The organism is Nocardia huaxiensis (genome assembly GCF_013744875.1).
Taxonomy (GTDB): Bacteria; Actinomycetota; Actinomycetes; order Mycobacteriales; family Mycobacteriaceae; genus Nocardia; species Nocardia huaxiensis.
Window position 1 is genome coordinate 3,216,974 of the sequence record NZ_CP059399.1, and the last position, 57,671, is coordinate 3,274,644.

Genomic DNA, 57,671 nt, shown 5'->3' on the forward strand with positions numbered 1-57,671 from the left:
CCGCACGTGAGTCAGCCTTTCCCGTTGGAGCAGGAGCGGCAGGAGCCGAAGATCTCCATGGTGTGGCTGATATCGGTGAAACCGTGTTCGGCCGCAATGGAATCCGCCCAGGCTTCGACCGTGGGCCCCTCGACCTCGACGGTGCGCCCGCAGTGGCGGCACACCAGGTGATGGTGGTGCCCGGTGGAGCACTGCCGGTACACGGACTCGCCCGTGTCGGTGCGCAGCATGTCCACCATGCCGGCGTCGGCCAGCGACTGGAGGGTCCGGTACACCGTCGTCAGCCCGATTCCTTCGCCGCGCTTACGGAGTTCATCGTGAAGCTCCTGGGCGGACCGGAATTCATCGATATCCGCCAGCAGGGCCGAGATGGCGCTGCGCTGGCGGGTACTGCGGACGCCGACCGTCTTGTCGCTGGCGGGCGGGGTAGTAGAGGACACTGATCACCCTTCCTCGGCGTGCGCGACCGCGTCGATGACGATGTGCGCGAGATGCTCGTCCACGAGCTCGTAGATGACTTCGCGGCCGGTGCGTTCGCCGCGGACGACGCCGGCCGATTTCAGGATTCGGAGATGCTGACTGATCAGGGGCTGCGTCACACCGAGGGTGTCGACGAGCTCGTGCACACAGCGCGGCGACTCGCGTAGCTGGAGCACGATCGCGATGCGGACCGGCGCGGCCAGCGCGCGTAGCAGTTCACCGGCCGAGTCGAGGATTCCGCGCGGCGGAACCGCTGGTGGCATGGGCGACCGGTACGGGTACGGGTCGTGCGGAATCGCGGTCGGAGCCTCGGTCGCGACGGAGCGTCGCAGCGGTGCACCGCTATCGGTGGTCATCAGTACCAACTCCTTATTGGAAACCAATGCCATCTTTCCTATGCACGTGTGCGCATGTCAAACGGACGCGCCCTAACTCTCAGGGAGGCTCTCAGGGGCTTCGCCCCCGAACCCCCGAAACGCGGTCCCGAACCCCGGAAAATCCGCTGGCCGCCTACCGATAGGCTGGAGTGAATCCTTTGCAATCTTCCGGACCGGATGGAGATATCTTCAGTGGCACCCAAGTCGAAGGTGGACACCGTCGCCAACCTTGCCAAGCGTCGGGGTCTCGTTTACCCGAGCGGCGAGATCTACGGCGGCACACGGTCGGCGTGGGATTACGGCCCGCTGGGAGTCGAGCTCAAGGAGAACATCAAGCGGCAGTGGTGGCGGTCCATGGTGACCAGCCGTGACGATGTGGTCGGCCTCGACTCGTCGATCATCCTGCCGCGTCAGGTGTGGGTGGCCTCCGGTCACGTCGCCGTGTTCAACGATCCGCTGGTCGAATGCCTCAACTGCCACAAGCGGCACCGGCAGGACCACCTGCAGGAGGCGTACGCGGAGAAGCACAAGATCGCGGACCCGGATTCGGTGTCCATGGAGGTCATCGGCTGCCCCGACTGCGGCACGGTCGGCAAGTGGACCGAGCCCAAGGACTTCAACATGATGCTGAAGACCTACCTGGGCCCGGTCGAGTCCGAAGAGGGCATGCACTACCTGCGCCCGGAGACCGCGCAGGGCATCTTCGTGAACTACGACAATGTCGCCACCACCGCGCGCAAGAAGCCGCCGTTCGGCATCGCGCAGATCGGCAAGTCGTTCCGCAACGAGATCACGCCGGGCAACTTCATCTTCCGTACTCGTGAGTTCGAGCAGATGGAGATGGAGTTCTTCGTCAAGCCGGGCGAGGACGAGCAGTGGCACCAGTACTGGATCGACACGCGTATGGCCTGGTACACGGATCTGGGCATCGACCCGGAGAACCTGCGGCTCTACGAGCACCCGAAGGAGAAGCTCTCGCACTACTCCACCCGCACGGTGGATATCGAGTACCGCTTCCAGTTCGCGGGCAGCGAGTGGGGCGAGCTCGAGGGCGTCGCCAACCGCACCGACTTCGACCTGAAGACCCATTCCGAGCATTCGGGCAAGGATCTGGTCTACATCGATCAGCAGTCGGGCGAGCGGTACACCCCGTACGTGATCGAGCCGGCGGCCGGTCTGACCCGTTCGCTCATGGCCTTCCTGGTCGACGCCTACACCGAGGACGAGGCTCCGAATGCCAAGGGCGAGTTGGAGAAGCGCACGGTGCTGCGCCTGGATCGGCGCCTCGCGCCGGTGAAGGCCGCGGTGCTGCCGCTGTCGCGCAATGCCGACCTGTCGCCGAAGGCGCGCGACCTGGCCGCGCAGTTGCGCAAGAACTGGAATGTCGACTTCGACGACGCCGGCGCCATCGGCCGCCGCTACCGCCGTCAGGACGAGATCGGCACCCCGTTCTGCATCACCGTCGACTTCGACACCCTCGAGGACCAGGCCGTGACCGTGCGCGAGCGCGATTCCATGGCGCAGGAGCGCATCGCTCTTGATCAAGTAGAGGGCTACCTGGCCGCACGGCTGATCGGCGCTTGATCGACTGCGCAATCCGAGTATCCAGAAAAGACCGGTCAATGCCTGACCGGTCTTTTCTTTATTTGTGTGCCCCCGAAATTTGGGGCGCAGTACGCGAATTCAGGTATCCCGGTACTCGTGTTAACAGCCCATGACCGGCGGATGATTTAAAGAGTATGGGCAACGGCGCCTACCGCTGTGCTCGATCTGCCGAGGTGAAGTCATGAGCGAGCGTGTTATCGGGCCCCGCTCGGGGCTGCAATGGGTCTCATTGGGGGACACCGGATCATCGTGCCCCGCCGCGCGTTCCACGGTGGCGGCTTTTCGATCTTGGGCAGAATCTTTTCTGACCCAGCCCAGTGACGAACTGGGACGCGACGGGCCGGTCTGCCCGTATGTACGACCTTCCATGCGCAGGGATCTGCTCTGGCTGGCGCGGGTTCCGGCGGTGGACCCGCGGCCCGAATGGGTGCGCGCGATCATCGAGGACGCACTCCAGGTGTATCCCGAACTACCCACGGGGAACGGTAGTTCCACTTCGGTGCTGCGCGCGCTGATCACCGTGTTTCCGAATTTGCAGGATTATTCGCTGATCGACGAGATCCATGCGGAATTCAAGACCAAATTCGTGGAACAGGGCAACATGCTGGGACAGTTCTATCCGGGTTGCGATCAACCGGGGTTGTGGAACAAGGATTTTCGGCCATTGGACGCGCCCATGCCCATGCTCGTGGTGCGTACAATGATGACGACCGATTTCCCGTTCCTGCTCGGTAAGCCGGAATGGATGAACTCCTACGTGCGCAAGTTCGCACCGATGCTGCCCGCGCACGTACGCCAGGTCATGGTGGGGCGCTTGACCTCTCGCCCCGACACCTTCGTGCCCGCGTACCAAGAACAAGACGAATCCTGTTCCACCAGCACCAGGTAGGGCGCCATGACGCGCGAACTCGCGGCGGAGCAGACCGCCACCGTCTTCCCGCTCTCCCCGGCTCAGCTGGGGATGTGGCTTGCGCAGCAACTGGATCCGAGCGTGCCGCTGTCGGAGGCCCAGTACATCGAGATGCGCGGGCCGCTGGATATCGACACGCTGCGCCGGGTGGGGGCCGTCGCGGCGCGCGAATTCGGTTCCGGCGTCCTGCGTTTGGCGGAGATCGAGGGCCGGCCGTATCAGGTGGTCGATCCGAATCTGCAACCGGTCGTGGACACTCTGGACTTCAGCGACCGGCCGGACCCGGTGGCGGCGGCCCTGGAATGGATGCGCGCCGAGGTGGCGACGCCCATCGACCTGCTCGGCGGGCGGACTACCGTCTCGGCCGTGATCCGGGTGGGGGAGCAGCATCACCTCTGCTACTCGCGGGTTCACCACGTCGTGCTCGACGGGTTCGGCTCGGCGACGATGATCTATCGCATCGCGGAGCTCTACAACGCCGCCGTCCGCGGAGAACCCGCACCGCCCGCCACCGCAGCTGCCCTACTGGAGGTGCACGAGGCCGAACTGGCCTACCGGGAGTCGAGTCGTTATGTCAGCGACCAGCGGTACTGGCGGGAGATCACCGACGGCATGCCGCAGCGGTGCAGCCTGGTCTCGGCCACCGCGCCCGCATGCGCCCTGGCCCGGGAGGCGCGCGCACAGCTGGACGATTCGACTGCGGCGCTGCTGGATGATTCCGCGCGCCGCTTCGGCACCAGTCCCGCCACCCTGGTGATGGCGGCCCTGGCGCTCTATTACGCCCGTCTCACCGCCACCGACGACGTGGTGTTGAGTCTGGCCGTCTCCGGACGCACCACGGCCGTGCTGCGGCGCTCGGGCGGCAATATCGCCAATGTGGTGCCGCTGCGCCTGCGGGTGACGCGGGACGGGCGCGTCGGGGATGTGGTGGACGCCGTGCGGGTGGCGGCCTCGGGAGCCCTGCGGCATCAGCGGTTCCGGTACGAGGACATGGGCGGCGCGGGCTCGGACACGGTGGAACACCAGCCGGAATTCGGCCGGGGCATTGTCGGGCCGGTCGTGAATATCATGCTGTTCCCCACCGGACTCGACTTCGCCGGTGTGGAATCCAGCCTGCACGTGGTCACCTCGGGACCGATCGACGATCTGTTCGTGAACTTCTACCAGCACGGGTCGGATGCGCCGATTCATGTCGACTTCGCCGCGAATCCCCGGCTGTACGACGAGGATTCGCTGTCCCGGCATCATCGGCGTTTCCTCGCGGTGCTGGAATCCCTGCTGGCGGCGGACGCGGCGACGCCGGTGAGCGCGCTGGAATACTGCACGCCCGAAGAGAAACCGCTGCTCGCCGGGTCGCATGGGCCCAGCGCCCCGCCGCCGCGACTGCTGCCGGAGATCTTCGCCGCGGGTATCCGGCGTGCCGGGCGGGACGCGGTGGCGGTGGTCGCGGGCACACGCGAAGTGACCTACGGACAACTGGACGCGTTGTCGAATCGTTTGGCGCGAGCTCTGCTTCACGGCGTGCCGGGCGGGGCTACGGAGCAGGGCCGGTGGGGTGGAGACCCGGCGGCGGCGCGGCGCGGTGCGCACACTGAAGCAGCGGCAGCCGTCGGACCGGAATCCGCAGTGCTGCTGGCCCTTCCGCGCTCGCTGGAGGGTGTGGTCGCATTGTGGGCGGTGGCCAAGACCGGGGCCGCCTTCGTGCCGGTGGGGACCGGTATGCCCGCCGAACGGGTTGCGCGAATCGCGGAGGAGTGCGGCGCGGGTGTCGGGTTCGCATTCGCGGAAGACATTGCGAGCCTGCCGGATTCGGTGCGGTGGATCGCGGTGGATGATGCGGTGCCGGGTGCGGCGGGGCTCGAGCTGTCCGGCCCGGTCGGGCCGGCTTTCGCGCCACTGGATTCCAGCGAGTTGTACGGGAAGGCGCGGCCCGCGAATCCGGCGTACATGGTCTTCACCTCCGGATCCACCGGGGTGCCCAAAGGTGTGGTGGTGAGCCACACCGGGTTGTCAGGGTTGGCCGCCGCGATCGTGCGGGCGTACCGGACCGAGCCGGGCAGCCGGGTGCTGCAATGCCTGAACCCGAGTTTCGATGCGGCCGTGCTGGAGTGGCTGCAAGCCTTCGCGGCGGGCGCGACACTGGTCGTGGCCGAGTCGGATCCGGTGGTGGGTGCGGAACTGGCCGGGCTGGTGCGGGAATACGGGATCACCCAGGTGTGCTCGACGCCGGCCGTGCTCGCCACCTTGGAGCCGGATGCGCTCGACGGGGTGCGGGTGGTGTCCACGGGCGGCGAGCCCTGCCCGCCGGATACGGTGGCGCGCTTCGGAATCGGGCGGGATCTGGTGAACTCGTACGGTCCCAGCGAGACCACGGTCGCGGTCACCTATACGAAGGGCCTGGTACCGGGGGAGAACGCGGGTATCGGCGATCCGGTGCCCGGCGCGGGAATGCTGGTGCTGGACAGGTGGTTACGGCCGGTCCCGATCGGCGTCTCCGGCGAACTGTATGTGACGGGCCCCGGGGTGGCGCGGGGTTACGTCGGCAGACCCGGCCTTTCCGCGGAGCGCTTCGTCCCCGCCCCCTGGGGTGAGCCCGGCAGCCGCATGTACCGCACCGGCGATCTGGTGCGCTGGACCGGCGACGGCGTCCTGGAGTACGTGGGCCGCGGCGACTTCCAGGTGAAACTGCGCGGCATGCGCATCGAACTCGGCGAGATCGACGCGGTCTTGAATGCCCATGCCGCCGTGGAGATCGCGGTCACGGTGGCCCGGCCGGCGCCCAGCGGCGGCACCGTCCTGGCCGCCTACGTGGTGCCGCACGCGGGTGCGTCCGTGAGCGAAGCCGAACTCCTCGACCACGCCACCCACCGCCTGCCGCCGTACATGGTGCCCGCCACGGTCACCGTCCTGGGCGCGCTCCCGCTCACCGCCAACGGCAAGGTGGACCGCCGTGCCCTGCCGGAACCCGCACTCGCCCAGCCGGTTCCGCATCGCGAAGCAACCACGGAGACGGAGCGCTACCTCTGCGCCCTCTTCGCCGACATCCTCGGCGTCCCCGAAATCTTCCCCGACACATCGTTCTTCGCCCTGGGCGGCGACTCGATCATGGCCATCACCCTGGTCTCCCGAGCCCGAGCCGACGGCGTGATCTTCTCCGCCCGCGAAGTTTTCGAACACCGCACCCCGGCAGCCCTCGCCGCTGTCGTAACTCGTTGCGAGGATCGTCCGGAACGACTCCCGGAACTTCCCGGCGGCGGCATCGGCCGCGTGCCCCTCACTCCCGTAGCCGCGTGGCTGCTCGCCCGTCCCGGCTGGGCGCATTTCGCTCAATCCATGGTGGTCAGCCTCCCCGCCGGCATCGAACACGACGCCCTGCAACGCGCTGTCCAAGCACTCCTGGATCGCCACGACATGCTTCGCGCTCGCGTCGTGCGCACGGACACCGGCCTCGAACTGGAGGTATCGCCCCCGCACAGCGTGGACGCCGCCGCCCTGCTCACCCGAATCGATTGCGCGCCTGGCCGATTGGGCGATGGTGCCGCTCCCGGCGTGGACGACCGGAACCTGGACGGGGAGCTCGCCGCGGCGGTCGGGCGGCTCGACCCGCACGCCGGGCGGATGGCCGCTATGACCTGGCTGGACTTCGGGTCGGCGCGGCCGGGACGGCTCCTCATCGCCGTACACCATCTCGCCTGCGACGCCGTCTCGTGGCGCATCCTGCTTCCCGACCTCATGACGGCCTGGACGCAGATCTCCACCGGAGCGACACCCGCCCTGCCGGAAACCGGTACCTCTGTTCGCACCTGGGCACACGCGCTCGACGCGCTGGCCAATCCCCCGGAGTCGGCGAGTGCGAACGCCACGAAGGACGACGGTGCGAGGCGCGCCGCGCAGAGCTGGCCGCTGAGCGAGATGCCGTACTGGCGTGAGACTTTGCTGCCGGATGCCCTGCTGGGGCGGAGGCGGTTGGACACTGCGGTGGATACGCACCGGACAGCGGGCCGGGTCACGGTGGAGGTGCCCGCCGACGTGTCGGCCACCCTGACCGGGCGGATTGCGGCCGCTTATCGGTGCGGGGTCGAGGACGCACTGCTCGCCGCGCTCACGCTGGCACTGGCCCGTCGGCGCGTGGCACAGGGGCACAACGGGAGCGCCGCCGATGCGGCCGGTGTGCCCGACCGTCGTACGACGGTGCTGCCCGAGCCTCGGATGGGCGCGGGCATCGGAGAAACGCTGGTCACGATAGAACGGCACGGCCGGGAGGAAGCGGTCGTGGCCGGGGCGGACCTGTCGCGGACGGTCGGCTGGTTCACGGCGCCGGTTCCGGTGCGGCTGGGACCTGTTGCGGACGAGGCTGTCTCGGGTTCATGGCTGGGCGACGAGCCGGCGGACTCCCCGGTGCGGTCACCGCGAAACAACGCGGTGGCCAGAGCCTTGAAGATCGTGAAGGAGCAGCTGCGAGCGGTGCCGCACGGCGGGATCGGCTTCGGATTGCTGCGATACTCGAATGCGGCGACGGCGGCCGAGCTGGCGGAATTGCCTGAGCCGCAGCTGGGATTCAACTATCTGGGGGCGGTGCCGGAGGTCGCGGCCGAGGCCGAGTGGATGCCGGTGTCGATGGCGGACCGGCTCGGGGGGCATGCGGATCCGGATATGCCACTGGCCGCGGTGGTTTCGGTGGACGCGGTGGCTCTGGAGTCCGAGCAGGGCGTGCGGATTCGGGCCGTCTGGCAGTTCGCTTCGGGGGCGATCGACGCGGCGCAGGTGGAAGAGCTTGCCGGGGAATGGGTTTCGGCTGTCAGCGAGATCGCCGCGCATCTCGGCACGGTCGAGGCGGGTGGCTTCACCCCCGGGGATCTACCGCTGTTGCGGACTACGCAGCAGGAAATCGACTCGTGGGAGCGGGATTACGGGCGGCTGGACGATGTGCTCCCATTGACGCCCTTGCAACGGGGGCTGTTGTTCCAGGCGCAGCTGGCCGAGGGCGGGCCGGACGGGTATTCGGTGCAGGCGGTCATCGAGGTGGAGGGTGAGCTCGAGTTCGGGCGGTTGCGGAGCGCTGCGGCGGCGCTGGTGCGGCGGCATGAGGTGCTCCGGACCGGATTCGTGCAGTCGGGAGATCGCGCGGTGCAGGTGATCTCGGCTCAGGTGGAGGTGCCCTGTGCTTATCGGGAGGTCCGCGGTATCTCGGCGGTCGAGCTCGACGAGATCGCGGCGGCGGAGTTGCGGACTCCGTTCGCGATCGAGCGGCCTCCGCTGCTGCGTATTCTCTGTCTCGCGCTGGGAGAGAGCCGATTCCGGATCGTCATCACCAACCATCATCTGATCCTGGATGGATGGTCGATGCCGCTGCTGTTCGCGGAGCTCATCGGGCTGTACGAAACGGATGGGGATTCCGGTGGTTTCGCGCCGCCGGTGCCGTTCCGGCGGTATCTGGAGTGGCTGGCCGAGCAGGACGGTGATCGGGCGCGCGCCGCGTGGGCTCGGGCGCTGGCCGGGCTGGCCGGACCGACGCTCGTCGCGCCGGTGGCTCCGCGTGCCGAAGCGGCGACTACTCCTGTGGCCCACGCTGTTCCGCTGGCGGACGGGATGGTCGAGCGGCTGCGGGCGACGGCGGCCGAATGCCAGGTGACGCTGAATACGATCATGCAGGTCGCGTGGGCGCTGACGCTGGGGGAGCGGACCGGACTGGCCGATATCGTGTTCGGTGCGACGGTTTCCGGGCGGCCACCGGAGCTGGCAGGGGCCGAGCGCATGGTGGGAATGCTGGTGAACACCGTGCCGGTGCGGATCGCCCTCGATCCCCGGGAATCGGTGGGGGAGTTGCTGACTCGGGTACAGCGCGAGCAAGCGGAGCTGGCCGAGCATCAGTTCCTCGGGCTGGACGAGATTCATGCGCGCACCGGGCTGGGGCCGCTGTTCGACACGGCGACCGTCTTCGAGTCGTATCCGGTCGACGCCGGCTCGCTCAGAGAGGCGACCCGGCAGGCGCGCCTGACCGTCACCGGCATCGAGGGCCACGACGGCACCCACTACCCGCTGTCACTGGCGGCCTACGCCACCGGCGGACTGCGGCTCGAGCTCACTCGATCGCCACGCTATTTCGATGCGGCACAAGCGGATACGATCGCGGCATCCCTGGCGAGCCTGCTGACGGCGCTCACCGAGGATCCACAGCGCCGGGTCAGCCGCCTGCTGAGCGCGGACCCGGGCGTTTCACCCGCGATCCGCCATGGTGACCGGGGACATCCCGCTCGCCTTCTCCCGGAGCTCCTGACAGTCATCGGCCCCGGCGAGCACACCGCCATCGCGGGTGCGACGTGGGTTGCCGGTCTTCCCGGCAGGTGCGCACTGGAGGACGAGTACCCGTCCACCCCGGATGCTGCGGCGGACGTGCCGTACGCCGAACTCGATCGCCTGTCGAATCGGCTGGCCCGCCTGTTGATTCGTGCCGGTGCAGGCCCCGAGCGGGCCGTGCTCGTGGCCTTGCCGCGCTGTGGCGAATCCATGGTGGCGATGTGGGCGGTGGCGAAGACGGGTGCCGCCTTCGTGCCCGTGGATATTGCGCAACCGGCCGCGCGTACCGCCGTCATGGCGGCGGAATGCGGTGCCACGCTCGGCATCACCGTCTCCACGCTGTCGGCCGATCTACCCGAGGAGGTGTCGTGGCTGTCGCTGGACGATCCGGAAACCGTTGCCCAGGTTCGTGAGTCGGCGGCGGCAGCCATCACCGATGCGGAGCGGACGGCGCCGCTGCGGTCCGAGCACGCGGCGTATGTGGTGTTCACCTCGGGGTCGACCGGCACACCGAAGGGCGTCACCGTCACCCATGCCGGATTGGCGAATATGGCGCTGGCCACCGCGGATCGATGCCGGATCGACAGCGGGTCGCGGGTGCTGCACTGCCTCAATCCGGCTTTCGACGCGGCGATCCTGGTGTGGCTGTCCACATTCACGGCGGGCGGGACGCTGGTGCTCGCCGCACCGGACGCCAATGCCGGGGCGGAACTGGCCGCTGCCATCGCGGCGGGTGCTGCGACACATCTGGTGTGCACGCCGACAGTGCTCGCCACCCTGGACACGGATGATCTGGCTGGGGTCGGGACGATCGTCACCGGTGGCGAGTCCTGCCCGCCCGCGCTCATCACGCGGATGGCCTCGGGCCGGATGCTGCTCAACTCCTACGGGCCCGCGGAGACCACCATCGCGGTCAGCTACAGCGATCCCATGACACCGGATACCGTGGCCGCCATCGGTTCTCCGATTCCCGGGGCCACCCTGCTGGTGCTGGACGATTGGCTGCGTCCGGTTCCGGTGGGAGCCATCGGTGAGCTGTATGTGCGCGGTACCGGCTTGGCTCGCGGATATGCCGGTCGCCCAGCGCTTTCCGCGAGCCGGTTCGTGGCCGATCCGTATCTGCCGGGTGCCCGGATGTACCGTACCGGCGATCTCATGCGCTGCACCGCAACCGGATTCGAGTACGCCGGCCGCAGCGACTTCCAGGTGAAAGTGCGCGGAATTCGAGTCGAGCCGGGCGAAGTGGATGCGGCCCTGCTGGCGCACCCGTCGGTGGAATCCGCGGTGACGGTCGCGCACCGGACGCGTACCGGCGCAATGGCCCTGTGCTCGTATGTCACTCTCGCTGCGGAGTATTCCGGCCGTGCCGAGCAGCTGACGGCGTGGGTCACCGCCCGCCTGCCCCGGTACCTGGTGCCGTCGAGCATTCAGGTGCTGGCCGAACTGCCGCGCACCCGCACCGGCAAGATCGACCTGCGCGCCCTGCCGGAACCCGAAGTGGCGCAGGCGGAGTACCGCGCACCGGTCGGCGCGGAAATTCTGGTGGCGGCGACGTTCGCCGAGGTGCTGGGGCACGAGCGGGTCGGCGCCCGCGACGATTTCTTCGCCCTCGGCGGTGATTCGCTCATCGCCACCCGGGTGGCTGCCCGGCTGGGTGCGGCGCTGGACACGACCGTGCCGGTGCGACTGCTGTTCGAAGCGCCCACCGTGGCGGATCTCGCGGTGCGGCTCACCGAATCCGCGACGAGCACGGCGGAGCCCGCGCTGGCCCCGCAGTCGCGTCCGGACCCGGTGCCGCTGTCCCCGGCACAGCAGCGCATGTGGTTCGTCAACCGCTACGATCCCGGCTCTCCGGCCTACAACGTGCCGGTGGCACTGCGACTTTCGGGCGAGCTGGACCCCGGGGCCCTGCGCGCCGCGCTGCTGGACGTGCTCGCGCGGCACGAGACACTGCGCACCGTCTATCCGGATACGGACGGCATCGGCGGACAGCGGGTGCTCACCGCAGCCGAAGTGCCCCTGGATCTGGACCCGATCATGGTGACCGCCGATGAGGTGCCCGCGCGGGTGGCCGAGACCGTCAGCACGGGATTCGACGTGACCGCCGGAGTTCCCCTGCGGCTGCGGCTGTTCCGGCTCGCCGAGACCGAGCATGTCATCGTCCTGGTCGCCCACCACATCGCCACCGACGGCTTCTCCATGGCACCGCTGACCCGGGATGTGGCCGCGGCCTACGCCGTTCGGGCGGCGGGCCGCCTGCCGGTCTGGGATCCGCTGCCGGTGCAGTACGCCGACTACACGTTGTGGCAGCTGGCCCGGCTCGGCCAGGAGACCGACCCCGCGTCGTTGCTGTCGCGGCAGCTCGAATACTGGTCGCGCACATTGGCGGAGCTGCCCGATCATCTGGAACTCCCCACCGATCGCCCGCGCCCGGCCCGCGCCTCGCACAGTGCCGCCGAGCACGTCACCCGCTTGGACGCCGCGCTGACGGCCGCGATCGACCGCACGGCCCGAAATCACCGGGCCACCCCGTTCATGGTCGTACACGCCGCCCTGGCCGCACTATTGGCCCGTCTGACGGGCAGTGCGGACGTGGTGGTCGGCACGCCGGTGGCCGGCCGCGGGCACCGCGATCTCGACGACCTGGTCGGCATGTTCGTCAATACGCTGGTGTTGCGCACCGGCATTCGCCCGGCCGAAGCCTTCGGCGAACTCCTGGATCGGGTTCGCGATATCGACCTGGCCGCCTTCGAGCACGCCGACGTCCCCTTCGAGCGTCTGGTCGACGAACTGTCCCCGGCCCGCTCGGCGGCCAGGCACCCGCTCGTGCAGGTGATGCTGGTCTTCCAGAACCTCACCCTGCCCGAACTGCGCCTGCCCGAACTCACCGTCGCCCCACTGGATCTGCCGCAAACCAATACCCGCTTCGACCTCAGCGTGACGATCATCGCCGACGGTGACGGGCTGGAGCTGCGCTGCGCCTACGCCACCGACCTGTTCGACGCGCCGACCATCGCCGCCTTCACCGATCGGCTGACGAAGGTGTTGGCGGCGGCGACCGAAGGCTCGCAGCGGGCAAGCGCTGACCCGATCGAAAAGCCGTGTGCGGTTGGAGATATCGATCTTCTGACAGCGGCAGAGCGCAGCATGCTGCAGTGGGCGAACCCGTCCGCCGCCACGGCGCGAACCCTCGCCGACCTGATGGCCGACGCGGTGGCGGCCAACCCGGAGGGCGTGGCCGTGACGTGCGGCGACCGTCGCCTCACCTATCGAGAACTCGACGCACGGGCCGCACGGCTCGCCCGTCGGCTGTCGGCAGCCGGTGCCCGTCCGGAAACTCTGGTAGCCGTGGGCATTCCACGCTCGATCGAGTCGATACTGGCCGTCTGGGCAGTGGCGCGAACCGGTGCGGCCTTCGTCCCGGTCGACCCCGCCTATCCGCTCGACCGCATTGCCCGCATCGTCGAAGTATCCGGCGTGCGAACCGGTTTGACCGTGGCAGCGCACCGGGACCGCCTGCCCGACGATGTCGATTGGTGGTGCGTCGACGACGCTGGCGACAACCCGCCGCGCCCGGATACGGCCGAGGTCGACACCTGGATGCCGGTGGCGGCGCACCCGGAGAACCCGGCCTACGTCATATTCACCTCCGGCTCGACCGGAGCGCCGAAGGGCGTCGTGGTCACCCATGCGGGCCTTGCCAATCTGGCTGTGGCACAACGTGAACGGAATCGCCTCACGCGTGAGTCCCGGGTACTGCAGGTCGCTTCACCGAGTTTCGACGCTTCGGTGCTCGAGCTCGTGATGGCCGTCGGTGCCGCAGCCACGCTCGTGGTTGCCCCGCCGACCGTGTTCGCCGGTCCGGATCTCGGGGATCTGCTTGCCCGGGAGCGGGTCTCGCACATCGCCTTGACGCCGTCCGCGCTCGCCACCGTCGATCCGACCGGCCTGGGCGACCTGCGAATGATCATCAATGGCGGCGAGCCCTGCCCGCCGGAACTGGTCGCCGCGTGGGCCGCACCCGGTCGCCTGCACTTCAACGACTACGGGCCCACCGAGACGACCGTATGGGCCACCGGCAGTGCCGCTCTGGCGCCGGGCGACGCCATCACCATCGGCACGCCCGCGCCGGGCATGCGGGCGCTGGTGCTCGACGACCGGTTGCGGCCGGTGCCGGACGGCGTCGCCGGTGAGCTCTATCTGTCCGGAATCGCCCTGGCGCGCGGCTATTACGGCCGAACCGATCTGACTGCCGCACGATTCGTCCCCGATCTGTACGGGCAGCCGGGACAGCGCATGTATCGCACCGGTGACCTGGTGCGGCGGCGGCACGGGGATCTGGAGTATCTGGGCCGCACCGACAATCAGGTGAAGCTGCGCGGCCTGCGGATCGAACTCGGCGATATCGAAGCGGCGCTGACCGCCGAGCCCGCGGTCGCCCGCGCCGCCGCCCTCATTCACGAGGACGGCCGCGGCGGCATGCTCGTCGCGTACGTGGTCGCTGCACCCGATGCGGAGATCGGACCGGGACAGCTGAAGCGGGCGGTCGCGCGAAAGCTCCCGTCCTACATGGTGCCCTCTGCGATCATTGCTCTGGTGGATCTCCCACGCACGGCCAATGGCAAACTCGATCGCGAGGCGCTGCCCGCGCCGCAGCCGATCGAGGGGAAGCACGCGGCTCCCGACGGTCCGGTGGAGCAGGCGGTGGCGGCCGCATTCGCCGAGGTCCTCGAGATCGAGCAGGTTTGGCGCGATGACGATTTCTTTGCGCTGGGCGGCAATTCGCTGATCGCCACCCGGGTGGTGGCGCGCCTGGGCGCAGCATTGGAGACAGCCGTGCCGGTGCGGGCGCTGTTCGACGCGCCCACGGTGGCCGAGCTCGCACAGCTCATCGGCTCCGGGGAGCTGGCCGACCGGCCCCGGCCGGGTCGGCGTCCACGGCCCGAACGCATTCCGCTGTCGGCGGCCCAGCAGCGCATGTGGTTCCTGAACCGCTACGATCCCGGTTCGCCGGTCTACAACATTCCGGGTGCGTTCGAAATCGCAGGGACGCTGGACATCACGGCCCTGCGCGCGGCCATCGACGATGTGGTGGCCCGGCACGAGACGCTGCGCACGGTGTATCCGATCGGGCCGGACGGCGTGCCCTGTCAGCGCATCCTCGAGGCCCGGGACGGACTGACCCCGGTCGCCGAGATCGATTCCAACGCTGCGGAAGTCGCCACGGAGCTGACCGCGCAGCTGTCCCGGGGTTTCGACATCACCCGCGAAACCCCGCTGCGCGTCTGCATTGTGCGGGTCGGCCCGCAACGCACCATCCTCGCGATGGCGGTGCACCACATCGCCGCCGACGGCTGGTCCATGGCGCCCCTGGCCCGAGACGTCCTGTACGCCTTCGCCGCCCGCGCCGCGAACACACTGCCGGAGTGGACGCCGCTCCCGCTGCAATATGCGGACTATGCGCTCTGGCAGCGCGAATTGCTCGGAGCCGAAGACGATTCCACCGGCCTCGCCCATCGTCAGCTGGACTTCTGGCGAGCCAATCTGACGGGACTGCCGGAACTGCATGCCCTTCCGACCGACCACCCCCGCCCGGCGACCCCCACCGGCACCGGCGATCGCATCGAATTCACCATCCCCGCAACGGTTCACGACCGTCTCCAGGTCTTGGCACGCTCCCACGGCGCCAGCCCGTTCATGGTCGTCCACGCCGCTCTCGCGGTACTGCTGGCCCGCCTGTCCGGCCGCGCGGACATTGCCATCGGTTCGGTGGTCGCCGGTCGCGGCGACGGCGAATTCGACGACCTCGTCGGCATGTTCGTGAACACGGTGGTCCTGCGCACCCGCATCGACGCGCACGCGGATTTCGCCGCCACCCTCGATGCCGTGCGCCACGCGGACCTCGCCGTCTACGGCAATCTGGACCTGCCCTTCGAGCGGCTGGTCGAGGCGCTCGCACCGGTGCGCTCCACCGCGCACCATCCGCTGTTCCAGGTGCTGCTGGCCTTCCAGAACCTGCCATTGCAGCCGGTCAGCCTGCCGGACTTGGAGATTCGCCCCGTCGACGCACCCGCACCCGGATCCAAGTTCGACCTCGAATGGATGCTGGCCGAACAGTTCGGCCCCGCCGGCGAACCCGCCGGGATCACCGCCGTCCTGACCTTCGCCACCGATCTGTTCGATCGCTCCACCGCACAGGCCATGGCGGACGGGTTCGCCGCGCTGCTGGCCGTGGTCACCGAGACCCCCGATGCCGTGGTGGGCGATGTGGCCGTGCCGACCGCGACGGGGCCCGTGCCCGCACTCGCCATGAACCCTCACGACGAGTGGCCATCAGGGGTGGAGCCGCGCACCGAACCCGCCCCGCGCGTCTACCGCGCCCCGCGCACGGACACCGAACGGCTGCTCACCAAAGCCTTCGAAACCGTCCTCGAACTCCCGCGAATCGGCCTGGACGACAACTTCTTCGAACTCGGCGGCAACTCCATGGCCGCCGTCCGCCTGGTCACCCGGGTGCGCGAGGACACCGGCATCCCGCTGCAATTACAGTCGATGTTCCTCGATCCGACGCCCGCCGCCCTGGCCCGCCGGCTCACCGAGGCCGCCGCGCAACCGGATGTCGAGCCGTCCATGCGCGTCCTGCTGCCCATGCGCCCGGCGGGCTCGGGCCCGGCCCTGTTCTGCGTCCACCCGGCCATCGGATTGGCCTGGTGCTATGCGGGATTGGTGCAGTACGTCGATCGCGCGCATCCGGTGTACGGCTTGCAGTCGCCGGGCGTGGTGGACGGCGGCACCGCCGATCGCACCGTCCGCGAGCTCGCGGTCCGCTACGTCGAGGAGATTCGCCGCGTGCAACCACACGGCCCGTATCACCTGCTCGGCTACTCCGCGGGCGGACCCATCGCGCACGCCATGGCGGTGGAATTGCGCCGCCGCGGCGAACAGGTGCCGTCGCTGATCATGATGGATGCCCGCGCCGACGTCGAAATCGCCGACGACAGCGCGATTCCGCCGCTGGCGGTGCTGCTGGCCGAGTTCGGCGGCATCGATGTCCCGCCCGAGCTGGCCGAGGTCACACCGGCGCAGGCCGCGGAACTGCTGGAGGCGGCCGGCATCTCGTTCACCGTCACCGAATTGGAGCACTTCTACAGCGATCTGCGCCATCTGCTGCGGCAGATCTCCGCGCACCGGCCCGAGGTGTTCGACGGTGACCTGCTGTTCTTCACCGCCTCGGGCAATCTCGACCCGACCCCGAATCTCGCGACCTGGCGGCCCTACATTGCCGGAACCGTGCACGAGCAGGCGATTCCGTTCGGCCACAACCGGCTCATCGCCCCCGAATCCCTCGCTGTGATAGGTCCCATTGTCGACGCTTATCTGCGCCGATAGGCCAGATCCGGGCAGCTGCCGCGAATCCCGCTGAGGCACAGCTGCGCTGGGGAAGAATGGGGCGTGGAATGCGGCGTAGAGGGAAGGTTCGGCACGTGTCGGTTAATGGGAAGGGCCGGGTGCTGGGAGCAGCGGCGGTCGGGTTGGGGGCGCTGGGCGCCGGGGAATTGATCGCGGCGGCGCGGGGCGGTTCGCTGATCGACGGGGCCGGGCGGTTGCTGGCCGATACGGTGCCGGTGCCGGTGGTCGAGGCGGCCGTGGCGTCGGCGGGCGAGCATGACAAGGAGATGGCCCGGCTGGGTGTGGTGCTCGGGTCCGCGGCGGCCACGGCCGGTATCGCGGCGCTGCCGGAGCGGCTGCGGCAGCCCGCCATTGCCGCGTTCGGTGCGGGAGCCGTGGCCACCGCACTGCGCGGAACCAATCGGTCGGTGGCGAGCGCGCTGGGTGGCCTCGCCGCCGCGGGCGTACTCCGCGCCGGACTCCGCCGCACCCCGCCGGGCCTCGGCGCGAGTCTGCTCTGGGCGGCCGCAGGCACCGGACTGCTGGCCGCCGCCGAAACCCTGGTGCGCCGCGACGACCGCCTGCACCGCGAACGCTCCCGCCGCGTCGGCCCGATGGGTTCGGGCGTCCCAACCCCCGAGGACGGCTTCGGCACCGAGCCCGGCCTCGCGCCGCTCATCACCCCCGCGGGCAAATTCTATGTGGCGGACGTGAATTCGCGCCCGCCCCGCATCGACCCCGACCACTGGCGGCTGTCCATCCGCGGTCAGGTCGCGCACCCGCTGCGGCTGTCACTGCGCGATCTGGCCGAGCAGGCCGTCGAATTCGATGCCGTCATGGTGTGCGTGCACAACACCGCCGGTTCCGGACGCGCCGGCAACGCCCGCTGGTTCGGCGTCCCGCTCACCTCGCTCCTCGAACACGCCATGCCGGAGCAGGGCGCCACCCGCCTGGTGACCCGCGCCGTCGACGGCTACACCATCTCCCTGCCCCTGGAACCGCTGCGCACCGGCGAATGGCCCGGCTACCTCGTCATCGGCATGAACGGTGAACCGCTGCCGCCCGAACACGGCTTCCCGGCAAGGGTTTTCGTCCCCGGCATCTACGGCCAGTACTCCGGCGCGAAATGGCTGGCCGAGCTGGAACTCTCCGACGACTCGCACGTCGACTACTGGTGGAAGCGCGGCTGGCCCAGCGAAACCCTGTGGGTGCGACCGCAAGCGCGCATCGACGTCGCCTCGACGGGCGGCTCCGGCTCCGGCAAGTGCACCATCGCCGGAGTGGCCTGGGCCCCACCGCAGGGCGTGGCCGCAGTCGAGATCCGCATCGACGAAACCGATTGGCTTCCGGTCGAATTGGGTGCGGAACTGGCCCCGGCGGCCTGGCGGCGCTGGCGCACCGTCGTGGACCTGCCGCCGGGCGCGCACACCGTGCAGGCCCGCGTCACCGGCCGGTCGGGTGAGGTGCAGGACGGTGCGGTCCGCCCGCCGTTCCCGCAGGGCCCCGGCGGCTTCCACGCCGTCACCGTCACGGTCTGACGGTCATGCCCTGAATTCGGCCCTTCCCTGTCATTCCGGCTGAAAGCACGCTGGGATGTCCCGGCCATGACATCTGTCATGGTCGGGTCGTGACGCTCGGCCGAGGCGCGAGGGCTCGCGCGCGCCGACAGTAGAGGGATGCGGGGAACACTGGTCCGCTGCCGCTGCCCTGGAAAGCTCGGGCGCGTCGCGGGTCCGGTAGCGTCCGCAGTCGTGAACAGGAGAAAGGAAGGCGGATGAGTTCCGTCCTCGCCGCGATTCCGGACAAGGTGACTCGTGTGCTTCGCGGGGTTGCCGGTGCGGACGTGTCCCGCTCGCCGAGCCGGATACGCAGCGGCCTGTTCAGCGGACTGATGTCCGGGCTGTGGCTGGTCTTCCTGATCGGCCCGGTGCACCGGCAGTGGGTGCGCGGCGAGCAGCTGCGGGCCGGGCTCTCGGCGGTCACCGTGCTGGTATTCGGCGGTCTGATCGTGCTGGCCTTCCTCGTGTTCCGGCAGCCGAATCCGGAGGAGACGGACCGGGTCGCGCCGCCCATCGCCCGAGCCTGGCTGCTGCTGGCGGTCATGACGGCGCTGTGCCTGGTCATGGTCGCGCTGCTGGGCAATATCGCCGTCGTGACCGCCATCTATGTGGGTGTGATCGCCGTGCTCGTGCTGCCGAGCCGGGCGGGCGGTGCGGCGGTGATCCTGGTCGTGCTCGGCATGCTGGCCCTGTCGGCGACCGTGGCCTGGGACGACGGCCCGCCGTTCTACCTGGCCTTCATTCCCCTGGTGGTGTGGCTCGGCCGGGAGGTCGGCCTGCGCGGTCAGCGCCTGCGGGTGGCGGCCCAGCGGCAGCGCGCCGAAATGGACATCATCGAGGAACGCAATCGGGTGGCGCGCGACGTGCACGACATCCTCGGTCATTCGCTGACCGTCATCACCGTGAAAACCGAACTGGCGCAACGGCTCATCGACCTGGACCCGGATCGCGCCCGCACCGAGCTCGCCGATATCGAGCGCCTGGCCCGCGAGGCGCTGGCCGGAGTGCGCAGCACCGTCGGCGGCCTGCGCGAAATGTCGCTGGTGGGTGAACTGGCGAATGCGCGAACCGCCTTGCGCGCCGCGGGAATCGAGGCCGACCTGCCCGTCCCCGACGGCATCCCGCACGAGCGCGCCGTCCTGTTCGGCTGGGTGCTGCGTGAGGCCGTCACCAATATCGTGCGCCACAGCGAAGCCCGCCACTGCACGGTGCGAGTCACCCCGGTCAGCATCGAAATCACCGATGACGGAACAGGTTTGCGTGAGAGCTCCGATTCCGGCTCCGGCCTGACAGGTCTGCGCGAACGCGTCCGCTCCGCTGGCGGCGCCCTCAGCCTGGCCAACCGCCCCGAAGGCGGATTGCGCCTGCTGGCAAGCTTTCCCGAGCACACCGCACACCAGTCATGACCCGCGCCCCGACCGACCGCATCCGAACCCGTAGGGAGACATGGTGATCAAACTGCTGCTGGCCGACGACCAGGCGCTGGTCCGCGGCGCCCTGGCCGCCCTCCTCGGCCTCGAGCCCGACCTGGAGGTGGTAGCAGAGGTCGCCCGCGGCGACGAGGTCCTCCCCGCCGTCGAACGCACCACCCCCGACGTGGCCCTCCTCGACGTCGAAATGCCCGGCCTCGACGGCATCCAAGCCGCCGCCCAACTCCACGCCGCCCACCCCGAAGTCCGCATCCTCATGGTCACCACCTTCGGCCGTCCCGGCTACCTCCGCCGCGCAATAGACGCCGGCGCAAGCGGTTTCGTAGTAAAGGACACCCCCGCCCGCGAACTCGCCGACGCCGTCCGCCGAGTCCACATGGGCCTGCGCGTAGTAGACCCCGCCCTGGCCACCGAAACCCTCACCACCGGAACCTCCCCCCTCACCACCCGAGAACGCGAAGTCCTGGCCGCCGCAGCCGACGGCGCCCCCGCCGCAGCCATAGCCCAACACCTCCACCTCTCCGAAGGCACAGTCCGCAACCACCTCTCCGCCGCCATCGGCAAAACCGGCACCAAAACCCGCGCCGAAGCCGTCCGCACCGCCGAACGCCTCGGCTGGCTGTGACCGATGGCGGGTTAGAAGCGGCCGCCTCGGCTGATGCGGCGGGAGCCGTCGGAGCCGCCGAAGGAGCCGGGGCCGTAGCTGCCGCCTCCGCCGAATCCGCCGCTGCCGCCGCGGTATCCGCCGCCCATGCCGCGGAGCATGCCGTCGATGAGGATGCCGCCGAGGATGGCGCCGGTTTGGGAGTTGGAGGCGGGGGTGGATTGCATGGCCTGCCATTGCTGGACGCTGGCTTGGGCGGTGTGCAGGGCTCGGGTGCCCAGTTCGGTGGCGCGCTGGGCGCAGGTGAGGGCCTGGGCGGGGTCGGTGGTCGAGAGTTGTTGGGCCTGTTCGAGATTGCGCTGGGCTTCGGCCAGGCGGGTGCGGGGTTCGGCGTCCACGCCGCCGCGTCGGGTGCTGATGAAATCGGAGGCGGCGTTGATTTGGCTGCGGGCGGCGGTGAGGGCCTGGTCGAGGCGGCGGCGTTGTTCGTCCGCCTCGGTCTTGCGGTCGGTGGCGGCGGCGATGGCCTGGTCGAGCGCGGTGTCGGCGGCTACCGCCTGCTGGAATGTGCCCAGCGGGTTGGTGTCTCCGGTGGCGACCGCGGAGTCGAGGGCGGTGCGGGCGGCAGTGGCGGCGGTGGACAGTTCGGTGCCGCCGTGCTCGGTGAGGGTGGCGGCGGTGGCGAGGTCGCGGCGCAGCTCCTCGATCATGCCGGGCAATCCGGCGCGCGCCTGCTCGATATCGGTGGCGGCGGTGTCCACGGCGTTCAACAGTGTCCGCGCCGCGTCCACGGCCGATTCGGCGGCGCGAATGGCGGCCACGGCCGCGCCCTGCTGTCCGACGGGTTTGGCGACGGCGGTGCGGCCGCTGTCGATACTTCGCTCCGCGAAGGCGATTCGCTCCTTGGCCATGCCCACGTTGTCGCGGACGGGTGCCATGACCGAGGCGGGCTGCGCGCTCATCAGTTGTGCGAGTGTGGCTTCCGATTCGGGCACCCGGGCGGTCAGATCCACGATGTCGCGGGTCAGCGCGTCGAGCCGGTCCCCGGCGTTGATGAGCAGGTTCCGCATGGCATCGAATTCGGCCACCCGGGCGTCGAGTTCGCGATCTGCGCGGCCACAGGTGCCGATCAGCTCGACCAGCAGGGCGCGCTGCTGATCCGGCGTCTCGGGAATGTCGTCATCGAGCTGCTGGCGAATCGAAAACGCCTTGGCGAGAGCGTTTTTCGCAGCCTCCAACGCCGCGGTGAACGGTGCCGTCGCCGTCGCCCCGAATTCGTCTGTGGCCAGCCGCAATTCCTCACCGCTGGTGCGAATCGCATTGTCCGCGTCGACCAGAATCTCTTTCGACCGCGCGTCGAGGGCATGCAGCGGCAATGCTTCCAGCGCCTTGGCGTCGGTGGGATCGATCTTGCGCGCGGCGTCCACCTCGGCCCGCGCCCGCCGCCCCCTGCGCCCGCGCGACCACAGCACCACCGCCACCACCGCCAGCACCACGAGCAGAGCGATCACCAGCAGGACCAGGAAGCTCGGCCCGCTACTCCCGGACTCACTCATGGCCTCCGACAACCCGTTTGCCGTAGCCAGCCCGGCTCCCGCCCAGTTCCCGGACCGCAGCTGCGGCTCCACCTTGTCCTCGAGCAGCCGATCCAGTTCCTTGTCGGTGACTCCGTTCGGCAGATCGCCATTGAACGCGTACGCCCGATCGTCCACCGCCACCGACAGCAGCAGATCCCGATCCTTGAATCCGGACAGCTGTGCGGTCCGCTCGCCCCACGCCTGGGCATCCATCCCCGTGAAATTCCGGACATACACGACCCACAGCCGTGTCCGATCCTGCTCGTACAGCGAGTCGATCGCGCCCTGCAATTCCGCCGTCTGCCCGCCGCTGAGCACCCGCGCCTCATCGGTGACGTAGGTCGGCAGCCGCAACGGCTCCTCCGCGTTCACCGGCGCGACCGCGCCGAAGAGTGCGAGCGTCAGCAGGAAGCCGGTCACGATCAGCGAAAGCGGCTTCGACAGCGGCATCCTGGGCGGCATGCACCGAATCTATCCGCCACAGGGGGTGCGAGGGCTTTCTTCCCGCCACCCGTGTCGGCGGCCATGACTACGATCGGGGACGTGATCACGATCGATTCCCCGTACACGGGTCATGTCGCTCCCGGTTCCAACCCGCAGCAGTTGGCGGTCCCGGGCGCGCGCATCGTGAAAATGTCCGTCGGCCAAATGGACAACAACACCTACCTGGTGCAGTGCGCGAACACCGGCGCCGCGCTGCTCATCGATGCCGCCAACGAGGCCGAGCGCATCATCGGCCTGCTCGGCCAGGAGGCCCCCGGCAAGGTCGAGCTGCTGGTCACCACGCACCGGCATCCGGATCACTGGTGGGCGCTGCAGGACGTGCTGTCGGCCATCGAGATTCCCACCGCCGCGCACTCCCTCGACGCCGAGTCGCTACCCGTCCCGCCGGATCGTCTACTCGCGGACGGTGACAAGCTGCGCATCGGCGACCTCGAACTCGAGGCCATCCACCTGCGCGGCCACACCCCGGGTTCGGTCGCGCTCGCGCTGACCGACGGCGCCGGGCGCACACACCTTTTCACCGGCGACAGTCTTTTCCCGGGTGGTGTGGGCAAGACCGGTGACGCGGAGGAATTCACCACCCTGCTCGGTGATGTGGAGTCGAAACTGTTCGGCCGCTATCCGGATGACACCGTCGTCTATCCCGGCCACGGTGACGACACCACCCTCGGTGCCGAACGCCCCTCCTTGCCCGAGTGGCGGCGACGCGGTTGGTGAAACTCCGATCCCGCGCCCCGGAACCGATCTGGATGACTCCGGAGGTCGACGACGAACCCCGCGGCGGCTGCGTCGCGGGCACCCTGCGCTGGGCGCGCCGCATTCTGGCCGGCGTGCTGGTGATGAGCGCGCTGCTGGTCGGCGGCACCGCCGTGCGGGTGTGGCAGGTGGCCCGCATCGACGACTGGTCGCCGGCCGACGCCATCGTGGTGCTGGGCGCCGCGCAGTACGACGGTGTCCCGTCCTCGGTGTTCGAGGCGCGGCTGGCTCAGGGCTACAAGCTGTTCACCAATGGCGTCGCCCCGCTGATTGTGACCGTGGGCGGCAAGCAGGTGGGGGACAATTACACCGAGGCCGCCTCGGGCAAGAACTATCTGAAATCCCGTGGCGTGCCCGGTGATCGGATCCTGGCGGTGGAAACCGGTTCGGACACACTGCAGAGTGTCGAGGCCGTCTCCAAAGCGCTGCTGGCGCGCGGTAAGTCGAAGGTGGTGCTGGTGAGCGATCCGTGGCATTCCCTGCGCACCCGCACCATGGCCCGCGACGCCGGGCTCCAGGCGTGGACGGCGCCCACCCGCACCGGCCCGGCCGTCTACACGCGGGAATCGCAGGCGCACGGCATCTTCCGGGAGACCTTCGCCCTGCTCTGGTATCAGCTCACGCACTATTCGTCCGATTTCAAATACACCGCGGAACAGTGAGCCATGGACGCGCGCATCGACTACGACCGGGTCTACAACGGCCACGACCGGGAGCGGCTGGTGCCCGAAACCGATCGCACCGCCGGTCTGAGCTGGTCGCCCACGCCCGCGCGGCGCAGTGAGTACGCGCGGGACCGGGCAAGGGTGCTGCATTCCGCGGCCCTGCGCCGGCTCGCGGACAAGACGCAGGTCATGGGCCCGCGCGACGGCGACACCCCGCGCACGCGGTTGACGCATTCGCTGGAGGTCGCGCAGATCGGCCGCAGCATCGCCGACGGCCTGGGTTGCGATCCGGACCTGGTGGATCTGGCCGGGCTCGCGCACGATATCGGGCATCCGCCGTACGGCCACAATGGCGAGAAGGCCCTGGACCAATTCGCCGACGCGCACGGCGGATTCGAGGGCAATGCGCAGAACCTGCGCATCCTGACCCGCCTGGAACCCAAGGTCTTCGACGACCAGGGCCAGAGCTGCGGACTCAACCTCACCCGCGCCGCCCTCGACGCCGTCATCAAATACCCGTGGGGCCGAACGGGTTCCGGCTCCAAATTCGGCGCCTACGACGTGGACATGGACCGCCTGGCCTGGGTCCGCAAGGGCGCGCCCGAACGCCGCCAATGCCTGGAATCTCAGATCATGGACTGGGCCGACGATGTCGCCTACTCGGTGCACGATGTGGAGGACGGCGTCATCGCCGGCCGCATCGACCTGCGCGCCCTGGCCGATCCGGTGGAGCAGTCCGCGCTGGCCGAACTGGGTGCGGCCCAGAACCGTGCACTGTCCAAGGATGAGCTGTGCGCCGCCGCGCAACGCCTGTCCGAGCTACCCGTCGTGATCGCCGCCGCCGACTACGACGGCTCCCTGGCATCCTCGGTCGCCTTGAAACGCCTCACCAGCGATCTGGTCGGCCGTTTCGCCACCGCCGCGGTGGAGGCCACCCGTGCCGCCTGGGGCGGACGCCAATTGGCCCGCTACGCAGCCGATCTGGAGGTCCCGCGCATCGTGGCCGCCGAGGTCGCGGTGCTCAAGACCATGGCGCTGCGCTATGTCCTCTCCGATCCGATACATCAGGTGCGCCAGGCCGGTCAGCGGGAACGCATTCTGCTGGTGGCCCATCGGCTGCTCGAGGCCGCCCCGCGTGGCCTCGACCGCATGCTGGCTCCGAGCTGGGAGACTGCAGCCGACGACACGGCACGCGTCCGGGTGGTGGTCGACCAGATCGCCTCCTACACCGAAAGCCGTCTCGAACGGGTCGCCGCGGCGATTCCCTGACACGACAGAGGTGCCTCATGCCGGCCGGGTTCGCGGAGACCGTTGTCGACCTCGATCGATACCCGCTGGATCACCGGGATGCGGCGCGGCTGCGCGAGGTGATCACGCTGGCGCAGAACGAATTCGCCGAGACCGGGGTGGCGGTGTTCCCGGACTTCCTGCGGCCGGACGCCCTCACCGAGATCGCGGCGTCGCTGCTGGTGGGCAGTGCCGACGAGGTGCCGGAGGAGCGGCCGTTCTCCGCCGAGCGGGTGGTGGCGCAGGATCGGATCCCGGATTCGTGGCCGTTGAAGCAGCTGTATCGATGGGAACCGCTGCTGGACTTCGTTTCCCGGGTGGCGGGGGAGCTGGTGTACCGGTCGGCCGATGAACTGGGGGCGGTGACGGTGCACATCCGGCCGGCGGGGGATGGGTTGCACTGGCAGTTCGGGCTGTCGGACTACAGCGTGATACTGCAGATCGTCGCGCCGGAGCAGGGCGGGATCTTCGAATACACGCCGCTGCCAAGGGGTTTCCTGGAGCGCGGGGACGGGCGGCGGCGCAGTGTGCGACTGCTGCCGACGGTGCCGGGGACGCTGGTGCTGCATGCCGGACGGTTGTCGCGGCATCGGGTGACGGCGGTGCACGGGCAGATTCCGCGGATCAGCGTCGAGATGGCGTTCAATGCCAAGCCGGGGCATCGGCTCAATGATCAGCAGCGGCGGACGTATTTCGGGCGGACCGAATAGGTTTCAGTCCTCGTGCAGTGCCAGGTAGTGGCCGATGCTCTTGTCGGGGGTGCCGTCGGCGACTATGCGGCCGTGGTCTATGACGAGGACGCGATCGAAATCGGTGAGCAGGTCCAGGTCGTGGGAGATGACGACGAGCTGTTGCGGGAGTTCGTGCAGCAGGCGGGTGATGCGGCGCTTGTTGCGCAGATCCAACAGGGTGGTCGGTTCGTCGAAGATCATGTACTTCGGCTTGACCGCCAGGACCGCGGCAATCGCCAGCAGCTGCTTCTGACCGCCGCTGAGCAGGTGTGCCGGATGGTCCCTGTATTCGGAGAGGCCGAATTCCGCGAGCACCTCCGTGGTGCGCTCGGCGGCTTCGGACTTGCTGAGCCCGTGGTGTTTCAGCCCGAAAGCCACATCCTCGCCGACCGTCGGCATGACAATCTGCACATCCGGGTCCTGGAAGACGAACCCGACTGCGCGCCGAACGGCCTTGCCCTGCTTACGCGTATCGAGGCCGTCGACCTTCACGTGCCCGTCCGTGGGCACCTGCAACCCATTGAGCAGCCGCGCGAAGGTCGACTTGCCCGACCCGTTCGCACCGATGACGGCGATCCGATCCTCGGTCAGCGTCAGGTCGATGTCCCGCAGCACCTCGCGCTCGGCGAACCGGTGCGAGACCGCCTCGAGTTCGATCATGCGCGCGCCGGAATCAGCGGATAGGCCTTGCGCACCGCGACCGCTGCGAGCGACCCGACCACGACCTTCACGACATCACCGGGCAGGAACGCCACCGAGGTGGTGATCGCCTTGCCGAGGGAGATGTGCGCCGCCGTCGCCATCCAGGGAATGCCGATGGCGTACAGCACCAGCGCGCCGCCGAGGAAGTTGATCGCGATCGCGATGGGCAGGTTGTAGTGCCGCCACAGCCGCTCGGTGAGCAGTCCGATCACCAGTGCGCCGATCGGATAGGCGATGACGAACCCGCCCGTCGGCCCCATGATCACCGACAGCCCGCCGCGCCCGCCCGGCAGCACCGGCAGCCCGACGAACACCAGCACATCGAACAGCAGAATCGCGAGCGCTCCCCGCTTGGCGCCGAGGATCGATCCGGCGAGGATCACGCCCAGCGTCTGCGAGGTGAACGGCGCGAACGCGCCCGGCAACTGAATCAACGGGAAGAACCCGAGCACGACCATGATTGCCGCGAACAGCGCGATCTGCGCCAAATCCCTACTACGCACCCCGGAATCCTAAGGGCACCCTCAGTAGCGCTTGCCAGGTGTGTGCTGGTGAGTGGATTCAGTCGAGCCCGCGGGCATCGAGCGCCTCACCGACGCCATCCGCCATCCGCAGGGTTCTGATCAACAGGGGGATGAGAAAGACCGTGCTGCGCTCGATGCCTCTGGCACGCTGCGCATCGCGAACCAGCTCGGCCTGCTCGCGAATGACCGGAATGAATCGAATGGTCATGGCCACCAGCAGGCCGACACGCTCGGGGCGCACACCGAGCGGTCGCAATGGGCCGAGTGCCCGTTCGATGGTGTCGATCATGGCCGTGGTGCGCGTGGTCAGCGTCACCAGATTGGCCAGCAGCACCAGCGTGAGAATGCGCTCGCCCACGAGCACCGCGCTCTCCCAGCCGGTGAACACCCACTGCGCACCGATGATCAACACCAGAAAAGGTGTGAGCCCCAATACCTGTCGGCTTGTAGTTCGCCACGGAATCTCGGCGAGGGTGTACAGCCCGAGCACCACCGCGAGCGCGACCGCCAGCCACAGGATCGACGGCACGAAGAACAGCGCGGTGCCGGTAATAGCCAGCACCAGCAGCTTCGCCCCGGCGGGCACGGTATGCACCGGCGTCCGGGCGTCGTGGTACAGGCTGAGCACTGGTAGATCCTGGCATGTCACCAAACGCGCTTTCGGTCCGGTGTCCAGCCGACCGTCCCGGTCGAAGGTGTCGGTGGGGCAGGGCTAAACTCGCTGCCGTGGCCGGCCGACTTCCTGACCGCGATATCGCGGCGATTCGTGAACGTGTTCGGATCGAGGATGTGGTCGGTGAGTACGTCGCATTGAAGCGGGCGGGCGCCGACTCCATGAAGGGCCTGTGCCCCTTCCACGACGAGAAGTCCCCGTCCTTCCACGTCCGGCCCAACCACGGCCACTTCCACTGCTTCGGCTGCGGTGAGGGCGGCGACGTCTTCGCCTTCCTGCAGAAGATCGACCACATCGGTTTCGTCGAAGCCGTCGAGCAGATGGCCGACCGCATCGGCTACAAGATCAACTACGAGGGTGGCGGCACCTCGGTCCAGCGCGACCGCGGCACCCGCTCCCGCCTGGTCGCCGCGAACGCCGCCGCACACGAGTTCTACATGGCCCAGCTCGGCCAGCCCGAAGCCGAAACAGCGCGCAAGTACCTCACCGACCGCAACTTCGACCACAATGCCGCCAACCAGTTCGGCTGCGGCTACGCGCCCGCAGGCTGGGACACCCTGACAAAACACTTGCTGCGCAAGGGTTTCGAATTCAAGGAACTCGAAGCCGCCGGCCTGTCCAAGCAGGGCCGTCAGGGCCCCATCGACCGCTTCCACCGCCGATTGCTCTGGCCCATCCGCAATCTCGGCGGCGACGTCATCGGCTTCGGCGCCCGCCGCCTCTTCGACGACGACCAGATGACCGCCAAGTACATCAACACGCCGGAAACGGTGCTGTACAAGAAGTCTCAGGTCCTCTTCGGCCTCGACCACGCCAAACGCGATATCGCCAAAGGTCATCAGGCCGTTGTCGTCGAGGGCTACACCGACGTCATGGCCATGCACCTGTCCGGCGTGAAAACCGCTGTGGCGTCCTGCGGTACGGCCTTCGGCGAAGAACACCTCGCCATCCTGCGCCGCCTGCTGATGGACGACACCTTCTGGCGCGGCGAGATCATCTACACCTTCGACGGCGACGAAGCAGGCCAAGCCGCCGCCCTCAAAGCCTTCAGCGGCGACCAAAAGCTCGCCGGCCAAACCTATATCGCCATCGCCCCCGACGGCCTCGACCCCTGCGAACTCCGCCAGCGCAACGGCGACGGCGCCGTCCGCGACCTGGTAGCGCGCCGAGTCCCCCTGTACCAGTTCGTCATCCAGGGCATCGTCGACAAATACGAAGACCCCGTCACCAAGGACATGACCCCCGAGCGCCAACTCCAGGCCCTCCGCGAAGCAGTCCCCGTCGTAGCCCAAATCAAGGACTACGCCCTCCGCAAGGCCTACGCCACCAAGCTCGCCGGCTGGGTCGGCTGGGACGACATCCCCATGGTCGTCCGTCGCGTAGGCGAAGAGGCCCGCAAACACGCCCGCACCACCCCCGGCGCCGCCGGCGCTTCGCGCACCTCGGAACGCGAAGCCCCCCAACCGGATTCCCCCCAGCCACCCCCGCGCGCCAACGACCCCGTCCTCCTCCCGCAACGCCAAGCCCTCGCCGCCGCCCTCCAATACCCCGCCTACGCCGGCCCCGTCTTCGACTCCCTCGAACCCGAAGCCTTCACCCACCCCGCCTACGCCGACCTCCGCACCGCCATAGCCGAAGCAGGCGGCACCGCAGCAGGTTTGGGCGGCGCCGAATGGGTGACAGCCGTAGCCGACAACACCGAAGATCTCACCATGCGCGCCCTGGTCTCCGAGCTGGCCGCAGAACCGCTCCCGGTGAAGTCCGCCAACGACATCCCCCGCTTCGTCACCGGCGTCCTGGCCCGCACCCAGGAGGCATGGGTGGGCCGCCAAGTGGCGCAACTGAAGTCGAAACTCCAGCGCATCTCCTCCACCGACAAGCCGGAGGAATACATGAACCTCTTCGGCGACCTGGTAGCGCTGGAGCAATACCGCAAAAGCCTGATAGCCCAAGCCATGGGCACATCAGACGACTTCCGCTGAGGGGGAGCGGCGGCCGAAAGCCCGCCCTCCCTTACAGATAGGGCGTGGACCCGCCCGACAGGCATCCAGGCAGGGTAGGCGGCCGAAGGCTCGCCACCCTCACCCCGAACCGGCTGGCGGCCGAAGGCTCGCCGCCACGCCAGAAACCCGCCCGAGGTTGTGCGCCCTACTTGATCCGCAACTGCTCCTGCGGCACCAAAATCGTGGTCCGCTCATCCAGCGGCACCATGGGCTCGAGCTTGGGCTGAGTGCTCAACTTATCCGCGAGCTTCTGCCTGCCCACCGAAACCACCTTCTTGGTGACAGGGCTCTGGCTGATCGCGCGGGTCGTCTTACTGATCTGCTCATACCGAGCCCGCCCGGCCTTCGCACCCAGCACATACCCGGCCGCGACACCGATGACCAACCGCAGCATCTCGAGAAGCTCCTCCCATAGACCAGTCCGCCCCCACATCCTGCCCGACACCCCCACCCCCTGTCACCCCGCCCCACCGTCACCCCTCCACACAATGTCCCCAGGTAGAGCCGCGATTTGGGAAGTGAACAACCCATACGCTAAAGTTCTTCTCGGCCGCCTGAGAGGGCGACCGGGACACAATCCCCTATAGCTCAATTGGCAGAGCAGCCGACTGTTAATCGGCAGGTTTCTGGTTCGAGTCCAGATGGGGGAGCAGAAAAAGGCCCCTGACCTTGGTGAGAATATCACCGGTCAGGGGCTTTATTCGTACTAAAGGGCGGTCACCGTCCAGGAAGTGTCCAGGAAGTCGGCGCGCGTTCCTTTTCGTCGCGATCTTGATCGAGGCTTTCGTCCGTCCCGTTCATGACCGCCTGGTGGAGGAGCTCCGCGGCGTTGTGATGCACGCGACCGCGTGCCATGTACTTGCGCTGCGTCATTGCCGGATCGGCGTGCTGGAGTACATCGGCGGTCACTCGTGCCGACAATCCGGCGTCGTCGAGTAGCAGCGCGATGAACTTGCGGAATGTGTAGGGGCTCAGGTTTTCCGGCAGTCCCAGTGCTTCTCGCACGCGCTGCCATTGATGATTGACATTCACCGGATCCCGCAACGTCCAGTCGAATGACGGAAAGATCAGCTCAGCGGGCCGGCACGCCAATGTCGGGTCGAACTCCATTGGTGGCGGGTTCTCCCGCTGTCGAGCCTGAAGGCGGTCATATCGCCGGTCCAGGATGTCGACCGCGAAACCCGGAAGTGCGATGGTGCCCTGCGGGTTCTTCGGATCGTTGTCCTTGACCACCCGAACCAAGCCTTTGCCCTTGACGCGGATCACCTTCCCGACAGTGCGGATCGTCCTGTTCTTGCGGTTGTAGAACGGCCAGGCCAGCCCGAGCACCTGGCTCGGGCGCTGCCCGGTGGCCGCCATGATCGCGATCAGATCGGCGAGATCGGCATCCTCGCAGTACTCGGCCACCAATGGCGGTGTGTAGGAGCGGATTCCGCGCTTCTGCTCGGCCTTGGTGAGCTTGCGCGGGCACGGCACCGTCGACCAGTACACCGAGGCGAGGATGAACCGCAGATCTTCGATCTCGATCTGCGCGGCGCCGCCGGTCCGGCCTTTCGGCGCCACGTTCTCGGGAATCTCGGCCTCCCGCACGGGATTCACATCGATCGCACCCTTGCGGACCGCGAAGCGGAGCATCCCCGACAGCATCGAACGCGCGTTGAGCATCGACGCGCGACCGTGTCCCTCGGCCACCGTCTCCAAGAACGCTTCCGCGGTAGCGGTTTTGAATTCATCCGGCCCGATCCGGCGGTAGCCGTATGCCTTCACCAGCATGGCGGCCCAACGGTCGTACGAGCGCAGCGTTCCGTCGGCGCGGTCTTTCTTGACCAGGTGCGCCCGATACGACTCCCACAGCTGCTTCACCGAGGAATGCGAGGTCACCTCCGCATCGGTTTCAGGCTTCAGTGCCGCCGCCGCGGCCCGGACCGCGGCCTCGGCGCGACTGCCGTCCCTATCGGGAACACGCCGGCCGATGCTGTCGAACCGCTCCGGGGACACTCGCCTGACTCGCCGTGGTTTACCGCTGCGATCCCGGACCCAGGTGCCCGCCTCCCAATGTCCCGGACTGAGTTCGGTCAACGACACCGAGCCCGGGACACCTATCGGTCGTCGAGGTCGGCCAGTTCTAGCCATTGCTGGCGACTGATCCTTCGTCGGTGTGCATCGCCTCCATCGCCGCATGCAGGGCGCCAACATTCCACAGGTATCGGCGTCCACGGCGTTTCGGTTTGGGCAGATCGAACGGTGCGCTACCTTCGCGGTGCCAGCGTCGCAACACTTCTGGATGGCAGTGGATGATCTGCGCGGCCTCCTTCGTGTCGGCCCACAGTCGCGTACCGATCCCGCCCGGCTGACTCGGTTCCGGCGCGGTTGCAGCTTCGTTGCGGTGAATGGTCATTGGACTTCTCCTTTCTGAATTCGGCTGTCTTGCACCGGTATGTCGGGATGGCCAGCCGTAAGGGTTTGCTTGGCACCGTTGATCAGGCCGACAGACCCGCGGATGGGGGCCGACAGACTGTCGTTCCTGTCGGATGTGCTGTCGGGGTCGGTCTGCTGCGCGACGATGTCCGCGATGGTGGAGTGATGAAGACCGAACAGCTCGCCCACCTTCCGGGTGGATCGAAGGTTTCGGTACGCCGCTCGGATGCGTACATCGCGGTCCGCTTCCGACACCGCGTCGGCTGGTGTCGGGTACGTGTCGGCTGACCTGTCGGGCCTGTCGACTGTGCCGGGCGTGACGTCGGTAGGAGCACTTTCCGGTGGGTTCTGGTCGAATATGTTGCTCCTCTTGTCATCTCGATGGGCATGCTGTAATGGCTCGTCTGGCGCGGGGGCAGACTCCGAGAGCATGGCGAAGCCGCAAATAACCATGAAGCCGTCGATGGCGAGCGGACCTACGCGGGCGCCGATTTGGTCATATCCCCAGGACAAGAGCACGTTGTACACATGGCCGTAGCTGATGATGGCGGACCCGATGGCCACGGTGCCGACGCCTCCGTAGCGGGCCAGTTTCCACCAAGGGCCGGGCCGCCAACGCACTCGGAGAAGCACTTCGATCGAGAGCAGCAGGACGATGGGCCACACCGCGGAGCCGATCTGAGGGGCGACGCCGGGGCGCCAGCCGTCGGGTTGGGTGTCGGCCGGCAGCCAGGTGTAGAGCCAGTTTCCGAGCACGGACAGGATTGCCCCGCAGGCGAATCCGAGTCGGGCGAAGAGTCCTCCGCCGATGTCGTGAGGGTCCTGTCGGGTGAGGTGTCGGGATCGGCGTCGGCTCGTGGAGTCCGACGATTCGGTGTCGGGTGTGCGGCTGCCGGTGCCGGGAAGTACGTCGTGGGGCACGGCGCCGCTGGCGTGCCCCACGGCGAATCCGGCGTCGTTGCCGGTCACGGATTGTTGCCTTCCGCCAGGCAAGCGCTCTGAATCCGGAGAGTTTCGGTGATCGGTTCGGTGTAGCGCCATTCGATGCGGGTGACGTTGCTGTCGGGTCGCAGCCCCCGGTGGGTTCGACAGAAGAACTCGACGAATTCGCTAGGAGTCCAGTGCGGGAACCCTTCGGCGGCCACCTCGACCGAGGTGATGCTGTCCAGTCGTTCTCGGTGGACCGAGGTGACTTCGACGTCGGTGATGCGGTCGAGCGGTTCGCCACGCCCGCGGCCTTGCACCTTCCGGCACAGCGTGAGGCGGTCGCCGGGTTTCAGCATCAGCCACCCGGCTCGTCTGGTAACCGTCTTCGTGCGGTTGCGCACTTGTCGTTCGGTGAGTGCGACGGACATCAAGCGTGACATTCGCCCTCCTCGCGATGTGGGCGCGCTTCCAGGTAGGCGCTGATCCGGGCTTCGTTGCGCTGGGGGAAGATTCGCCAGTCCTGGACGATGTCGAGGACGGGGTCGAGAGCGTCGATCATTGCTTTGACTGGAGCACGCTCGCCGGTGAGGCGGATCTTGACCGTGTCGGTCGGTGCTGGCGCGTCATACCCGCGGCTGTCATCGCTCATCGGCCGGCCTCCTGCTGCGGAGGTTCGTAAGTTGCGGAGTAGAGCTTGGGAGCAGTGAAATTCGGCGCCGGTGGCTCACCGAGCCCTTCGAAGCAGATGCGGAGTTTGCCTCCGACCGCGGTGCGTTCGGTGCCGGCGTCGTGGCAGGCGCCGATGATGGCGTCGGCGATTCCGGTGCGCATCCAGAGTTTCCGTAGTCCGCCTCCGTAGGGTTTGGTGCCGCCATCGGTCTGGATGATCAGCACGGGAACCATTTGCTGGGTGCCGTCGGGATTGAGTTTGGGTGCCTTGGAATAGAAGTCGAGGTCGGGTTCCTCCACGATGGCGACGATGTATCCGGCGACTGCGGTGCCGGGGGCAGTGTTGCGCCCGAAGGCGGCGCGGGTGCGGGGAGTGAACGCGTCGCGGAGCGTGCCGTCACTGGCCGGGCGGCTGGGTTTGGCGGTGGTGCTGGGGCCGGTCATGGTGCTGGTCCTCCTTGCGTGAGTCGTCCTGGTCCGAGCTGTGCTGCCGGGCGGCGTGCCGGTGGACCGCGGCGTCTTCGGTGGGGGTACGGGCGCGGGTTCGGAAATGTGGGGCACGCCATGCTCTTTGGCGAGTTCGTCGGCCTTGGCGTTGAACAGATCGGCTTCGGGGGTTCCGGCGACGCTGGTGGCGTGGGCGCGGAGTTTGGCGACCTTGGCGCGCGCCTGATCCGGGTTCATCGATCGATATCCCTGATCGGTAACGGCACAGGATGGTTGATAACCGGCACGGGGTGGTTTTGCGACTGGGCCGGTTCCGAGGCCCAGTCACGGTGATCACCGGGACTGGAATCATGCTGTTGCGCACTGGTTTTCACGGTCAGCGGTCCATCCCGTTGAAGGTCGGCTGCGGGATGACCGGACCGGCGAAGATCGGGCGAGCCAGCCGGGGGCCGGTCGGCGGCGTGGCCGGCGGTGCGCTGGACGTCGGCGAGTGTTCGGCGAATTTCTGGACCAGCTCGGTGTTTTCAGTCCGCAGCTGTCCCACCTCAGCCTGTGCGGCCCGCAATTCGCCTCGCAGACGGTCGATCTCGGCCAACGGACTGTACTTGTGGTCTTCCTGCCAGGCCGCGACCTCGTCGATCGCGGCATACCGAGTTCCGGTCAACTCATGCAGCGGCGCGTCGGTTCCGGTGGGCCGGATCCTGACGATGACGTCGGCGTCGGCGGGCCAGCCCTGGCTGTCGTCACCAAGCTGATCCAGAGCCCAGGTATAGCCGTCGGCCAGTGTGCCCACTTCGATCCGGTGGGCCATGTCGGGATGCTTCTGCACGAAATCGGCCGAACCGACGGTTACCTCGTAGCCGTGATCGCGATCCTGGCTAGGCGCGGCCTGCGGTGCTTCGCGATCCTGTTCGGGGACAGCAGAATCCGGAGGGTCTGATGGGTCGCGTTCGAGGGTCCGCTCACGGATGTCGTCGTGCAGTTGCGACTGAACGATGTCGGTGCGGCCGGCGAACAGGTAGACGGGGCCGCGGCTCACCTCCATCTGGAAACTGTCGGTGGCGGTGTACTGCGGATGCACGGTGACCGCGGTGTAGGGGCCGTGGTGGCTGAGCTGCTGCTTGGCCCATTCCAGCGCTTCCGTCGGGGTGCCGAATCGGTTGCGGTCCACGGCGGTGACTGTGGTTGTATCGGTGTCGTTCGGATGGCTGATCACCTCGACACGGAAGCTGTCGGGTTCGTGCGTGGGTCCGGTTGGCGCACTGCGATTCTCGGTCGAATCGGTGGTCTGCTCGACCGACCCGGGCTGCGGTGACATGCCAGACTCCGCACGTGTAGGCGGGTTGGCCGTGAGGACGGCATCGAGCTGCAGGCGAGTCAGCCCGAGATGGTCGGCCGCTTCCGTCCACGTGTATCCGCGATCGTGGAACAGACGGCGGGCCTGCTCCGCCCAGGACGCCATCGCCGCGCTGTTGTCCGCCGCGCTCGAACCGTCGGTACCGCCGTTGGCGAGCCGGGTTCGCAGACGCGTATTTTCGGCCTGCAGGGACTGGACGGACTCGGTCAATTGCGCCACCGTGACAGGATTCGCGCGGTCAGGCGCGAGATCGGTGGGGAAGAGGTCGATCGGAGCGTCCGGGTCGACGGACATGTCATGGTGCCACCGATCCGGGCGCCGCTGTGGACGGAACTGGCCGGCGCGGTCCCGGGAAACACCGAACGGACGTATCGGTTCGGATCGGTCGAGAGCGCTCGCGGCGCGACTGAACATCCGGGACAGCCGCTCCCGCAGTGCCTCGATCCCGGCGGGACGGGTGAAGACGGGGCCGGGCCGCTGCAGGGGGTCGCGGTGGATGCCGGACAGGGCGGTGGTGACTTGCTGGCGTTCGGTGGCGGTGAGATGCGGAGAGGCATGCAGGAACCCTTCGATGCGTTCGCGTGACTGGGTGAGCAGTCGCTGGCGTTCGAACCAGGTTTCCAGCGTGTCCGCGGTCCGGATTCCGCTGTCGGTGAGCAGCTTCCACCGGTAGGTGCGCAGCGCGTGCTGCACGGTGACACGGTGCCGTACATGGGCTCGTCGCTGTTCGCGAGCGTCCTCGGCGAGGACGCCATTGACCTCGCGCAGTGCGCTGCGCGACAGTGTGGTGGCGTTGGGATGCAGCAAGCGCCAGGAGCCGATGACCTGCGCGATCCGCATCGCGGACCGGCTCACTTCACCGGTGATCTGGTCGACTTCGGAACTGTTGTCGGACATGGGTATTGGTCTCCTTCAGAATCAGTAGGGGCCGGAGGCGTTGAAGTAGTCGTCCGCGGGGTCGCCAAACGGGTCGAGGTCAGGGGAAGCGGCCGCAGGTGGCAGCGTGTACCGGTGCAGGGCAACCTTTTTCTGCGCGGAATCGAGGCGCAGTTGGTCGAGCTCGGACAGATGTCGTTTGACGTCCCAGCCGCGGCGCTGATCGAATTCGTCGAGAAGCGCGTTGCGTTGGTTCCACCACATGTCGCGGGTCGTCGCGGGCATGGTGCCGTCCGCGGATCGGGAGAGCTCGGACGCGCGGAGCACTTCGAAAATCAGCGCCGGTATCGGCAACTCCTCCAGGGTGGACGCTTTGATGCCGACGGCCAGCAGGTCCGGTCGGAACTTGGCGCGCGTGGTGGCGGTCTGCAGGTCGCGGACGCGGGCGTCGGCACTGCGCTGGTTGGCCTGCTCGGCCCGGAGCCGGTCCAGCTCCCACCGTTCGGCCGGCGACAGACGGCGCCGTGCCACGGCATGACAGAGCATGCCCCAGGGATCGTGCTCGTCCCAGGCGATGATGCCGGCGACGGTGACAACGCCGGTGATGGCGCCGGCGGTGACACCGATTGTGAGGGTGCGAAAGTGGTTGCGAATCATGGGATCTGGTTCCTCCATCGGTTATTGAGTGGGCTGGTCGCTGGGGTCGAATCCGAGGAGCTGGGTGGCGAATCTCCAATTGGTATGGGCGCGTTGGTCGACCGCGAGGACCTGGTCGCAGGTTTGGCGGTAGGCGGTGAGGGCGCGGAGTCGGCGGGCGATGGCGGTCAGGTCTTGGGCGATGGTTAAGGCGGGGCCAGTGACTGAGGGAGTTTCGGGGGGATGTTCGAGATCCAGGGCGCGATAGGCGGCGGGGATCTGATCGTCGGTGTCGAGTAGCAACCGGCCGATGTCCTTGATCGGCAGCGGTGATCGGAGTACGGCCTCGGCGAACATGTGCCACATGCCGCGCAGCAGCACCTCGCTGGAGTCCTGCTCGTCGCGGGTGATCAGTCCGCGCAGGTGCGCTTCGTGCTCGGCGGCGGCGCGGGCGACGTGGCCGCGGAAAATGACGGCGAGTGAGCTGAGCCAGTGGTGAATGACTGCCAGCTCGACAGCCTTCCCACTGTCGTCCTCGCCGGGCTCGGTGGAGTGGATTCCATTGGTGTTCATAGGGTTTGTGGTGTCCTTTCGGTTGATGAGCTGCTGATGTCGTGGAGTCGGCGTCTCACGCGCTGTCGTGTCGGCGGTGATAGAGCTGGCGCAGGCTGGGACGGCCGTGGGCGTGCCACACGCCGTGCGCGACCCACCCGGTGCCGTAGACGCACCAGGCGAGGCCCACGATCGCTCCGGCGAAGGTGAAGGCACACACCGCGATCACGACCACTGCGGCGGCCGTCGCGCCGGGTCGCCACCAGAACGCCAGCGCCAGCCGCAGGCGAAGTGCCGTGGCGACAAGCGGATCGAGGGTGTCCTCGCACTCGTCGGGGGACAGCGCGAGATCGGCGGAATTCGGGACGGCCGCGAGATGTCGCCGGCGTCGGTCCGGGTGGTTCTTCGGCAGTGCGTCGGGGAACATCGCGTACAGCTCGCCGACACTCGGTGTATCGACGTCGAATCGATCGGGAGACTGCTGGGACGCTTCGAGGGCGAGGGGCTCGTCGTCGGGTTCGGGCTGGGGCATCATGCTGTGGTCGTCCTCCTGATCGTCGGGGTCATCGGGTTGGTCGTCGTGGGCGCCGAAGTCGCGTTCGGGACTCATGCGGGTGCGCCTTTGCCTTGGATGAGGGCGGTGCCGGCGCGCATCCACCGCCCGCGACGCTGGGCTGCGCCGCCCGCGACGGGCTCCATCGGGCGCAGCGGAATGTCGTCGGGATTCAACGGGGTGATGCGTCCCCAGGTGGCGACGCCGCGGTTGACGTAGACGCAGTCGCCAGGTTCCAAGCGCCGCAACAGATTCGGGTCGATCAGTAGCGCGTCCTGCATGCGGACCTGCCCCTCGTCGCCGTGACGGTCCTTGAGGGTGTGCCGCGAGGGTTCGAGCGCTCGCCGGGTGCCGTAGAGGGTGACGATTTCGTCGGGGCCTTCGAGTCCGAAGCACAGCAGCCCGCCCGACCACGCCTTCATCAGCTGCTTGGCCTCGCGGTCGGTGCCGGCCAGCGATTCGAAGGAGTGCGCGCCGACAATGCATGCCACCCCTTGGGAGCGCAGTGCCTCGCAGGCGTCGGTGAGGCTCGCGCCCTCGGACACCCGAGAGAATTCATCGATGGCAAAGGTGATTTCGCGGCCGTGGTCGGTGGCGGCGACCTGCTCGACAAGCTTGATCACCGCTTTGGCCTGCGAGGTGGCCACAGACTTCTGCGCGGTGCCGGGCACGGTGATGAACCAGTACGCCTTGTCCAGCAGGTTGTGTGGGCCGTCGAAGACACCGTCGAGCTCACGGAACAGGTTGTCGAAACGCGCGGCCTCTGCAGGCAACACGGGCTGTTTGCCCTGGCATGCGGCGGCGATGGCCTTCAGCTCGGGCTTGTACTTCGGGTCGGTGGGCATGACCATCGCGCCGTCGGCGTTGAACTCTCCGCCCCACGAGTACCAGAGCCATACTTCGTCGAACCGGTCCATGAACACCTTCGACGCGGTAGGAGTGTTCTCGCCGGGACCTTTGCCCGCATCCGGATCGGGTGCGTCGACGATCAAGTGCACCAGCGAGATCCGCAGCTCCTCGTAGAACTTCTGTGCCGAGTCGCTGGCCTTCGCGGTGGGAGCGAGATCTTCGATGACATGGCGGAGCGGTCCGGCCGGCAACCCCCACAGGTTGATCTTGTCGGCGGGGAGCATGCCGATCTGCGAAGGATGCACGCCGCTGGCCAGCAACGCGGCCTTCAGCTCCGCCCACGTGACCAGGTCCTCGATGCCGCCCTTGCACGTCAGGAACAGGCTCATCGCGCGCTTCGGCTTGATGCCCAAGACTTTTCGCGTCGCCTGAGGTGTTGATGCTGCCGCGAGATAGCGTTCGTGACTTGCCAGGTGCGAGGCCACCGACAAGCGGCACAGGCCCGTGGTTTTGCCGGATCCGGGACCGCCCAGCACGCCGATGTTCTTGCGCACCGCGCTGTAGGGCAGGGAGAACAACGTGTCGGTGGTGGAAATGAGTTGCTGGGCAACGGATTTGCGATGCTGGCTCACCTGCTCGGCGCGGCGCCCGAGCACGATCTGGCGGTGCCCGCGGCCGTGCCCGGTGACGATGGTGAGGGGTGTCGCGCGGGTCGCCAGAGTGCGAGCGGCCTGGAATTTGGCGTCGATCTCGCGACGTTGCGCCCGTTCGGTGGCCGGAATGTTCCTCTTGCCGACGGTGTGCAGACGGTTGCAGCGGCGCGCCCACCACCAGGTCGCTGCCGTGAGCGCCAACGGAATTCCGGTGACGCTCATCTGCAGTGCGCCGGCCAGCCACTCCGCGTCGCCCGCCAGCACGGCACCGTCCACATACAGCCGCAGCGGAGTCCACAACGAAGTGGTCGCGGCGGCCGTAGTGGCGGGCAGCACGAGCGACCCTCCCGCGTAGTTCCGCAACCGCGCGGGATCCCAGCCCTGGCGGGCGGCCATCACGGTCGCGGCGGCGAACACCGCGCCGGTGAACCCGACCGCGGCACCGGTGTCGGCGAGAAGCGTGGTCAGATCTCCCAGCCCTGAGGTGTCGGAGGTCAGACTCGGGTCGTGCGTGTTCATGAAGTGCAGCCAGGCCGGTTCCTCGGGGGCGATGCTGGTTGCGCCGGTTTCCCTCGCGGGGCCGCAGTCGGAGGCGGTGATCAACGGCCGACATTGCTCGATTGGTGCAGCGGCTTCGGTGGTCGGCGCGGGAACGTTCGTGGTGGGTCCGCAGTCGAGCGGGGTGATGAGCGGTCGGCAATGGTCGTCGACCGGCGCGGGTGCGCGGTGCAGGGCGGTCATGAGGCGCGCTCCTCTCGGATCGTCGGGGCGGGCAGATCGATGGAGCGGTCCTGGATCACGCGTTGCAGGGACCGCAGGCGGATGTCGGGGTGCTCGGGGATGCGGCCGGTGGTGATCAGCTCGGTGACCGCGCGGTCGAGGGCGTTGCCGATGACGTCGGTTTCGTAGAGGTAGAGCAGTCCGTCGCCGATGGTGCGGGCACGCTGGTAGGCGTTGAAGACGGTGTGCACCAGACGTTTTCGTGACGGCCGTTTCAGCGTGAGTTCCACCTCCACCGACAGCCACGAGTCGCGGTAGAGGTAGCGGCCGTCGTGTACGTGTCCGCGGGCCAGGCCGCTGCTCGGCTGCGGCAGCAGACCGGACTGGTCGACAATCGTCAACCCGCCGGGTCGTTGTCCGGTCGCAATGGCGGCATCGCGCAACAGCTTTCGTTCCGGCACCCACAACTGGGGGTCCAGTCCGCACAGCGCGGCGCGGGCACGGGCGACGGCGAGCTTGTGAACGATGTTGGTGCGGGTGGGATTCCAGCTGGAGACTGCATGCCCGAGCTGTTCGGCGGCGACCGCCGGCCAGGGCCAGACCACGGTCACTTCGCGGTCGGCGTTGTCCGGGAAGATCGAGACCGAGCGCAGGACGCCGAAACCGCTCCGCAGCCGCGCGAGCAATTCGTAGGTGCGGCTGCGGCCGGTGCCGCATAGCAACTGCAGGGTGGCGAAATCGATGCACCACTGCTGGCTGGTGAACCGCGTCAGCAGTCCGTCACGGTCGGTCCAGCACAGTCGCGGATCCGGATGGGGACGAGTCATCGTTCGACCCCCCAGTCCCATTCGGGCCGTGCGGGTGTGGGGAGCGTGGCGTGCCGGTCCCGTTCCACCAAGCGGGTGGTCATCCCGAGCCGGTCCGCGATCTGCGAGGCAGGCAAGCCCAAACCGGTCAACGCGCGGACCTGCTCGCGCCGCTCTTCGCGGCTGGACGCCGGTGTCCACCGTGCTCGAACCGGAGTCCCGTCGGGCTGATCGATGGTGTCTTCGTCCCATTCGAACGGCAGCGGCCACCCGCGCTGTCGGCCGTAGGCGCGTGCGCGGTCCGACGGGCCCGGTGTCATCTGCAATCGGTCGAAAAGCGCTCTGACCGCGCGTTCACGCTCTGCGGTAATCGATTTCGAGATGCCCCCACCGGAGTGTGAGCGCCCGACCAGAGCACTCATGGTCCGGCTGCCGGCATGCACGCCCAACGAGTCAGCAAGCGTGCGCTGCGGGTACCCGTGCGCGATGAGGGCTTGGACGCGTCGCCTCGCACCCAGGACGGGAACCAAAGCCGTCGGCGCGAGGACATCGGCGGCCCGGTCGGGAACCTCGATGCCCAGGATGGCGGTCTCGACCTCTGTGCTGATGCGTTCCCATTCGGGATGAGTGATGCGGGCGACGGTGGCGTGCCCAAGCCCCGCCATCTGCGCCACCTGGTGCGGGCTGATCCCCGCCGTCTGCAGTCGCTGCAGATGGGTCCGCGCAATGTCGGCGGATGTTCGCGGATTCCAACGGTTGTACGCGATCTGCCGGTATCGGTGGCGGTCGTAGCAGGGCTTGCACATGCCGCGCGAGATGCTGGTTTCCCCGCAGCCGCACGCCCGGGATTGCTTCGGCTCGGTCATCGATCGAGCCCCCAATCCATCTCCGGCCGTGTCCACCCGGGATGCGGTGGTGTCGAAACCGATGCCGGGCGCCGGGGTCCGGTGCTGCGGCCCTGCTCGTGCGCACCGGAGCGGTACGGAGCGAGCTGGCTGGGATCGATGACGTGGAGATCATTGATGCCGTGGCCGGCATCGAAGTGATCCGAGAGATCCTTGCCGTGCGCGGCGTGCATGACGTCGACACGGTTCACCAAGCCGCTTACGCGGTCGTAAACCTGTGCGGCGTGGGTGTATCCGGGGGTGTCACGATCGGCGACGATGACGACATGCGCCGCGCCGCGCAGCTGTTGGGCGTGTTCGGGCCGGAACTTGCCTGCCCCACCGACATTGCAGGTCGCGGGATATCCGGCCTGGATTGCACGGTCGACGTCCTTCTCGCCCTCGCAGACCAGGATCGGGTGGCCTTGCGCGACAGCCCATGCCACGGTCGGGGCCTGGTACAGCACCGGTGCGAAGCCACCCGGAGCCCACATGCGCCGATCGGGATCCCAGCGCCGCTGGCTGAAGTCCTTGGCGACGCCACGCTCGTGGGGCACCTCGTACCGGATTACTTGCCCGACAGGGTCATTGGTCGCGGTGGTGTAGGTGTAGACGGCTGCTCGCCGTTTGGGACCGGTGGCCGCTCCCAAATCGCGAGTGTGGTTGTGTGGCTGCTGTTTTCGAGCCGGTGGCGTTGTCAGTGTCGGTTGCGGACGCTGGTTGACACGCTGTCCGTCGGTGCGGGACCGGTCAGGCAGATGATCGAACAGGTCCCGTACGCGCAGATCCGCCGCCACCAGCACGTTGTCCTGATCGCAACCGCTGAAGCAGGTGACGATGGTCTTCTCACGCCGCGGGTCGTACTTGACTCCGAGCGACGGGTTCCGGTCGCCGTTCCCACGGCCGTGACTGGGTACCGGGCAACGGAATTTGGTCCACTGCCCCGACTGGGTCGCGGCCTCGGTCGTTACTTGCCGCAGAGCGTCGACGACGCGATCGAACGATGCCCCGGAGGAGTTTCCGGTCATCGTGGCTCCGGGAAGTTCTCGGGTGTCCAGCCGCCCTTGGGGCGCTGGAGCTTCGAGACCTGCTTGCCGCGGCGCCAGTGGTTCCAGGCGGCGACGATGAGGCCGATGAAGTCGCGGTCGCTGGTCCGGGTGCGGGTGGTCCGGATGGAATCGAGACGTTCACGCAGGGCGAGGATCGGCGAACCCACGTCGAGCCCGACGCCGGTGTCCCACAACCGGATGAACTCAATCGTGGCCTGGTCGTCGATCTCCGACAGTCGAATCGCGACCGCGCAGGCCACCGCAGGGCGGCACTTCACGCGGGTAGCGACCGTGGCGAAGCGTTCGGCGCGGGTGACGACATCGGGGTAGGCTTCGGCGAATTCCACCACCTTGGTCGTGGAGACCGGGGCAGGGTTGCGCACGACGTCGCCGAAGAGGTTGCCCTCCATCCATACCAGGTAGACCCGCAGTGCAGCGGCGACCATGGTGACGCTGTGGCCGGCCAGTCCGGCGAGTGCAAGCTGGTCGGCGGGACTGCGCTTGGTGCCCTGGTCCATCGTGACCTGGGTGTCGCGGGGCAGGTTGCGCACCACCAGCATCGGCAGGACCAGCCCAGTGGTACGGGCCAACGCCATCAGACGGTGCTGACCGTCGAGCAATTGCCCATCCTCGGCGAACTTGATCGCTTCGCCGTTGAAACGCCAACGGCCAGCGTTCATGTCGTCGAGGTACTGCTGCACACGTGCCAGCCGGACAGGCCGGTTGTTGGTGTTGCGTTCCAGCTCGCGCCGCGCCATGGCGGCATCCATCTGCACGATCTGCGGGACACCTGGGGAGTCGGTGCGCTCTGGTCCGCTGTTGGGGTTGTCGGGGTTGATCAGATGCATGGCTTATCCCTCCCGGGATTCGTCGAAGGGGTTGGGCAGGCGGTCGAGAACGGCCTGCAGGGCGTCGCGCGCCCGCCACAGATCGCCGAGATGCTGCTCTGCCAGTTGGGTCGCGTACCGGTCGAATCGGTCGTCCTCGATGAGACGAGCGAGCGTCTTGGCGTCGCTGCACAGCTTGCGGCGGGCGGCGTCGAATGACTTCGTGATCGGCGCGCGCTTCGATGTGTGGGCCGCACTGGTGCTCCGGCCGTCCGCGGAGCCGATGTCGCTGAGCTCATCGGGATCGTGATCCGAAAACTGTTCAGGAACATTCGATTTCGTCGAGTAGGACTTACCGTCCAACCCGACCACCGAGTCAGGTGATTCATTTGAATCACCTCCGGACAGTTCACGGGATACCGTCGGTTGACTCAGCCCGGTGGCAGCCGCGATCGCACGGGTACTCATCCCGATTTCACGCAGGGACGCAACGACTTCGGAGCGTTCCTCGCGAGGTACTCGGATGCGGGCGCGGTCGAACTCGGCCGCGCAGTAGTCGTCCCAGGACCTGTAATCCAGTGCGACCCAGACGCGCGTGAGGTATGCCTGCTGGATCAGCTCCCACGCCTTCGAGACCAGGCTGTTGATCTGGTCGGTCAACTCCCGTGCGGCGTGTGCTGTGATGATCTCGCCCGAGGGCAGGGCGTCAGGGGACTGCGGAGCGCTCATCGGTCCTGCCCCCGTTCCAAGTCGAGGAATTCACCCGACTTGAGCCACTGCCCCGGTACGCGGCCGGGGGTGCGCACGGTCGGTGGGCGGGCATCGACGCGGATCTCCCGATCCCAAAGTTCCGGGTGCGCATCCTGGTGAATTGCCAAGTGCGGCAATTGTGCAGCCACCGTCGGCACCGCATGGTTCCGAGCGTGGGCCTCGGCGTCGCGCACCAGTTTGACCGCGTCACGCGGGTTCACTCCGATGCCCCTGGCCAGCTCCTGAATTCGCGGCCAGTCCCGTCGGGCCAGCTCCCGTATGCGGTAGCTCGTCGACAACTTCGCCATCAGCAAGGCGTCGCGTGCCTGCTCCAGACTCAGATTGTCGCGGTCGGGCAGCCAGGAGACCTGCCAGCCTTGCTCGCCGAGATGTGCGGTGTGGGGCAGCTCGTCGAACCACATACTCTGCGCGGTCGTTCGAATTCCCTGGTGATGATCACGATGCGATCCGCTCATCGGTCCAGCCCCCAATCCCGCTCCAACGAGTGCAAGGTCGCGGTGGCTGCGATCTCGGCCATGCCTGTACTTGCGGGGGCGGGAGATTCCCACTGCGGACCACACTCGACGGGGTGATTGAAGTCGTCACGGTCTAGGCCACGCCGTTCCGACGCTCGCAACTGGCGTTCTCGGGTAGCTTTCGCCAGCGCAGCAAGCTGTGCCGGTGAAGCTTCCCGTTTCGGCGCAGCTTGATCGACATGAAACAGATAGGCGGCCAATGGCTCTCGGCCGCCGCGGCGCGGCCGGACCACCTGAGCGGCGATATCCTGACCATTAGGGCGTAGACCCTGCTGCCGCAGTTGACGACGTGTGGCGAGTCCGCTCGGAGCGGTACCCCAGTAGAACGTGGGCACGCCGAAGCGTGATCCGGACGCGTCCGGTAGATCGCGGCTACGAACATCTTTGGGGCCGATCATCGATCCAGCTCCCACTCGCGATCCACCTCGGTCGAAGTGGTGCGCTTCTCGACCGGCGCGGTGGTTGTGCGGATAAGCCCCACGGCCTCGTTGAGGGTGAGCCCCAAGGCTTTTGCCCATTCCGCAGCTTCCAGCCGGTCCGGGGCTACGGCCAGCCGCATGCCGGCCTTGGCCTGCTGCGGGGTGAACTGGCGGCCAGGCAAGCCGGTGAAGGCCCAGGTGTTCTCTCCGATGTTCACCGCCCTGTGGCTGGTGGCCTCCGACCGCATCACACCGTGGTCGACATCGATTCGTGGGATTGCCGGAGCGGCAGCGCGCGCCCACTCGGCTCGACTCCATGCAGTCGGCAACTTCATCGGTCCAGCCCCCGATCCAATTCGTGGTAGAGGTGACCGATAGCTCCGTGCGCATTGGAGACGGCGTTGCCGACCGCCTCGGAAGAGCCAGCCGCGCGGCGCAATTCGCCCGCAGCATCCTGTGCAGCGGTCCGAGCGGGTGTCTGATCCGGGCCGCGATACTCGTCGTGACGGAGGCTGGAATCGCCAGCGAGGTCACCAGCCCAGCGCGACAGGTTGCGGAGTACTTCCCCGTGGATATGGGCGGAGTAGGCGAGGTTCCCGAAGAGGGGATAGGCGCCTGGTGCGTTCGGCAGCGCGTTCCGCGCGGAGCCAATCGTGGCATGGGCGAGGTACCGATGCAGCTCCCCGATCGCGTCAGTGGCAGCGACGATTGACTCGGCCGTGTACGGCCCGTCCAACGGCCAGTGCCGCTGAACAACTTCGACCCCATTGATCGGATCGGCCTGGTGTCGACGACTCACCGCGCCACCTCCCGCTGACCGCACTCGGCCGGAACCACCGCAACCGGTTCGGCTGTCTGAGCGGGGCAGAACACAACATCGGGCTGCGGGTAGGTGCGGTTCCCGAAGAGGAGCACGCCGGTGTACAAACCCATCGCGAAGGCGAGTACGAGGAGAAAGACCTTCAGGCGGTGTTCTGGCGGAATCGCGTGCGCGGTATTCACCATCAAGTTCGACGAGCGATACATGTTGCGGTGCATGGCATTCGCGGTCTCGTAGCCGGTGGAGGGCTCGTAACCGCCGACGGTGTAGCCATGGTGCTGGGAGTGGTTCATCGCCGCATCCCCCGCCGGTACGAGCGGTGCCGCCACATCGTCCACACGACGACGAGGAACACGACAAGCAGGAAAACGTCTGGCGCGATGAGGAATACGAACATCGCCAGCACGAACAGGGTGGCAAGGACCGGGGTGGGCAACATCATGCGGCACCGCCCGACAACTCGATTTTGGTGGCCGCGATCGCGTCGGCAATGCCGGCATCGAGGAGTTCGCGCAGCAGCATCGCCTGGTCCAGGGACAACTGCATCGAGACATCGCCGCCGAAGGGTGAACCCTGGATATCGACGCATACGCGATCGATGGACTCGAAATAGTGGACTCGGAAAGAACCCTGAACGCTGGTGGTCACGAAGATTTCGTCAATGTCTTGCTGGCGGCCGTAGCTATTGACCTTGGAAACGTGGGCACCCATGGAATCACGCATCACGCGACCCGCGTCCGTGTCGGCGGTTCTGCCGCGCGAGCTGCGACTGTGCTGCCAGTTGCGTTGCCCGCCAGGCCCGTTCATCAGGGGAGAGCAGATTGTCGGGATCAACGGCGCGCTCGAAGCGAGACCGTGCGGCAGGACGTATGGCGGCTCGCGTCGGGCGGAGTGCGGTGGGTTCGGATGTGGCCGGGCGGCCGACTACACTGGACATGCCTCAAGGGCTCCTGTCACTTGGGGATTGAAGAGTTGCTGGAGCGGCTGGAACCGCTTTGGTGCATAGGGGTCCTCGGTAGCTGGAACTGCCGGGGGCCCTTGAATTTGGTTGGGGGATAGTCTTTCTCGTGCTGTTGAGCACACTTATATTCACGCGATTCGGCGGGACGCCGGAACCAAGTAAGTGGGACACATTGGGACGTTTTGGCGGTATTATTGGGTATGCCGAATGAGCGCCTTCGAGGAGCGATGGCGGCCTCGAATCTGACCAAGTACGGTCTTGCTGAACAGCTCAACGTGAGCACGAAAACCGTTGAGCGATGGGTTACTAAGGGGCGATGCCCTCATCCCACGATGCGCCTCCGAGTGGCTCGTACGCTCGGGCGAGACGAAGCGTATCTCTGGCCCGAACTGCTAGATGGAAACCGTGCGTCTAGCGCATCGCTATCGGAGATCGTGCAGATATGGCCAACCAGACCCGAAGTGCCACACGAGGTTTGGCGTTCGCTCATGGGTCGGGCGACAGCCAACATCGAAGTACTCGTTTACGCTGGCGGGTTCCTTGTCGAGTCGCTCGACTTTGTCAACGTTGTTCGCACGAAGTCTGCTGCCGGAGCTGAGATTCGTATCCTGCTAGGGGAGTGGGACTCTGATGCCGTCAAGGCCAGAGCTGGCGAAGAGGGTCTGCCGTCGCTACCTCAGCGATGTCACTCGACTCTCGAATATCTCTGGGAAACAAAGGATTTGCCTGGTGTAGAGATTCGTGACCATCGAACTACGCTGTACAACAGCATCTACCGATTCGATGATTCGATGCTGGTGAACACGCATAGCTATGGTGCGTATGCTGCGAAATCGCCCGTTCAACACCTGCAACGTGTCCCGGGTGGGCGGCTCTTCTCCTACTACCTGGAGTCGTTCGAAGCGGCCTGGGCAACCGGTCGGCCCGCAGTACTCTGATCTTCATGGGACGACGTATCGACTACCACCAAGACCCGAACGCGCCCGCTGCGAATAGCGTCCGGCCCAGCGCTGGCGCCTTCGTACGCCAGGGCGACACGGTCCTTCTAATTTGCAGATCGGACAACGGCAACTGGTCTATGCCAGGCGGCGCGCATGATCCGGGAGAGTCTCTGAGCCGTACTGCGGTTCGGGAGACCCTGGAGGAAGCCGGCGTGGATATTCGCCTGACCGGAATCGTCGGGATCTTTACCGATCCAACTCACGTCATCCACTACACGAGCAACGACGAGGTGCGCCAGGAGTTCACGATCATCTACGCAGCCGAGCTGGTCGGGGGCGAGCCAACTCCTAGCAGTGAGAGCACCCGAGTCGAGTGGGTACCGATCGATCGAATCCCGGAGCTTGCTATGGACCCGAGCCAACGGAAGCGAATCGAATGGGCGCTCACCAAGAACGAGCCCTACATCGACCCTTCGACACGCTGAACCGCTCCGCGGAGTAGCGGCTCAGAGCGGTCGATGGCAGTACGGACAATGCTGCCGGCTTCGTATCGATCCCGAATCTCTGACAGTCGTTGATCGATGGTGAACAGCTCGCCGTTGGGTCCGGTAGTCATGTCGGCCCACCAGACCAAGTCGGTTGCGCGATCGAGTCCAGCAACGTCGACGAGACGGAACCGATCAAAGACCTCGGCTTCAATCCCTCGTACCTCCGCCTCAACCGTACTCGCGGAGTGGAAAGCCACGAGATTGCACACGATGGGGGAAAACCCCCGCGCCGCCAACAGGTTTGCACCATCGATTGGATGAAATCCCGTGTCGGGATACCCGTATCCGACATCGTGGAGGTACGCCGATACCACCGTCTCAGACCGCAGATTTTCCGGAAGCCGGTGTGCAACCCTCTTCACCTTGCGCCCCACTTCAAGCGTGTGCTCACGGCGCGCAGTCGTCAGCGGCGTCAGCAGGTCCGAGAGAGCGGCTTCCACGGTTGGTCATGCTACGCGTCGGTACTCGATCTGGCATGGGCTCAAGATCGAAGCCGCCGACTCGATCAACGCGATTCCATGCGTTCGACCACAGGAAACTGATCTATCCAACGGTGCAGGACTGCCGTGTCAAGGAGCCGACGTGCGGTGCCTAAACACCCGGGGTGCGGGTCTGCAGTCACCACGACATCGTCGGTCTGCGACTCGTTCGCGGTGAAGAACCAATGCACCACCTCGGAGACCACGAGCGATAGGACTGCCCCTGGACCATCGAACTGTAGGACATCCCCGGTCTGGGGTAGCGCCAAGCCGTTCACGATGAACCGGAAGCTGTCACCGCGCTGCTCGCCGTCCTCAGTCGGCACTGGAACGTAGACCGAGTATTCAACGCTGCCCGAGACCGCGCGGCCAGGTATGGCCGGCGCAGACCCGCCACCGACGGCTGTCGGCTGACCAGGTGGCGTTGCATGTGAGGGGGAATCTGATGTCATCTTCCAACGGTATCCCTCGGTGCGATGTCGAATTACGAAGCGCAACAGACGGTTTGGTGTGTTCTCTAACCGGATCGGTCTTACTGCTTAAGAGGGAAGAGCGTAGAATAATGGACTAGGTTCTCAAGGCGATGAACCGTTTACCTCCTATGCGGGAAGGGAGGTTCGTATGGCTATCGGCGGTCCGTTGGCAACGGCGATCGACACCGTTTGGGAGGGGATTCGGCTGCGGCATCCGGAGGTCCCGGATGTGGTGGTCACAGTTGCGTCTGGTTCGACGGGACACGGACGTGCCGTTCGGCGCGGTCACTTCGGTCCGGACAGGTGGCAACGTGCGGGGGTGTGGATGCCCGAGCTCTTCGTCGGCGCGGAGGGATTGGCGTCCGGCGCACAAGAGGTGCTCTGCACGTTGCTGCACGAGGCGGCACACGGACTTGCGAGAGCTAGGGGCGTGGCCGAATCCAGCGACAACGGCCGTTACCACAATAAGAAATTCAAGGCACTGGCCGAGGAAATGGGGCTGGCAGTCGCTCGGCATCAACGACTGGGGTGGTCATTGACGACTGTTCGCGACGCTACCGCCCACCAGTATCGCGGTGAGATCAATCTGCTGAATCATGCGATCGTCGCCCATCGCCGACCCGAACATGGTGTAGCCGATACGGATTCCGCGCCGACCGATCCTGATGGCGAAGGTGATACCGAATTCGAAGACGGACAGCGAGATACCCGTACCCGTGACCGGAATGGGCGCCCGCTGATGTGTCATTGTCAGCCACCGCGACGGATCCGCGCGCACAAGAAGATCATCGACGCGGGACCCATCCTGTGCGGAATATGCAGGGACCAATTTACCTCGTAGGAGGTAACTCTCCGGCGGAACTGTGGACTCGGTTTAGAGCAGCCACCAGAGCAGGGCGACGATCGCGATGATCACGACCGCGATTACAACCAGCGCCAGACATCCGTCGAAGTCGTCGGGCGGGTCCGATGGCCGTGAGACTGACTGGGGCCGTAGTGCATTCGGCGCAGGTGGTGAGGTGCTCGGACTCGGTGTCGGGCGAACGGTTTCGGTCTTCGCCGGCGTGGGCAGCAGCACGGCGGTGGCTCGGATGGCCGATCGGACGTGATCGAGTTCGTTCAGGCGTACCCACCCGGATCGTGGCCGTCCGCGATTGTCGAGGGGCATGCCTTCTTCCCCTGGGGGGATCCAGCGCCGCTGGCCGCTGAGTACTTCGTCGAGGAATTTGCGGAGCGACAGGCCGCTACGCGTCAATTGTGGTGGGCTGACGGCGGCGTCGAGCTTGAATATGGTGGCGAGGATGCGCATGTCGGCATAGCGATCGAGCGCGCCGGATAGGTCGTCCCAGGGAGCGAATTCGGGAGTGTCGCGCCGCCACTCGGCGTGCCGATCGTAGATCTTGAAGCGTGCCGACGGTAATTGCGTGAGGGCTTCACGCACGCTGGCGTTCCGCCAGGCCACATCATGGGAGACGAACCAGATAGTGTCGGCGCCCTTGTCCCGCCGGCTTTCGGTGCGGTCGCGAAACGCTGTGGGGCGCAACTGAACTTCCAGCGCAGTGGCAGGATCGGTGACGAAGATGTCCGCGCGGGTGTGCGGATCCTCGGGAATTGCGACGTACCCGAGCTCGCGGCAGGTGGTCAAAATCAGGTCCTGGACCCACCGGTGTCGGGCCGTCATCGGTCCGCCCCCATCTGATCCGCCTACCCAGTGTTCGCAACCTCCGCGGTGATTTGGTCCCAGCCATAGGTGTCGGTCGACCTTGCTCGTCGACTTGCGCGGGCGCGGGAACAGTCGGACGGAGCAGCCGGGCTCGGGACATTTCAGGGCGTCGCTGTTGTCCAGCATCACCTGCCAGTCGGCGTTGCTGAGGACCCACAGCACACGATCGGGATGGTTCTGTATGACTGCGTGCCGCTTCGTGATACGTGACGTCGTATGCGTATGTTGCTGACTCACAACAAAATTCGTATCACCAGGCACCGACACATCCAGCCGGGCAGAGTATTCCCGCATAAGCGGGGAGGACACTTCACCTCTTACGCGGGTATCTCCGCCACCGGTGCGTGATCACTTTGTCGCCGATTACCGCGTAAGCAGAAATCCTCGGCAGCTCGCCGGCAAGTAGCCGCACATCCTGATTGCCTCGTAAGACGGAACCTCATCCGCGGCGCCGGTCCTCGCATCATCACGTCGGTCACACCGATCTCGGCATCGCTGAGACCACCGCATGCAACCCATCCGATGCCGGTCGCTCCTCCCTGCCGGTCCTCGCCCGTCCAGTTCTTCGGTCCAGTCTTCTTTCCGTCCAGTCTCTTTCGTCTCGTCTCTCGGCTTCCCCGCCCCTGTTTGCCCCTCCGGCCAGTACTTCACATCTCAACTGTCTGGCTGGTGGGGCAGGGACACTAAACGCTCCCGCAGGGGGTGTTTAGTGTCCCTGCCCCACCAGCCAGACACCACACCGAAAACTGCGGGTCGGAGGGGCAAACAGGGGCGGACGTCAGGGGGCGGACAGTAAACTCCCCTCCGCGGTCCGGCCTCAAGACTTGCTGCTGCTGCGAATTCTCAACGTCTAGTCTTCGTGGCGGCGTTCTTGGCCATTTCCAGCATCGCCTCCTGGCTACGCCGACTGCGCACATCGTCCTTCCGCAGGCTTCGTCCCTCGGACAGAGGAGCCTTGAAAGCACTGATGGCCAGTTCTGCCGCAATGACGATGGCTGCTTCGATTTGGTCCGACAGAACCTTGTCTGAAACGCGAAGTTTGAGATTTCTGGCTTTCTGGAGGAACTTACTTGTTCCCTCGGTGACACCATTTTCGAAGATCTGCACAAGTCCGGGGTTCACCAGGACCGAGACCGTCATAGCGATGTGATATTTTGCAGCCTTCAGAGTGGCGGATTCAGGTGTGCGTGCGAAATACCTGTCGATTCTATAGATAATCCATGCTGCGTAAAAGTACATCTCAACCGGGTAAGCACCCCACACGAACGAATCTTCAGCCTCAAGATCCTTCGGAGATCCGATCGCACGCCAAGACTCGCCAAATAGGGTTGCCGCAACGGCCCGATTGAGCTCCAGCGTCGTTACGACACGGGTGCGCGGGAATTCGAGTGCCGATCCGCGGTTCTGCCGTTCATAGCGGAGGCCGTCTATCCCCGATTGCGAAAAGTATTCTTCGACATCTTTTGCAATCTGTGAGCTGGCCTGGATGTCGGTCAAGCCGATCGCGGTTTGGAGATTTGTTGCAATTGCGACGCTGGTCCGCACGCCGGAATCATTGGAGCTGACGATCTTCACCGGAATCCAGAGTTCGGCCAGTAGTTCGGGCTTGTTCTTCACCTCGTCGGATTCGGACCATCGGATCAACTGATGGCTGGTCTGACCGCCGTTGACGATCTGGTAGCCGGAAATGAAGAACCGGTCTCCGAGGCCGCGGAGCTCGGTGGCGATGAGTGTCAGGCCGTTGTTCAGGAATGGGAAGTGCTCACGCTCCACGGATTGAAGCGTGCTCATTATCCTGCTGTTCACTGGGTTTTGCGGGCCGAGGTCCAGGCGCACGTTGTCGTCGAAGATTCCGGGCCGGATGTCGCCTGTCTCGTCCTTGAGGAGTTTCATCAGCTCGGTTGCCGAGATCAGCCCGATGTAGGCCTCGCTCACCCTCTCGGTAGCGGGGATCGTCTGGCGCTTCTCGAAGTTGAACTGGATTTTTTGGGGTCCGAACCGTTCCTTCTGCTTGGCGGCGAGTGCTTCGTGCCCGTGCGTTCGGAGCTTCAGATCTTCCGAGTAGGCGCCGATCTTGCGAATCCGGTCGAGAGCTTCGGTGATCTGCAGCTCTGCTTGTGCGCTCTCTCCCGTGTGGGAGCTGGTAGTCACGTAGTAGATTTCGCAAGGAATCCGGCTGTCTTGGAACTTGTCTCCGCTCTCGGCGATCCTCTCGATCAGGCTGGCCAGATCGACGAGCCGCGGAGGAAGTTTGATACTTACCGAGTTCATCGCATACTTGGTGACGGACTCGACACCATGGAGAAATTTGGCGATCAGCTTCGAGTCATAAGATTCGCTCGTCTTGGCTTGAATGAAGATCACTTTGGCAGAGTTCGTCGTCTGATCGGAGATCGCTTCGTCGATCTCACCGGGTTCGAACACGACCCGGCCGTTCACGATCACAGCACCGATGTCGATCCCCTCATCGCTGCCGCCACCGATAATCGACCGCTCGATCGCGTCCACGTCATCGCGAACATACTGGAAGAGATAGCTGGCAGCGACATAACGCTCGAACAGATCCGCTTCGGTGCCCTCGAAACCGAAGTCTCGAGCAAACTTCGTTACGCGCTTGCTGGTCAGGGTGTGCACCCATCCTCCTGTTGACAGCCACATGGCAATGCCGAGTGTCACGAACTAGTCGGGAAGCGCAGACCCCCCGGCGGAACTCTACCGACCCGAGCTGGTCCGGCGGCGGCGCTGGGCCCGGGCGGGAGCAAAGTCTACGAAAAGCTAAGGCACAGGGGGAAACTGGTTACGCAGCCAGCCCTTTACGGCACCGAGGTCTCCATATCCGTTGGACTTGAGAGTGCTGACGATGTCGCGGCCGCTAATCAGGGCAATAGGGTGGCCGTCGGTTCGAACCTCTTCGTAGACCTGGGAGTTGAAGTACGAGAGGGTGACGAACACGCCGAAGTTCCTGTGGCGCAGCCGGGAGATGAGTCTGCTCATCTCCCGGACTCCAACTGAGTTCGTGGGGCCGTAGCACTTCGCCTCCAACGCGAAGTCAATCTTGATCGGGTCGCCGATCGGGCCGAGCTGATACTCGCCGACAGCGTCGCGGCCGCCGTCACGACTGGGACGAGTGAGGTCACAGACTCCGGTTGCCGGAGCGATCATCCGCCAGATCTCTACCGCGCACTTCTCGAAGTCGTGCGGCCGGCCGTCGAAATGCGCATGGATCGCGGCCAGGATCGCCTGGCCCGCTTTGTCGGCCGGGAACTGCTCGGCTTTGCTCCGGATGACTGTCGTCGGCGCTGCGGTGAGGGTGTCGTAGCTGCAGCTCTTGACCCAGGCCTTCCAGCTCTCGGGGCAGTGAACACTCTTGACCGGTGGAACGCCGTTGGCGAGGTCATCGATCCACGCGCGCTCTACCTTCCCGGTGTTGAGCACGGTGAACTTCGCCCGGTAGTTCTGAAAGCGCTGCCCACTCTTGCTGCGCCAGATTGCGACAAGGTCATCGTCAGTGCTCAGCACCTCGGCGCCAGGGGCGAGCAGTCCCCGGAATTGCGCAGAGCGGCCCGGGGCCGCCTTCTCGAACAGAAGGAACGGCGGTACCTTCGCGCGCTCGGCCTCGGTCGCGTGCGTCGCCTCGAAAGCGTTGCGCAGCAGAAGGTTACCGGAGCGCGGGGTGTCGTGGAGGTCCGGCTGTCCGGGCTTACGGTTGTCGCCGTAGTAGGTGAAGATCCCGGTTTGAGGATCGAGCACGTCGGGCCAATCGCTCTCGTTCCCGCTGGTGAACAGAACCACCATGCGGACCTCGTTGCGGGCCGGAGACCCGTTGTACCGGAACCCGCCCAGATTGCCCACCGGTGCAAGCCTTGCCAGCGCGTCGTCTCCCGTATGGCCTTGTGTACCTCCCAAATACACCGTCTCCAGTGTGAGGTCGGAAGTCGTCAGGTCTTCGAAGGCCACCGTGTGCGACATGGCGAACACCGTAACGGTACAGGCCGACAGCTGCCCGGTTTTGCGGAAGGCAGGAACTGAGCCGAGCATGGCGGCAGGCACCGGCCGCCGACCCTGCTGGATGCCGGAATGCCCTGCTGCTGACCGAATTTCGGTATTGGCAGGCGGATCGGCTCGCGGTGTGGGTTGGGTCGACCGCTGCCGCGCGATCCGGCTGATGGGATGCGTACCTAGGCCGCGTGCGAGCGGTGTAGTGCTGTCTGGATCCTAGCTGCGGCATGCTCGATGGTTTCGGGAGCGGGGACATGTAGCTCACCGAACGAGTGTTGTGCCGGCATGGTGAGTTCGACGACGTCGAACTGTGGCTGGTCTGCAAAGTACGTGCGGGTTTTGAATTTCCGTCCGGCGGTAACCGTCTTGAACGTGGGGTTGGGGATGTACAGCTCGACGATGACGTTGTTGCACCACGTGTCGGCGCGGAAAAGAGCGTCTGCTAGCGGGTGGCACAACATAGCGAGTCCGTGCTCCCGGAATCGTGCAATCACATATAGCTCGCGCAGGAACGAATAGTAGAAGATGCCGATACGCCACTGCATCGCGGCGTGCGCAACGGCGGCGTCTGCGCCATTTCTCACGACGGTACGGATCTGCTCCTGGGCGGGTTCCCATAGCCTGTCCCGCACCTTGGGCGCCTGCGCCCAATCGCGGAACTCGTTCCAGGTGAAGACCTTTCCGTGCTCTTCGAGCATCTGGTGAAACAGGTGGGTGAAGGCATAGGCGGGGTACCAGTTCTTGATACCGGGAATTCGGTAAGCCTGCTCGGGCCGAATCTCGCCCAAGGGATGGGCCGTGCGCAGGGTCGCGATGTCATCCGCAGCAATGATGTATGGGGTTCGTGTCACGTGCGCGAGGACGGTCTCAGCTACGTGTTCCCTGCTAGGGCGGGCGATCCATCTGTCTAGCTCGCTCTGAGTCTTTGTGCCCAAGGCGGTGAAATGGTTGATGACTTCGGCGGCGGTTGTGCTTGTCGCCATGGGTTATCACTGCTTCCTGCGGTGAAACTTACTGATGGAGAGGCGATTCCACGCTACAGCGGGGGTCTGACAAGAGTCTCGGGTGCGCCCGGAAGGCCGCTTGTGGCGGTCGGCAGCCCTCCGCGAACCCATCGAGATTTACTTGGTCATTCGCCGGATAGCACTTCCTTGACCAGTGCATCTTTGACGTGCTGGCGCTGGTCGTAGGGAAGGCGCCACCAGTTGCCGAAGGCGCGCTCGGCGTCGCTGATTTCGCGTTTGCCCGACAGCATCCACCCGACGACCTGCTTCTTGGTCTTGTGACCGCCCTTCAGGTTGCGGATGGCGGTCAGAACCTCGGCGGGATCGGGCGGGCTCTGGATGTTGTTGCGGGACTGCTCGTTACACCGCTGGCACTCGATCTGGAGGTTCTCGTCGTTGTCCGAACCTCCGCGGTCCTTTGGGACGATATGCCCGATGGTCAGCACGGCCTTGTGCCCGTGTGCGTCGGGGAACTCCTGACCGCCGGCGACGCCGCAGATCCTGCATGCCCCGCCGTCACGTTCGAAGATGCGGCGACGCTTGGCTCCGGCGATCGACCGGCGCTGGTTCGCCGGTCGCTTTTCCCCTTGGTCGATCCGGACACCGATCTCCCGGACCAGATACTCCTCCGGCGCAAGGCTCGCGTTGGTTTTGTAGTTGTCGATCCGCCAGCCCATCTCCCGCAGATCACGCATTCGCCGATCGGTCTGGATCACGTCCGG

49 protein-coding genes and 1 tRNA gene (1 of these 50 cut by a window edge) are annotated in these 57,671 nt (G+C 66.5%); 15 read left to right on the top strand and 35 right to left on the bottom strand.

Annotated elements, in window-relative coordinates:
• Positions 1 to 11: 11 nt before the first annotated feature.
• Together H0264_RS14380 and H0264_RS14385 are read right to left on the bottom strand one after the other, a co-directional pair.
• Positions 12 to 440 (bottom strand): Fur family transcriptional regulator, encoded by a 429-nt coding sequence (locus H0264_RS14380; RefSeq protein WP_181584421.1) that lies wholly within the window; start codon positions 438 to 440, stop codon positions 12 to 14.
• A 3-nt stretch (positions 441 to 443) separates the two neighbouring features.
• Positions 444 to 743, bottom strand: a complete 300-nt coding sequence (locus H0264_RS14385; protein WP_231087106.1) for an ArsR/SmtB family transcription factor — start codon at positions 741 to 743, stop codon at positions 444 to 446.
• 306 nt (positions 744 to 1,049) lie between these two features.
• On the opposite strand from H0264_RS14385, the gene H0264_RS14390 reads away from it, so the two are divergent.
• The 6 genes from H0264_RS14390 to H0264_RS14415 all read left to right on the top strand — a co-directional run bounded on the left by H0264_RS14390 (position 1,050) and on the right by H0264_RS14415 (position 20,672).
• Entirely contained in the window at positions 1,050 to 2,441 is a 1,392-nt protein-coding gene (locus H0264_RS14390) for a glycine--tRNA ligase (protein WP_276314008.1), read from the top strand.
• Between the two features lie 202 nt (positions 2,442 to 2,643).
• Positions 2,644 to 3,351, top strand: coding sequence for a DUF6875 domain-containing protein (locus H0264_RS14395; protein ID WP_231086874.1), 708 nt, complete (start codon positions 2,644 to 2,646; stop codon positions 3,349 to 3,351).
• 6 nt (positions 3,352 to 3,357) lie between these two features.
• Positions 3,358 to 17,058, top strand: coding sequence for a non-ribosomal peptide synthetase (locus tag H0264_RS14400; protein WP_181584424.1), 13,701 nt, complete (start codon positions 3,358 to 3,360; stop codon positions 17,056 to 17,058).
• Between the two features lie 95 nt (positions 17,059 to 17,153).
• Entirely contained in the window at positions 17,154 to 18,596 is a 1,443-nt protein-coding gene (locus H0264_RS14405) for a molybdopterin-dependent oxidoreductase (RefSeq protein ID WP_181584425.1), read from the top strand.
• Positions 18,597 to 18,832: 236 nt separating this feature from the next.
• Complete coding sequence (locus H0264_RS14410; RefSeq protein ID WP_181584426.1) at positions 18,833 to 20,023, top strand: sensor histidine kinase; 1,191 nt, start codon at positions 18,833 to 18,835, stop codon at positions 20,021 to 20,023.
• Positions 20,024 to 20,063: 40 nt separating this feature from the next.
• Positions 20,064 to 20,672, top strand: coding sequence for a response regulator transcription factor (locus tag H0264_RS14415; RefSeq protein ID WP_181584427.1), 609 nt, complete (start codon positions 20,064 to 20,066; stop codon positions 20,670 to 20,672).
• 11 nt (positions 20,673 to 20,683) lie between these two features.
• On the opposite strand, the gene H0264_RS14420 is transcribed toward H0264_RS14415, so the two are convergent.
• The gene (locus H0264_RS14420; RefSeq protein WP_181584428.1) at positions 20,684 to 22,690 is read right to left on the bottom strand and encodes a TPM domain-containing protein; all 2,007 of its coding nucleotides are present in this window, start codon (positions 22,688 to 22,690) and stop codon (positions 20,684 to 20,686) included.
• A 63-nt stretch (positions 22,691 to 22,753) separates the two neighbouring features.
• Between H0264_RS14420 and H0264_RS14425 the strand changes: the two genes are divergently transcribed.
• The 4 genes from H0264_RS14425 to H0264_RS14440 are packed head-to-tail and all read left to right on the top strand — an operon-like array spanning position 22,754 to position 26,150.
• A complete protein-coding gene (locus tag H0264_RS14425; RefSeq protein ID WP_181584429.1) occupies positions 22,754 to 23,449 on the top strand; it encodes an MBL fold metallo-hydrolase in 696 nt (231 codons plus the stop codon).
• A 32-nt stretch (positions 23,450 to 23,481) separates the two neighbouring features.
• Complete coding sequence (locus tag H0264_RS14430) at positions 23,482 to 24,150, top strand: YdcF family protein (RefSeq protein WP_181584430.1); 669 nt, start codon at positions 23,482 to 23,484, stop codon at positions 24,148 to 24,150.
• A gap of 3 nt (positions 24,151 to 24,153) precedes the next feature.
• Positions 24,154 to 25,422: a deoxyguanosinetriphosphate triphosphohydrolase gene (locus H0264_RS14435; protein ID WP_181584431.1), complete on the top strand. Its 1,269-nt coding sequence runs from the start codon at positions 24,154 to 24,156 to the stop codon at positions 25,420 to 25,422.
• A gap of 17 nt (positions 25,423 to 25,439) precedes the next feature.
• On the top strand, positions 25,440 to 26,150 hold the full coding sequence (locus H0264_RS14440) for a HalD/BesD family halogenase (protein WP_181584432.1): 711 nt from the start codon (positions 25,440 to 25,442) through the stop codon (positions 26,148 to 26,150).
• A gap of 3 nt (positions 26,151 to 26,153) precedes the next feature.
• Here the strand turns inward: H0264_RS14440 and H0264_RS14445 are convergent, their stop codons facing one another.
• Genes H0264_RS14445 through H0264_RS14455 form a run of 3 tightly spaced genes read right to left on the bottom strand, consistent with a single transcriptional unit; the run spans position 26,154 to position 28,025 of the window.
• Positions 26,154 to 26,831 carry an energy-coupling factor ABC transporter ATP-binding protein gene (locus tag H0264_RS14445; RefSeq protein WP_181584433.1) on the bottom strand — a complete coding sequence of 226 codons (678 nt, stop codon included), beginning with the start codon at positions 26,829 to 26,831 and terminating at the stop codon, positions 26,154 to 26,156.
• Entirely contained in the window at positions 26,828 to 27,376 is a 549-nt protein-coding gene (locus H0264_RS14450) for a biotin transporter BioY (RefSeq protein WP_181584434.1), read from the bottom strand. Before H0264_RS14450 ends, H0264_RS14445 begins: the two co-directional genes overlap by 4 nt.
• Positions 27,377 to 27,434: 58 nt before the next feature.
• The gene (locus H0264_RS14455; RefSeq protein WP_181584435.1) at positions 27,435 to 28,025 is read right to left on the bottom strand and encodes an energy-coupling factor transporter transmembrane component T family protein; all 591 of its coding nucleotides are present in this window, start codon (positions 28,023 to 28,025) and stop codon (positions 27,435 to 27,437) included.
• A gap of 98 nt (positions 28,026 to 28,123) precedes the next feature.
• Between H0264_RS14455 and dnaG the strand changes: the two genes are divergently transcribed.
• The gene (gene dnaG, locus H0264_RS14460; protein ID WP_181584436.1) at positions 28,124 to 30,052 is read left to right on the top strand and encodes a DNA primase; all 1,929 of its coding nucleotides are present in this window, start codon (positions 28,124 to 28,126) and stop codon (positions 30,050 to 30,052) included.
• Between the two features lie 166 nt (positions 30,053 to 30,218).
• Here the strand turns inward: dnaG and H0264_RS14465 are convergent, their stop codons facing one another.
• A complete protein-coding gene (locus H0264_RS14465) occupies positions 30,219 to 30,467 on the bottom strand; it encodes a hypothetical protein (protein ID WP_181584437.1) in 249 nt (82 codons plus the stop codon).
• A gap of 183 nt (positions 30,468 to 30,650) precedes the next feature.
• On the opposite strand from H0264_RS14465, the gene H0264_RS14470 reads away from it, so the two are divergent.
• Positions 30,651 to 30,723 (top strand) — tRNA-Asn (locus H0264_RS14470).
• Positions 30,724 to 30,790: 67 nt separating this feature from the next.
• Here H0264_RS14470 and H0264_RS14475 read toward each other — a convergent pair.
• From H0264_RS14475 to H0264_RS14575, 22 genes are all read right to left on the bottom strand, one after another.
• Positions 30,791 to 32,071, bottom strand: coding sequence for a site-specific integrase (locus tag H0264_RS14475; RefSeq protein ID WP_244976185.1), 1,281 nt, complete (start codon positions 32,069 to 32,071; stop codon positions 30,791 to 30,793).
• 127 nt (positions 32,072 to 32,198) lie between these two features.
• A complete protein-coding gene (locus tag H0264_RS14480; protein ID WP_181584439.1) occupies positions 32,199 to 32,471 on the bottom strand; it encodes a MerR family transcriptional regulator in 273 nt (90 codons plus the stop codon).
• On the bottom strand, positions 32,468 to 33,460 hold the full coding sequence (locus H0264_RS14485) for a hypothetical protein (protein ID WP_181584440.1): 993 nt from the start codon (positions 33,458 to 33,460) through the stop codon (positions 32,468 to 32,470). Before H0264_RS14485 ends, H0264_RS14480 begins: the two co-directional genes overlap by 4 nt.
• Positions 33,457 to 33,858 (bottom strand): ASCH domain-containing protein, encoded by a 402-nt coding sequence (locus H0264_RS14490; RefSeq protein WP_244976186.1) that lies wholly within the window; start codon positions 33,856 to 33,858, stop codon positions 33,457 to 33,459. Before H0264_RS14490 ends, H0264_RS14485 begins: the two co-directional genes overlap by 4 nt.
• Positions 33,846 to 34,067 (bottom strand): hypothetical protein, encoded by a 222-nt coding sequence (locus H0264_RS14495; RefSeq protein WP_181584441.1) that lies wholly within the window; start codon positions 34,065 to 34,067, stop codon positions 33,846 to 33,848. Before H0264_RS14495 ends, H0264_RS14490 begins: the two co-directional genes overlap by 13 nt.
• The gene (locus tag H0264_RS14500; protein WP_181584442.1) at positions 34,064 to 34,771 is read right to left on the bottom strand and encodes a DUF2786 domain-containing protein; all 708 of its coding nucleotides are present in this window, start codon (positions 34,769 to 34,771) and stop codon (positions 34,064 to 34,066) included. Before H0264_RS14500 ends, H0264_RS14495 begins: the two co-directional genes overlap by 4 nt.
• Before the next feature lie 139 nt (positions 34,772 to 34,910).
• Positions 34,911 to 36,788 (bottom strand): hypothetical protein, encoded by a 1,878-nt coding sequence (locus tag H0264_RS14505; protein WP_181584443.1) that lies wholly within the window; start codon positions 36,786 to 36,788, stop codon positions 34,911 to 34,913.
• A 21-nt stretch (positions 36,789 to 36,809) separates the two neighbouring features.
• Entirely contained in the window at positions 36,810 to 37,424 is a 615-nt protein-coding gene (locus H0264_RS14510) for a hypothetical protein (RefSeq protein ID WP_181584444.1), read from the bottom strand.
• A gap of 21 nt (positions 37,425 to 37,445) precedes the next feature.
• On the bottom strand, positions 37,446 to 37,976 hold the full coding sequence (locus tag H0264_RS14515; protein WP_181584445.1) for a hypothetical protein: 531 nt from the start codon (positions 37,974 to 37,976) through the stop codon (positions 37,446 to 37,448).
• A gap of 55 nt (positions 37,977 to 38,031) precedes the next feature.
• Positions 38,032 to 38,565, bottom strand: coding sequence for a hypothetical protein (locus H0264_RS14520; RefSeq protein WP_181584446.1), 534 nt, complete (start codon positions 38,563 to 38,565; stop codon positions 38,032 to 38,034).
• The gene (locus H0264_RS14525; protein ID WP_181584447.1) at positions 38,562 to 40,751 is read right to left on the bottom strand and encodes a P-loop NTPase family protein; all 2,190 of its coding nucleotides are present in this window, start codon (positions 40,749 to 40,751) and stop codon (positions 38,562 to 38,564) included. Before H0264_RS14525 ends, H0264_RS14520 begins: the two co-directional genes overlap by 4 nt.
• Positions 40,748 to 41,557 (bottom strand): hypothetical protein, encoded by an 810-nt coding sequence (locus tag H0264_RS14530; protein WP_181584448.1) that lies wholly within the window; start codon positions 41,555 to 41,557, stop codon positions 40,748 to 40,750. Before H0264_RS14530 ends, H0264_RS14525 begins: the two co-directional genes overlap by 4 nt.
• Positions 41,554 to 42,402: a hypothetical protein gene (locus H0264_RS14535; protein ID WP_181584449.1), complete on the bottom strand. Its 849-nt coding sequence runs from the start codon at positions 42,400 to 42,402 to the stop codon at positions 41,554 to 41,556. Before H0264_RS14535 ends, H0264_RS14530 begins: the two co-directional genes overlap by 4 nt.
• On the bottom strand, positions 42,399 to 43,448 hold the full coding sequence (locus H0264_RS14540) for a toprim domain-containing protein (RefSeq protein ID WP_181584450.1): 1,050 nt from the start codon (positions 43,446 to 43,448) through the stop codon (positions 42,399 to 42,401). The genes H0264_RS14535 and H0264_RS14540 overlap by 4 nt, the downstream gene beginning before the upstream one ends.
• A complete protein-coding gene (locus H0264_RS14545) occupies positions 43,445 to 44,317 on the bottom strand; it encodes a hypothetical protein (RefSeq protein WP_181584451.1) in 873 nt (290 codons plus the stop codon). The genes H0264_RS14540 and H0264_RS14545 overlap by 4 nt, the downstream gene beginning before the upstream one ends.
• A gap of 3 nt (positions 44,318 to 44,320) precedes the next feature.
• Positions 44,321 to 44,956 carry a helix-turn-helix domain-containing protein gene (locus H0264_RS14550; protein ID WP_181584452.1) on the bottom strand — a complete coding sequence of 212 codons (636 nt, stop codon included), beginning with the start codon at positions 44,954 to 44,956 and terminating at the stop codon, positions 44,321 to 44,323.
• A gap of 65 nt (positions 44,957 to 45,021) precedes the next feature.
• Positions 45,022 to 45,522 carry a hypothetical protein gene (locus H0264_RS14555; RefSeq protein ID WP_181584453.1) on the bottom strand — a complete coding sequence of 167 codons (501 nt, stop codon included), beginning with the start codon at positions 45,520 to 45,522 and terminating at the stop codon, positions 45,022 to 45,024.
• Positions 45,519 to 45,980, bottom strand: a complete 462-nt coding sequence (locus H0264_RS39205; RefSeq protein ID WP_338040149.1) for an RRQRL motif-containing zinc-binding protein — start codon at positions 45,978 to 45,980, stop codon at positions 45,519 to 45,521. Before H0264_RS39205 ends, H0264_RS14555 begins: the two co-directional genes overlap by 4 nt.
• The gene (locus tag H0264_RS14560) at positions 45,977 to 46,219 is read right to left on the bottom strand and encodes a hypothetical protein (RefSeq protein ID WP_181584454.1); all 243 of its coding nucleotides are present in this window, start codon (positions 46,217 to 46,219) and stop codon (positions 45,977 to 45,979) included. The genes H0264_RS39205 and H0264_RS14560 overlap by 4 nt, the downstream gene beginning before the upstream one ends.
• Before the next feature lie 113 nt (positions 46,220 to 46,332).
• On the bottom strand, positions 46,333 to 46,800 hold the full coding sequence (locus tag H0264_RS14565) for a hypothetical protein (protein WP_181584455.1): 468 nt from the start codon (positions 46,798 to 46,800) through the stop codon (positions 46,333 to 46,335).
• A complete protein-coding gene (locus tag H0264_RS14570) occupies positions 46,797 to 47,159 on the bottom strand; it encodes a hypothetical protein (RefSeq protein WP_181584456.1) in 363 nt (120 codons plus the stop codon). The genes H0264_RS14565 and H0264_RS14570 overlap by 4 nt, the downstream gene beginning before the upstream one ends.
• 100 nt (positions 47,160 to 47,259) lie before the next feature.
• The gene (locus H0264_RS14575) at positions 47,260 to 47,628 is read right to left on the bottom strand and encodes a hypothetical protein (RefSeq protein ID WP_181584457.1); all 369 of its coding nucleotides are present in this window, start codon (positions 47,626 to 47,628) and stop codon (positions 47,260 to 47,262) included.
• Between the two features lie 642 nt (positions 47,629 to 48,270).
• On the opposite strand from H0264_RS14575, the gene H0264_RS14580 reads away from it, so the two are divergent.
• On the top strand, positions 48,271 to 48,720 hold the full coding sequence (locus H0264_RS14580; RefSeq protein WP_181584458.1) for an XRE family transcriptional regulator: 450 nt from the start codon (positions 48,271 to 48,273) through the stop codon (positions 48,718 to 48,720).
• 5 nt (positions 48,721 to 48,725) lie between these two features.
• Positions 48,726 to 49,208: an NUDIX hydrolase gene (locus H0264_RS14585; RefSeq protein ID WP_181584459.1), complete on the top strand. Its 483-nt coding sequence runs from the start codon at positions 48,726 to 48,728 to the stop codon at positions 49,206 to 49,208.
• Here H0264_RS14585 and H0264_RS14590 read toward each other — a convergent pair.
• Positions 49,184 to 49,711 carry an HD domain-containing protein gene (locus H0264_RS14590; RefSeq protein ID WP_181584460.1) on the bottom strand — a complete coding sequence of 176 codons (528 nt, stop codon included), beginning with the start codon at positions 49,709 to 49,711 and terminating at the stop codon, positions 49,184 to 49,186. The two genes, H0264_RS14585 and H0264_RS14590, sit on opposite strands and share 25 nt — an antisense overlap.
• Positions 49,712 to 50,548: 837 nt before the next feature.
• On the opposite strand from H0264_RS14590, the gene H0264_RS14595 reads away from it, so the two are divergent.
• On the top strand, positions 50,549 to 51,064 hold the full coding sequence (locus H0264_RS14595) for a hypothetical protein (RefSeq protein ID WP_220139980.1): 516 nt from the start codon (positions 50,549 to 50,551) through the stop codon (positions 51,062 to 51,064).
• A gap of 33 nt (positions 51,065 to 51,097) precedes the next feature.
• Here H0264_RS14595 and H0264_RS14600 read toward each other — a convergent pair whose 3' ends face one another.
• The 5 genes from H0264_RS14600 to H0264_RS14620 form a co-directional block, all read right to left on the bottom strand.
• Positions 51,098 to 51,904, bottom strand: coding sequence for a hypothetical protein (locus H0264_RS14600; protein ID WP_181584462.1), 807 nt, complete (start codon positions 51,902 to 51,904; stop codon positions 51,098 to 51,100).
• A gap of 885 nt (positions 51,905 to 52,789) precedes the next feature.
• Positions 52,790 to 54,580: an AIPR family protein gene (locus H0264_RS14605; RefSeq protein WP_181584463.1), complete on the bottom strand. Its 1,791-nt coding sequence runs from the start codon at positions 54,578 to 54,580 to the stop codon at positions 52,790 to 52,792.
• A 141-nt stretch (positions 54,581 to 54,721) separates the two neighbouring features.
• Positions 54,722 to 55,996, bottom strand: coding sequence for a restriction endonuclease (locus H0264_RS14610; RefSeq protein WP_244976187.1), 1,275 nt, complete (start codon positions 55,994 to 55,996; stop codon positions 54,722 to 54,724).
• A 128-nt stretch (positions 55,997 to 56,124) separates the two neighbouring features.
• On the bottom strand, positions 56,125 to 56,928 hold the full coding sequence (locus H0264_RS14615) for a hypothetical protein (RefSeq protein ID WP_181584464.1): 804 nt from the start codon (positions 56,926 to 56,928) through the stop codon (positions 56,125 to 56,127).
• A 146-nt stretch (positions 56,929 to 57,074) separates the two neighbouring features.
• A protein-coding gene (locus tag H0264_RS14620) for an HNH endonuclease (RefSeq protein ID WP_181584465.1) crosses the window boundary here: on the bottom strand, positions 57,075 to 57,671 show its 3' portion. 102 nt of this gene lie beyond the right edge of the window; 597 of the gene's 699 nt are visible here — the last part of the coding sequence; the start codon falls outside the window, past its right edge — the gene reads right to left on this strand; its stop codon occupies positions 57,075 to 57,077.

Bases quoted from the DNA above. Each gene is read 5' to 3' on its own strand.
- H0264_RS14385 (WP_231087106.1), bottom strand. From the start codon at position 743: ATGCCACCAGCGGTTCCGCCGCGCGGAATCCTCGACTCGGCCGGTGAA.
- H0264_RS14395 (WP_231086874.1), top strand. From the start codon at position 2,644: ATGAGCGAGCGTGTTATCGGGCCCCGCTCGGGGCTGCAATGGGTCTCA.
- H0264_RS14400 (WP_181584424.1), top strand. From the start codon at position 3,358: ATGACGCGCGAACTCGCGGCGGAGCAGACCGCCACCGTCTTCCCGCTC.
- H0264_RS14410 (WP_181584426.1), top strand. From the start codon at position 18,833: ATGAGTTCCGTCCTCGCCGCGATTCCGGACAAGGTGACTCGTGTGCTT.
- H0264_RS14415 (WP_181584427.1), top strand. From the start codon at position 20,064: ATGGTGATCAAACTGCTGCTGGCCGACGACCAGGCGCTGGTCCGCGGC.
- H0264_RS14420 (WP_181584428.1), bottom strand. From the start codon at position 22,690: ATGCCGCCCAGGATGCCGCTGTCGAAGCCGCTTTCGCTGATCGTGACC.
- H0264_RS14425 (WP_181584429.1), top strand. From the start codon at position 22,754: ATGACTACGATCGGGGACGTGATCACGATCGATTCCCCGTACACGGGT.
- H0264_RS14430 (WP_181584430.1), top strand. From the start codon at position 23,482: ATGACTCCGGAGGTCGACGACGAACCCCGCGGCGGCTGCGTCGCGGGC.
- H0264_RS14435 (WP_181584431.1), top strand. From the start codon at position 24,154: ATGGACGCGCGCATCGACTACGACCGGGTCTACAACGGCCACGACCGG.
- H0264_RS14440 (WP_181584432.1), top strand. From the start codon at position 25,440: ATGCCGGCCGGGTTCGCGGAGACCGTTGTCGACCTCGATCGATACCCG.
- H0264_RS14445 (WP_181584433.1), bottom strand. From the start codon at position 26,831: ATGATCGAACTCGAGGCGGTCTCGCACCGGTTCGCCGAGCGCGAGGTG.
- H0264_RS14465 (WP_181584437.1), bottom strand. From the start codon at position 30,467: ATGCTGCGGTTGGTCATCGGTGTCGCGGCCGGGTATGTGCTGGGTGCG.
- H0264_RS14480 (WP_181584439.1), bottom strand. From the start codon at position 32,471: ATGACCATTCACCGCAACGAAGCTGCAACCGCGCCGGAACCGAGTCAG.
- H0264_RS14490 (WP_244976186.1), bottom strand. From the start codon at position 33,858: ATGTCACGCTTGATGTCCGTCGCACTCACCGAACGACAAGTGCGCAAC.
- H0264_RS14495 (WP_181584441.1), bottom strand. From the start codon at position 34,067: ATGAGCGATGACAGCCGCGGGTATGACGCGCCAGCACCGACCGACACG.
- H0264_RS14500 (WP_181584442.1), bottom strand. From the start codon at position 34,771: ATGAACCCGGATCAGGCGCGCGCCAAGGTCGCCAAACTCCGCGCCCAC.
- H0264_RS14505 (WP_181584443.1), bottom strand. From the start codon at position 36,788: ATGTCCGACAACAGTTCCGAAGTCGACCAGATCACCGGTGAAGTGAGC.
- H0264_RS14510 (WP_181584444.1), bottom strand. From the start codon at position 37,424: ATGATTCGCAACCACTTTCGCACCCTCACAATCGGTGTCACCGCCGGC.
- H0264_RS14515 (WP_181584445.1), bottom strand. From the start codon at position 37,976: ATGAACACCAATGGAATCCACTCCACCGAGCCCGGCGAGGACGACAGT.
- H0264_RS14520 (WP_181584446.1), bottom strand. From the start codon at position 38,565: ATGAGTCCCGAACGCGACTTCGGCGCCCACGACGACCAACCCGATGAC.
- H0264_RS14525 (WP_181584447.1), bottom strand. From the start codon at position 40,751: ATGACCGCCCTGCACCGCGCACCCGCGCCGGTCGACGACCATTGCCGA.
- H0264_RS14530 (WP_181584448.1), bottom strand. From the start codon at position 41,557: ATGACTCGTCCCCATCCGGATCCGCGACTGTGCTGGACCGACCGTGAC.
- H0264_RS14535 (WP_181584449.1), bottom strand. From the start codon at position 42,402: ATGACCGAGCCGAAGCAATCCCGGGCGTGCGGCTGCGGGGAAACCAGC.
- H0264_RS14540 (WP_181584450.1), bottom strand. From the start codon at position 43,448: ATGACCGGAAACTCCTCCGGGGCATCGTTCGATCGCGTCGTCGACGCT.
- H0264_RS14545 (WP_181584451.1), bottom strand. From the start codon at position 44,317: ATGCATCTGATCAACCCCGACAACCCCAACAGCGGACCAGAGCGCACC.
- H0264_RS14555 (WP_181584453.1), bottom strand. From the start codon at position 45,522: ATGAGCGGATCGCATCGTGATCATCACCAGGGAATTCGAACGACCGCG.
- H0264_RS39205 (WP_338040149.1), bottom strand. From the start codon at position 45,980: ATGATCGGCCCCAAAGATGTTCGTAGCCGCGATCTACCGGACGCGTCC.
- H0264_RS14575 (WP_181584457.1), bottom strand. From the start codon at position 47,628: ATGAACGGGCCTGGCGGGCAACGCAACTGGCAGCACAGTCGCAGCTCG.
- H0264_RS14580 (WP_181584458.1), top strand. From the start codon at position 48,271: ATGGGTCGGGCGACAGCCAACATCGAAGTACTCGTTTACGCTGGCGGG.
- H0264_RS14585 (WP_181584459.1), top strand. From the start codon at position 48,726: ATGGGACGACGTATCGACTACCACCAAGACCCGAACGCGCCCGCTGCG.
- H0264_RS14595 (WP_220139980.1), top strand. From the start codon at position 50,549: ATGCCCGAGCTCTTCGTCGGCGCGGAGGGATTGGCGTCCGGCGCACAA.
- H0264_RS14600 (WP_181584462.1), bottom strand. From the start codon at position 51,904: ATGACGGCCCGACACCGGTGGGTCCAGGACCTGATTTTGACCACCTGC.
- H0264_RS14615 (WP_181584464.1), bottom strand. From the start codon at position 56,928: ATGGCGACAAGCACAACCGCCGCCGAAGTCATCAACCATTTCACCGCC.